The sequence below is a fragment of the Colwellia sp. BRX9-1 genome (genome assembly GCF_014077195.1).
Classification (GTDB): Bacteria; Pseudomonadota; Gammaproteobacteria; order Enterobacterales; family Alteromonadaceae; genus Colwellia_A.
Map to the genome: position 1 here is coordinate 1 of NZ_JACGVM010000002.1, position 57671 is coordinate 57671.

The 57671-nt window shown below is 38.5% G+C and carries 44 protein-coding genes (1 of these 44 running past the window's edge); 28 read left to right on the forward strand and 16 right to left on the reverse strand.

The window, feature by feature from the left end:
• The first annotated feature begins 321 nt into the window (after positions 1 to 321).
• Positions 322 to 1731 carry a S8 family serine peptidase gene (locus tag H4J76_RS02630; protein ID WP_182230073.1) on the forward strand — a complete coding sequence of 470 codons (1410 nt, stop codon included), beginning with the start codon at positions 322 to 324 and terminating at the stop codon, positions 1729 to 1731.
• Positions 1732 to 2439: 708 nt separating this feature from the next.
• Here H4J76_RS02630 and H4J76_RS02635 read toward each other — a convergent pair.
• Positions 2440 to 4944 carry a S8 family serine peptidase gene (locus H4J76_RS02635; RefSeq protein ID WP_182230074.1) on the reverse strand — a complete coding sequence of 835 codons (2505 nt, stop codon included), beginning with the start codon at positions 4942 to 4944 and terminating at the stop codon, positions 2440 to 2442.
• A gap of 350 nt (positions 4945 to 5294) precedes the next feature.
• Here H4J76_RS02635 and H4J76_RS02640 point away from each other — a divergent pair, with 350 nt between their 5' ends.
• The gene (locus tag H4J76_RS02640) at positions 5295 to 7808 is read left to right on the forward strand and encodes a S8 family serine peptidase (RefSeq protein WP_182230075.1); all 2514 of its coding nucleotides are present in this window, start codon (positions 5295 to 5297) and stop codon (positions 7806 to 7808) included.
• A gap of 114 nt (positions 7809 to 7922) precedes the next feature.
• On the opposite strand, the gene H4J76_RS02645 is transcribed toward H4J76_RS02640, so the two are convergent.
• A complete protein-coding gene (locus H4J76_RS02645; protein ID WP_070373951.1) occupies positions 7923 to 8540 on the reverse strand; it encodes a response regulator transcription factor in 618 nt (205 codons plus the stop codon).
• A gap of 617 nt (positions 8541 to 9157) precedes the next feature.
• Here H4J76_RS02645 and H4J76_RS02650 point away from each other — a divergent pair.
• From H4J76_RS02650 to H4J76_RS02675, 6 genes are all read left to right on the forward strand, one after another.
• Positions 9158 to 9535: an RNA-binding S4 domain-containing protein gene (locus H4J76_RS02650; protein WP_070373952.1), complete on the forward strand. Its 378-nt coding sequence runs from the start codon at positions 9158 to 9160 to the stop codon at positions 9533 to 9535.
• A 255-nt stretch (positions 9536 to 9790) separates the two neighbouring features.
• Positions 9791 to 10237, forward strand: a complete 447-nt coding sequence (locus tag H4J76_RS02655) for a RimK/LysX family protein (protein WP_220465981.1) — start codon at positions 9791 to 9793, stop codon at positions 10235 to 10237.
• Between the two features lie 107 nt (positions 10238 to 10344).
• Entirely contained in the window at positions 10345 to 11001 is a 657-nt protein-coding gene (locus H4J76_RS02660; RefSeq protein ID WP_182216997.1) for a response regulator, read from the forward strand.
• Positions 11002 to 11019: 18 nt separating this feature from the next.
• A complete protein-coding gene (locus H4J76_RS02665; protein ID WP_182230076.1) occupies positions 11020 to 12033 on the forward strand; it encodes a HAMP domain-containing sensor histidine kinase in 1014 nt (337 codons plus the stop codon).
• A 63-nt stretch (positions 12034 to 12096) separates the two neighbouring features.
• Positions 12097 to 13701: a hybrid sensor histidine kinase/response regulator gene (locus tag H4J76_RS02670; protein WP_182230077.1), complete on the forward strand. Its 1605-nt coding sequence runs from the start codon at positions 12097 to 12099 to the stop codon at positions 13699 to 13701.
• Between the two features lie 231 nt (positions 13702 to 13932).
• Positions 13933 to 14412: an RNA polymerase sigma factor gene (locus H4J76_RS02675; protein ID WP_182217000.1), complete on the forward strand. Its 480-nt coding sequence runs from the start codon at positions 13933 to 13935 to the stop codon at positions 14410 to 14412.
• A gap of 91 nt (positions 14413 to 14503) precedes the next feature.
• Here H4J76_RS02675 and H4J76_RS02680 read toward each other — a convergent pair whose 3' ends face one another.
• From H4J76_RS02680 to H4J76_RS02695, 4 genes are all read right to left on the reverse strand, one after another.
• Positions 14504 to 15325 (reverse strand): mechanosensitive ion channel family protein, encoded by an 822-nt coding sequence (locus tag H4J76_RS02680; protein ID WP_182217001.1) that lies wholly within the window; start codon positions 15323 to 15325, stop codon positions 14504 to 14506.
• Positions 15326 to 15432: 107 nt separating this feature from the next.
• The gene (locus tag H4J76_RS02685; RefSeq protein ID WP_182230078.1) at positions 15433 to 16758 is read right to left on the reverse strand and encodes a magnesium transporter; all 1326 of its coding nucleotides are present in this window, start codon (positions 16756 to 16758) and stop codon (positions 15433 to 15435) included.
• A 41-nt stretch (positions 16759 to 16799) separates the two neighbouring features.
• A complete protein-coding gene (locus H4J76_RS02690) occupies positions 16800 to 17612 on the reverse strand; it encodes a magnesium transporter MgtE N-terminal domain-containing protein (RefSeq protein WP_182230079.1) in 813 nt (270 codons plus the stop codon).
• Between the two features lie 29 nt (positions 17613 to 17641).
• Positions 17642 to 18511 (reverse strand): mechanosensitive ion channel family protein, encoded by an 870-nt coding sequence (locus tag H4J76_RS02695; RefSeq protein ID WP_182230080.1) that lies wholly within the window; start codon positions 18509 to 18511, stop codon positions 17642 to 17644.
• A 320-nt stretch (positions 18512 to 18831) separates the two neighbouring features.
• On the opposite strand from H4J76_RS02695, the gene H4J76_RS02700 reads away from it, so the two are divergent.
• Positions 18832 to 19893 carry a DUF21 domain-containing protein gene (locus H4J76_RS02700; RefSeq protein WP_182217007.1) on the forward strand — a complete coding sequence of 354 codons (1062 nt, stop codon included), beginning with the start codon at positions 18832 to 18834 and terminating at the stop codon, positions 19891 to 19893.
• A gap of 186 nt (positions 19894 to 20079) precedes the next feature.
• Here the strand turns inward: H4J76_RS02700 and H4J76_RS02705 are convergent, their stop codons facing one another.
• Positions 20080 to 20427 carry a hypothetical protein gene (locus H4J76_RS02705; protein WP_182230081.1) on the reverse strand — a complete coding sequence of 116 codons (348 nt, stop codon included), beginning with the start codon at positions 20425 to 20427 and terminating at the stop codon, positions 20080 to 20082.
• 325 nt (positions 20428 to 20752) lie between these two features.
• On the opposite strand from H4J76_RS02705, the gene htpX reads away from it, so the two are divergent.
• From htpX to rimK, 3 genes are all read left to right on the forward strand, one after another.
• On the forward strand, positions 20753 to 21634 hold the full coding sequence (gene htpX / locus H4J76_RS02710) for a protease HtpX (protein ID WP_182230082.1): 882 nt from the start codon (positions 20753 to 20755) through the stop codon (positions 21632 to 21634).
• 14 nt (positions 21635 to 21648) lie between these two features.
• Positions 21649 to 23367, forward strand: coding sequence for a SulP family inorganic anion transporter (locus tag H4J76_RS02715; protein ID WP_182230083.1), 1719 nt, complete (start codon positions 21649 to 21651; stop codon positions 23365 to 23367).
• 593 nt (positions 23368 to 23960) lie between these two features.
• Positions 23961 to 24887, forward strand: a complete 927-nt coding sequence (gene rimK, locus H4J76_RS02720; protein WP_070373965.1) for a 30S ribosomal protein S6--L-glutamate ligase — start codon at positions 23961 to 23963, stop codon at positions 24885 to 24887.
• A gap of 451 nt (positions 24888 to 25338) precedes the next feature.
• Here the strand turns inward: rimK and H4J76_RS02725 are convergent, their stop codons facing one another.
• Positions 25339 to 29241, reverse strand: coding sequence for a response regulator (locus tag H4J76_RS02725; protein ID WP_182217013.1), 3903 nt, complete (start codon positions 29239 to 29241; stop codon positions 25339 to 25341).
• A gap of 378 nt (positions 29242 to 29619) precedes the next feature.
• The gene (locus H4J76_RS02730; RefSeq protein WP_182217015.1) at positions 29620 to 31218 is read right to left on the reverse strand and encodes a cation:proton antiporter; all 1599 of its coding nucleotides are present in this window, start codon (positions 31216 to 31218) and stop codon (positions 29620 to 29622) included.
• A gap of 515 nt (positions 31219 to 31733) precedes the next feature.
• Here H4J76_RS02730 and H4J76_RS02735 point away from each other — a divergent pair.
• The 9 genes from H4J76_RS02735 to H4J76_RS02775 all read left to right on the forward strand — a co-directional run bounded on the left by H4J76_RS02735 (position 31734) and on the right by H4J76_RS02775 (position 38111).
• Positions 31734 to 32645, forward strand: a complete 912-nt coding sequence (locus H4J76_RS02735) for an urease accessory protein UreD (protein WP_182217017.1) — start codon at positions 31734 to 31736, stop codon at positions 32643 to 32645.
• A 62-nt stretch (positions 32646 to 32707) separates the two neighbouring features.
• Positions 32708 to 33010, forward strand: coding sequence for an urease subunit gamma (locus tag H4J76_RS02740; RefSeq protein WP_182217019.1), 303 nt, complete (start codon positions 32708 to 32710; stop codon positions 33008 to 33010).
• Between the two features lie 61 nt (positions 33011 to 33071).
• Positions 33072 to 33377: an urease subunit beta gene (locus H4J76_RS02745; RefSeq protein ID WP_182217020.1), complete on the forward strand. Its 306-nt coding sequence runs from the start codon at positions 33072 to 33074 to the stop codon at positions 33375 to 33377.
• A 2-nt stretch (positions 33378 to 33379) separates the two neighbouring features.
• Positions 33380 to 35083: an urease subunit alpha gene (gene ureC / locus H4J76_RS02750; RefSeq protein ID WP_182217022.1), complete on the forward strand. Its 1704-nt coding sequence runs from the start codon at positions 33380 to 33382 to the stop codon at positions 35081 to 35083.
• Between the two features lie 45 nt (positions 35084 to 35128).
• Positions 35129 to 35581, forward strand: a complete 453-nt coding sequence (locus H4J76_RS02755; RefSeq protein ID WP_182222879.1) for an urease accessory protein UreE — start codon at positions 35129 to 35131, stop codon at positions 35579 to 35581.
• Entirely contained in the window at positions 35571 to 36308 is a 738-nt protein-coding gene (locus tag H4J76_RS02760) for an urease accessory protein UreF (protein ID WP_182217026.1), read from the forward strand. Before H4J76_RS02755 ends, H4J76_RS02760 begins: the two co-directional genes overlap by 11 nt.
• 53 nt (positions 36309 to 36361) lie before the next feature.
• Positions 36362 to 36973 (forward strand): urease accessory protein UreG, encoded by a 612-nt coding sequence (ureG, locus tag H4J76_RS02765; protein ID WP_182172872.1) that lies wholly within the window; start codon positions 36362 to 36364, stop codon positions 36971 to 36973.
• 72 nt (positions 36974 to 37045) lie between these two features.
• Positions 37046 to 37234, forward strand: a complete 189-nt coding sequence (locus H4J76_RS02770; protein WP_182217028.1) for a hypothetical protein — start codon at positions 37046 to 37048, stop codon at positions 37232 to 37234.
• 184 nt (positions 37235 to 37418) lie between these two features.
• Positions 37419 to 38111, forward strand: a complete 693-nt coding sequence (locus H4J76_RS02775; RefSeq protein WP_182217030.1) for a DUF2982 domain-containing protein — start codon at positions 37419 to 37421, stop codon at positions 38109 to 38111.
• Here the strand turns inward: H4J76_RS02775 and H4J76_RS02780 are convergent.
• The 3 genes from H4J76_RS02780 to H4J76_RS02790 are packed head-to-tail and all read right to left on the reverse strand — an operon-like array spanning position 38108 to position 42159.
• On the reverse strand, positions 38108 to 40183 hold the full coding sequence (locus H4J76_RS02780; RefSeq protein ID WP_182217032.1) for a DUF3488 and transglutaminase-like domain-containing protein: 2076 nt from the start codon (positions 40181 to 40183) through the stop codon (positions 38108 to 38110). The genes H4J76_RS02775 and H4J76_RS02780 overlap by 4 nt on opposite strands.
• The gene (locus tag H4J76_RS02785) at positions 40180 to 41217 is read right to left on the reverse strand and encodes a DUF58 domain-containing protein (protein ID WP_182217034.1); all 1038 of its coding nucleotides are present in this window, start codon (positions 41215 to 41217) and stop codon (positions 40180 to 40182) included. Before H4J76_RS02785 ends, H4J76_RS02780 begins: the two co-directional genes overlap by 4 nt.
• 9 nt (positions 41218 to 41226) lie before the next feature.
• Entirely contained in the window at positions 41227 to 42159 is a 933-nt protein-coding gene (locus tag H4J76_RS02790) for a MoxR family ATPase (protein WP_182217036.1), read from the reverse strand.
• A gap of 361 nt (positions 42160 to 42520) precedes the next feature.
• Between H4J76_RS02790 and H4J76_RS02795 the strand changes: the two genes are divergently transcribed.
• Positions 42521 to 44218 carry a proline--tRNA ligase gene (locus H4J76_RS02795; protein ID WP_182217038.1) on the forward strand — a complete coding sequence of 566 codons (1698 nt, stop codon included), beginning with the start codon at positions 42521 to 42523 and terminating at the stop codon, positions 44216 to 44218.
• Positions 44219 to 44397: 179 nt separating this feature from the next.
• On the opposite strand, the gene H4J76_RS02800 is transcribed toward H4J76_RS02795, so the two are convergent.
• Both H4J76_RS02800 and H4J76_RS02805 read right to left on the reverse strand, forming a co-directional pair.
• Entirely contained in the window at positions 44398 to 45720 is a 1323-nt protein-coding gene (locus H4J76_RS02800) for a hypothetical protein (RefSeq protein WP_182217040.1), read from the reverse strand.
• A 100-nt stretch (positions 45721 to 45820) separates the two neighbouring features.
• Entirely contained in the window at positions 45821 to 46411 is a 591-nt protein-coding gene (locus H4J76_RS02805; RefSeq protein WP_182217041.1) for a hypothetical protein, read from the reverse strand.
• A gap of 169 nt (positions 46412 to 46580) precedes the next feature.
• Between H4J76_RS02805 and H4J76_RS02810 the strand changes: the two genes are divergently transcribed.
• Both H4J76_RS02810 and yfbR read left to right on the forward strand, forming a co-directional pair.
• Positions 46581 to 47795 carry a pyridoxal phosphate-dependent aminotransferase gene (locus H4J76_RS02810; RefSeq protein ID WP_070373985.1) on the forward strand — a complete coding sequence of 405 codons (1215 nt, stop codon included), beginning with the start codon at positions 46581 to 46583 and terminating at the stop codon, positions 47793 to 47795.
• Positions 47796 to 47818: 23 nt separating this feature from the next.
• Positions 47819 to 48412 (forward strand): 5'-deoxynucleotidase, encoded by a 594-nt coding sequence (yfbR, locus tag H4J76_RS02815; protein WP_070373986.1) that lies wholly within the window; start codon positions 47819 to 47821, stop codon positions 48410 to 48412.
• 88 nt (positions 48413 to 48500) lie between these two features.
• Here yfbR and H4J76_RS02820 read toward each other — a convergent pair whose 3' ends face one another.
• Entirely contained in the window at positions 48501 to 50051 is a 1551-nt protein-coding gene (locus tag H4J76_RS02820) for an HD domain-containing phosphohydrolase (protein ID WP_182217043.1), read from the reverse strand.
• 402 nt (positions 50052 to 50453) lie between these two features.
• Here H4J76_RS02820 and H4J76_RS02825 point away from each other — a divergent pair, with 402 nt between their 5' ends.
• On the forward strand, positions 50454 to 52415 hold the full coding sequence (locus H4J76_RS02825) for a methyl-accepting chemotaxis protein (protein WP_182217045.1): 1962 nt from the start codon (positions 50454 to 50456) through the stop codon (positions 52413 to 52415).
• Positions 52416 to 53222: 807 nt separating this feature from the next.
• Here H4J76_RS02825 and H4J76_RS19795 read toward each other — a convergent pair.
• On the reverse strand, positions 53223 to 53876 hold the full coding sequence (locus tag H4J76_RS19795; RefSeq protein WP_259364811.1) for a PEP-CTERM sorting domain-containing protein: 654 nt from the start codon (positions 53874 to 53876) through the stop codon (positions 53223 to 53225).
• Between the two features lie 1188 nt (positions 53877 to 55064).
• On the opposite strand from H4J76_RS19795, the gene H4J76_RS02835 reads away from it, so the two are divergent.
• From H4J76_RS02835 to H4J76_RS02845, 3 genes are all read left to right on the forward strand, one after another.
• Positions 55065 to 56789, forward strand: a complete 1725-nt coding sequence (locus tag H4J76_RS02835; protein ID WP_182215736.1) for an acetolactate synthase 3 large subunit — start codon at positions 55065 to 55067, stop codon at positions 56787 to 56789.
• Entirely contained in the window at positions 56789 to 57286 is a 498-nt protein-coding gene (gene ilvN, locus H4J76_RS02840) for an acetolactate synthase small subunit (protein WP_070373995.1), read from the forward strand. The genes H4J76_RS02835 and ilvN overlap by 1 nt, the downstream gene beginning before the upstream one ends.
• Positions 57287 to 57366: 80 nt before the next feature.
• Positions 57367 to 57671 carry the 5' portion of a GNAT family N-acetyltransferase gene (locus H4J76_RS02845; RefSeq protein ID WP_182215734.1) on the forward strand. It continues 136 nt past the right edge of the window, so the window shows 305 of its 441 coding nt (coding positions 1–305); the start codon lies at positions 57367 to 57369; its stop codon lies beyond the right edge, outside the window.

The following is a 57671-nucleotide window of genomic DNA, read 5'->3' on the forward strand; positions in this document are numbered from 1 at the left end:
AAATTTTAAATTATTTATCTTGAAGACTCTTTTTAATATCATTTTCTCTGCTATTGCATAGTTTAAATCAATCACAATCCCTGCTCTTTTTTATTGTTGCTACTGCCTGCCAACCCACTACTATAAAACTACAATTTCAATTAGTTAAAACATTCAAACTCAGCAAAACGCCCTTTATTTAAAGCACACCCACTAATAAACTCACAGCATATTTACCTTAATACACTTAGGGTAACCCCCTATTTTCAGGCTGCCTATTTATTGGGAAACTAGCTGTGATAGAAATAATTGCAATGATTTAACAAACGGAGTTTGGTTATCATGAGTAAATTAACTTTAAGTGCATGGCTTATAGCCTCTTTAGCATTAACAATGCCTACAAAAGCATTGGCTGAAAGTATTATTGGCGAGCAACTCGCACAAACCCTTCCTACGATGACTGACAAAGAAACAATCCTCGCGGTAATAACCTTTCAACAAATGCAGCCACTCTCGATGAATCAAATACAGGCGCTAATAGCTTTAGGTATTAGTAAAGGCGTTAAGTTTTCTGCGCTGCCTTTAATCGGCGTGGTCGCTAATGTTGCACAAATCAAAGCAATCGCCGCGCGTGACGATGTCCGTTCAATATGGTTAAACCGAAAATTAAGCTATTTTATAGCTAACTCACGGCAAAACTCCGGTGTTAATAAAATTCAAGGAACAGACTTTGTTAATATTAATGGTGATACCGATTATAGTGGTAAGGGTGTGACCATTATGGTCAATGACTCAGGGATTGATGCCACGCATCAAGATCTACTTTTTGGCGACGTAGTCATTGATAATGTCGAAGCGGCCATACAATTATCAGCTTTGGCTAAAATGAGCACGACCGAGACCTTTATTAGTCGAGGTCAATATAATACTGATGTAAACACAGACCACGGTACCCATTGTGCTGGCATTATTGCAGGCTCTGGGGCCATGTCTGATGGTAAATATAAAGGTGTCGCTCCCGATGCCAAACTAGTTGGTTACGGCTCAGGTGCTGATTTAACTATTTTAGATGCTGTTAGTGGCTATGATTATGCGATTAATCACCGCTACGATTATCAAAGTCCATTGCGTATTATCAGTAATGCTTGGGGCTCAACCGGAAACTTTGATGCGAACAGCCCAATTGGTTTAGCCTCATATAAAGCTTATACCTTGGGGATATTGTCAATATTTTCTGCCGGAAATTCAGGGGCAGGTAAAAGTAGTCATAACCCTTATGCTCAACTCCCTTGGGTAATATCAGTCGGTGCCGGTAATAGTCATGGTCACTTAGTTGATTTTTCTTCTCGTGATTTATCTTATAAAACTGTCAACTTTACCATGCCAGATAAGCAAGAATGGACTTATAATAACCAAGTCACAGTTGTCGCCCCCGGTCACTACATGGTCTCAACCCGATCATCGAATAATGGCCTTGCTTACAGCGCAGATGATGATTTTCTTTTTGACTCCGCCTATACCCCTTTTTATAGTCGATTATCTGGTACTTCAATAGCAACATCATATACGGCGGGTGTTGCCGCTCTCATGATGGAAGCTAATCCATTATTAAGTATCGAGGAAATCAAACAATTAATAGCAAAGTCTGCAACTCAGATGCTTGGATACCAAGCGTGGGAAGTTGGTGCCGGCTATATTGATATAAGAGCCGCTGTTGCTGCAGCAAAAACACATGTTAAAGCGTATAAATAATCACTCACGACAACACTGTCGGTCTATACTGTGCAAAGACTGATGTCACCGCACTATTAAACAACGAAAGTAGTTTAGCGTCTTTAACTTTAGCCTGACATCTTATTGAACTTTTTGTCGCAGCAGTGACAAAAGAGTAAATATTAACAACAACGCCCTGGCATAGACGGGTCTCTGGGAAGATAATATTATCCCACTCCAGCAACCAGTATTCCAATGCGATAGCTATACCGCTAATACGTAACAACTATTAACTATCAATTACTAACTATCAACTGCTAACTATCAACTACAAGACAATGCTGCGCTTAGTTATTGAGAGTCAAAATAACTCATTTAAATTCCCTCGTGTTCGTTATCGGCCTATTGATTAAAGCCAAAGAGTCAATGATAAGCACACCCGCCTAACAATCGAGAGACTAGATAACTAATTTCAGTACCTTAGTGCCAATACCTAACGATAAAAATAGAACCAGCTCACCAACCTCTGCAGAGAACAAACAAGAGATCACTTGGAAAATTTGTCAATGATGTCGCTTAACATAGCATTAGCTTATCAAAACGATACTGAAAAAAGCAGAAACTATGATTAACAGTGTGAGTGGCAAGGGGTAGCTAACAGGTAAAAAAAAGGAGGCCAAATGGCCTCCTGATTAATATGCGGTACTAGTTACCGAAAGTAATTACTCAAAGTATTGACCAAAGAGCTTACTGAAAGTATTGACCAAAAAGACGACCGGCAGTTAAAGCATATTCTGCACGAGTGACTTTATAATTTCCACCAAAGCTAGCGTTCAACTGTGGCGTTAAGTCGTAAGTACCTTGAGTAACATCAAAGTGAACATTCAATAATGAAAGCTGTATGGCAAGTTGCACATAACCTTTCATATCGTCGGCAATGCTGTCTTGATCTGCTAGCACAATAGTCTGACCATTATAGTCAACCGTAATTTCATCTTTCTCAGGATCAAACGCTTTAGCCATTGATTCTAGTCCTAGAATTTGAACTAAGCTGTAAGCTAGGTCTACTTTAGATACACGACCGTTATGTGCAAACTCACCACTTTTATTAAGCATAACTGGCTGCTGTTCACGCAAGCTATCTTTCAATGCGCCACCGTTAACCGATACCGATTCAATAAACGCTTGGTAACCACTAGGTACTGAATTAAGTTCTGGCTTTGGCTCGTTGTCTAATTCACGGTATTGACGAACAGCGCCGCCCATGACTAGGTACTTAGCTAAGTCTTTACGTTTTAACTTTGCATCAGGGTTGAAATCACCGTTATTCAAGCCATCCATTAGTCTTTTGCTTACTGCATATTTTATCGCATTTTCATAACGATGAGCGGCTATATCGTTTACCCCTTCAAAGCCAATTAAGTCTTCAAAATTTATTTTAACGTCGAAATTCTCAGGAGCCATTGGACCATTAGTTAGATTAAGTGGATCTGGATTTACGCCAGACAAAGAGGTTAGTCCGTCAACTCGAACCGTCCACGTACCTGCCATTGCAGGTGCCGTAACACGCATATCAGTTCCAAGCACAGGTAAAGTTAAGTTACCAAAGTATTCAGTGCCATCGGGGTCAATTAAAACTAATTTAGCCGTATTAGCCAATGAGCTCGCAGAGCCCTTAACCCACAATGCTTCACTGTGAACCTGAAATTCAAATGAGTTTTGCAGTCCTAGTGGCTCTGTGACGCCATTGGGTGTTGACCAGATAGAACCTTCAGGGCTTTTTTCGCTAATTTCAACTAGCGTATTAGCATTGAAAACTTTACCGCGTAGGTTATTAACCGTGACACTGTGGTTCATATCATAGTTTTTGGCTGCGGCTACTGCTGCACGGGCGTTTACAAATCCAGCACCGACTTCAAAGCGCTCGTAACCTGGCATATTAGTCGCAGATTCTTGTAACAATTTTTTGATGGCCATGTTATCTAAGTCAGGATTAGCTTCTAACATTAGTGCAACAATACCAGCAACATGAGGCGTTGCCATCGACGTACCTGATATCATGGTATAGAAAGGTAAATGAGTAGGGTCCATCGCGTCTACATCAGCTTCACCACCATTTGCGCCGGCATTAGTAACTGCACGAGTAGAAATAACGTCTACACCAGGAGCTACGATAGTAATTTCATTATTGTAGGTCCATTTTGTACCATCTGGCATATCGAACTCGCCAGATTCATACTTATAACCACGTGAAGAGAAACCAGCTAGTGTGCCATCTTTTTCTCCTGCGCCAATAGACATGCCCCAAGGAATTTGTGCATAAGGGTTGTGCGTATCTTCACCTGAGCCGGAGTTACCTGCTGCAAATACAGATAATATTCCCATTTTATGGGCTTTATATGAAGCTAGAGAAACTGGGCCAGTCGGGTCGAACTTACCACTTGAACCCCATGAGTTACTCATTACGCGCAATGGATTTTCGTAACTATCACCTTTAGTAATGGCATAGTCATAAGCGCCTATAGTATCAAGAATAAGAATAACACCACCTGAGCCATAGCCTACTAGCTTAGCATCTGGCGCTGCGCCTGGGTAAAGGCCATCTGACATAGTACCATATCCAGCAATAGTGCCAGCACAATGGGTACCGTGGCCTGAATTAGTATCTGTGTTAGGTTGGTTCTTAAGTATTAGACCTTCGGTTACACCCGTTATGCTTAATAAACTTGCATGCGTTAGACCTTGCACGTTATCAATCACTTTATCGCCAAAGAATAAATCCTGATGGGTAGCATCAATACCCGAGTCATTAACCATTACAGTTACGCCTTTACCGGTATATTCAATGCCATTTTGTAATTCAAATTCAGCACCTTGAACCGCATCAACCCCCGTGATTTGACGAGCATCAGAATTAAAGTATTCAAGCTCACGATTTAACCATACCGAGCGCACATCGCTACGTTGAGCAATGGCTTTAATTTGGTCTAAGTTAGCGACTACGCCAATAACAGGAACCGAAGCAAACTGAACAGCCTGACTAATACCTAGTCCAGAAAGATGCTCTAGTTGAGTTGTTGATACCGGCTCTAATTGGTTATAAGTTACTACGGCCATAACCGTTTGAGAACCAACCATAGTCGGTAAAAACTCAGCTAACTGCTCGCCAATGGCAGCGTTAGCGAAAACTTGAGACGGCATAGTTAATGCCATGGTTGCTGCTGCTATTGCACTTAAGGTAAATTTTTTCATTATTTCACTCGTTCTAGTTATTATTAAGGGGTGTATATAATTCACTCAAGCACTCTATCGAGTTAAGGGGGGCTGAGTAAATAGGGGGTTCCCCCTATCTAAAGAACTATTAGCTAAATTAAAATCGCTAATACGATCAACTCGCTGATACTTTGTTTCTAAAATGATTCACCTTATAGGTTTGCTAATTACGCAGTTATTTATCCAATATTAGGGGTAACCCCCTATTTTCATCTTAGTGGTTTGTCGGGAGACTAAAGGTGATAAAAATATTTTAATAATTAAAAACAATTAGAAATATTTAAGATATTTAACCTACAAGTATGAAACATATTGGAGTTTGAAATAAAATGAAAAAATTTACCTTAAGTGCCTTGGCTGCAGCCTCTTTGGCAATGACATTACCTACGCACGCTTTAGCTGACGCTGCTATTGGCGAGCAACTGGCACAAGTGCTTCCGACGATGACCGGCGAAGAAACAGTTATGGCCGTGGTAACCTTTGAACAAATGAAGCCCATATCAGTGAGTCAAATACGGGCGTTAAAAGCCTTAGGTATAAGTAAGGGTGTGCAGTTTTCTGCCGTACCTATTATGGGTGTTGTTGCTAATGTCGCACAAATCAAAGCGATTGCCGGACGAGATGATGTCCGTTCAGTATGGTTAAACCGTAAGCTTGAATATTTTAATGCTAACTCTCGTGAAATTACCGGTGTTGACAAAGTTCAAGGTACCGAGTTTGCAAACCGCAATGGCGGCACAGAATATACCGGTAAAGGCGTAACCATTATGGTTAATGACTCGGGTATTGATGCAACACACCAAGATTTATTCTTTGGCGACGTAGTGGTTGATAACGTGCAAGCGGCAACACATTCACTCGATCTCGCTGAAACCGGTATCACAGACGGTTTTGTTATTAAAAACCAACCTAATACCGACTTGAATGTCGGCCACGGTACTCACTGTGCTGGCACTATAGCGGGCTCGGGCGCTATGTCTGATGGAAAATATAAAGGCGTTGCACCCGATGCTGATTTAGTCGGTTACGGCTCAGGGTTAGGTTTATTTATTTTAGATGCGGTTGGCGGCTATGACTATGCTATTAACCACGTTTATGACTATGAACATCCTCTGCGTATTATGAGTAACTCTTGGGGTTCAAGCGGTAAATTTGATGCTGATGGCCCTGTAGCCTTGGCGTCATATAAAGCTTACAAATTTGGTATTTTATCGGTATTTGCTGCGGGTAACTCGGGCTCTGGCGAAAATAGCAATAACCCTCATGCTCAGATCCCTTGGGGAATGTCAGTAGGTGCTGGCGATACCAATGGTAATTTAGTCGACTTTTCATCTCGTGGTTTAGAATATGAAAGCGGTGATTTCACCATGCCAGATGGTAATGCATGGACTTACACTAACGAAGTCACAATTGTCGCACCAGGGCGCAACATGGTATCAACGCGTTCATCAACCAATATGGCTGCCAATGGCGGAGATGCTGATTTGGTGCTTGACCCAGCACATATTCCTTTTTATACCCGTATTTCGGGTACATCAATGGCAACACCACACACTGCTGGTGTTGCAGCGCTGATGATGGAAGCTAACCCTTCGCTAAGTATCGATGAAATCAAGCAATTAATGAAAGAATCTGCGACGAATATGCCAGGTTATGAGTCTTGGGAAGTCGGTGCAGGTTATATTAATGCCCATGCTGCAGTAGCTGCAGCTAAAGGGAAAAATGCAGATCATAAAAAATCTGTTAACAACAGCGCTGACTCTCGTTTCACGGCCAGTATCAATATGCAAGCCATGAAAATTGCTGAAGGTGCTTTAGCGTTTGAAACACTAGAGTCGCAAGTAATTGAATTTAAAGTCAATGCCAATGCAAAAACCGTACATGTCGGCTTAACGGCCTTAACAAGTGTTAAAGCTGTACTTGTAGCACCTGATGGGCAACGTTTTGAAGGCGACTCTACCGACCCAGTTTGGGACAGTAACTCGTTTGTAACGGCTCCAGCACAAGCGGGTACTTGGCTCTTATCTATGGAAACTGACGCCTTTGGTTTATCAGTGCCACCTGCTGCTGCAGCTTACGACGAACAGGCACAAACTGAAGAAGCCAGTGATAACCATATCAGTTATTGGGTGTGGCAAGATATTTTAACAAGCATAGAAGGTATGGATGACGTAGCAGGCCATAGTCAGCAAGCAGCAATAGAAACTGCTGTACTTGAACGCCTTATGGATGGTCGTTCAGCGACATCTTTTGCACCTGATGCGATGTTAAATCGTCAGGAATTGGCTAAAGCCTTAGTCATGGGGACATCGGTACGTCAGTATCGCCATTTAGATGGGGAAACAGAAATAAGCCTAAGTGGTGTTAACGCTAGATACCGTATTTTTGCTGAATCAGTTGCTATGTCAGGTGCCGCGTTGAAAGATGCTAAACAACAATTTGGTCCCGTGATGATGGTTGATAATAATGGCGACTTCCACGGAAAATCTGCTGTGACTCGTGCTGACTTAGCTTATAGCCTAATACAAGTTATTGGTAAAACTCAAGAGGCAATAGACTTGGGCGAAGCGCATGAAATCACAGTTAATTACAAGGGTGAATCAATCGTGATTGCTGACCAAAGTGATATTGCTGACGATATGCGCGGTTATGTGCAAATTGCTTTGAACGAAGGTCTGTTAGGTGTTCGCTATAGCCTTGAGCAAGGTCAATTTGATTTACAACCGACAATGGTTGCTACATTTAATCCAGAAGACGGTGTAACTCGTGCTAGCTATGCGATTATCGCTAATCAAATAGATAAAAATTACTTTGTCTCAGGGACAAGTTCGAACGCAGAGTAATAACAGCTAAATGTAGAGCAGAGTACGTATAACATCTACATTCATTAAACGCCCTCCTTGTAGGGCGTTTTTTTGTCTCTAGCAAAGTTCAAATGAGATGAGATAAAATAAACACTATTCAAGAAGACCTGCTTTATTAGCCATTCTTAGTAGTTCTGCCACACTGCCAACCTGCAGCTTTTTATATATTTTGGTGCGATGATTTTCCACCGTTTTTACACTCATATTGAGTAATTCTGCTATTTTCTTACTGGTATTTCCGGCAATTACTGAGAAAAACACTTCTCTTTCTCGCCGAGTTAATACTTCTAATGGGTTGGACGCCGGCTGACAATTATTGGCAGATAAGTTTGGAAAGAAGGTTTTACCGTTATAAACATCTTTAATCGCATGAATAAGAAGATCTGAGGACGACTCTTTGAGGATATAACCTTTAGCACCCGCTTTTTGCATCGCTAAAATATACTCAAGTTCGTCGTGCATGGATAAAACTAATATTTTTGTCGTTGGCCGTTGCGACAATAGTTTGTCAATTGCCACCAGTCCGCTCATATTTGGCATAGAAATATCCATCACCACAACATCAGGATCGGTTTTTAAGGTTTGACTGATTAATTCTATTCCATCTTTACATTCAGCCAAGATAGTAAACTCGTTACCTGCCTTTAAATAGTTTACTAATGCTTGGCGCATAAGCACATGGTCATCGGCAACAACAAGTGAAATACTCATAACGAAAGAGCCATGGTATGAACGCTATCATCTTGAGCATCTTTGACAAACATGCACCTGTACAAGCGTTTTACTAATTGACTTAATTGACTTTTTTCAAGTTTATTCAAATTAGCCTCTGTGTCCGGGTAAAGAAAAAAATAATGCGATACACCACTAATAATAGAAGGATGCATAGTGTTGTTCTGCAACTTTTCATGTTTTCTTAACAAGTAATAAAAGTTATTTACCCTGTTCGCCGTAAATTTGATTATGGCATAATTATAAACTTTAGCATTGTATAAAACATTTAAAAAGCATCAACTTATTCCTCAGCCAAGTAAACCTTGCTGTGGCTAATAATGGCCATAAAGTTTGATCAGTTTGTCAAAGCGGTCGACTAACTGCCGCTAAAAAAGCTAGATACAGAAACTTTATCAGCCGAAAGTCAGCTTAACCATTCACCCAAGCATTTAAATTATCAAGGCTATATATTAAGTGAGCTTTAAAAAGACCTGTTTTAATTGACGAAGTGCGATAATAAAATTTACGACTAAATAATCTATACCTTATCCTTGTCACACTTCTTTATGTTATAATTGTTGCCATTAAATTTAATATCACTAGGCTAACGTTACATGTCTGCACACCCTATTATTAATATTTCGGTTGAACCAATCGAGCTTTGTAAATTACTAAAAATTGCCAATATGGTCGGTGGTGGTGGCGAAGCCAAAATAGTGATCAGCGAAGGTTATGTTCTAGTTAACAATGAAGTTGAGTTTCAAAAACGAAAGAAAATTCGTCATGGCGATACCGTTGAATTTGATGGCGAAATTTTTGAAGTTGCCCATACTCCAAAACAAAAGTCATCAACGACTGCACAGCCCAGTGGAGCTGGAACTAAAAGCTCGCTTAAAAAGAGTAAATCAAACACTAAAGAAACCTTTGTTTCTGCAGAGCAAGCAATTGAACCATCATCTTTGCCGGCGAAGAGAAGACCTATTTCCTTCTAATTTCAAACAAATTTGATGATATACCCCCAGAAAAACACTCCTTAAATGGGTGGACAATCAAGCCACCCTACTTTAAAAAAGCTATGCTTATCGAACAGTTATGGCGCTTATAACAATAAGAGCTGTCATTATTGCTGACAACGGCAACATCTTTTTGGCGTAGTATTTCTTAATAACAATGATATGCTATTGTTTTAGCACTTGTGCCGTAAAATATAATTTTGTCTGCTACAACAACATAATGAAATGGATAATATGAAAGAAAAAATACTTGTCGGTGCTAGAGAAACTATTGATTTACCCGAATTAGAGCTATTTGAGGTTGCAACCCGCATTGATACTGGCGCGCAAACTTCATCGCTCCATGTTGATCATATTTCTGAAAATAAAGTCACTGGCATGTTGGACTTTGAATTTCATCCTGATTCTCACGATGTCACTAAAACGATTAAATGTTCGGCAAAGATAGTCGATAGAAAACGTATAAAATCTTCTAACGGAGAAAAAGAACGTCGCTATATCATCAATACGTTGGCGGTAATGGGCGAATTAACATGGACAGTAAGACTGTCATTAACCGACCGGTCAAGCATGAACCACTTGATGCTATTGGGACGTGAAGCGATGAAAGGTGAAATGTTGGTCGATCCAGAATTTAGTTATCTCGCCTCAGTAGAAAAAATATCACCGAGTGTTGATTAACGTTGAATAACCTTAACAATAGTCAATAATCAATAAAGCAAAGGCCTTAATATGTCCTTAAGGTTAGCATTTTATCATAGATAGTTTTGTAGTAAGCGGAGTAATAAATGCGCATATTAATCGTCGAAGATGACAAGATCATCGGTGATGGTTTAGTTCAATGTCTATTGATGGATAATTACGCCGTTGATTGGGTTGAAACTAAAGAATCCGCTGAAACAGCATTACTCACCACACCTTATGATTTACTTTTACTCGATATAGGTCTGCCCGATGGTTCTGGTCTCGATGTACTTAAAAAGCTTCGACGAGATAAAAATGATGTACCGGTACTCATCTTAACCGCCTACGACGAAACACCACATAAAGTTGAAGGGTTAGATGCTGGTGCAGATGATTATTTGGTTAAACCCTTTGATTTAGATGAATTATGTGCTCGGATCAGGGCGCTACAAAGAAGAGCAAGTGGCCGTGGCACCCCACTCTTCAAATCAGCCAATATTATTCTTGACCCCGCCACTCACAAAGTTACCCAAGCCGGCGAAACCGTTAGATTAGGACCAAAAGAGTTTGCTATTTTACAAACATTAATGGAAAAACCAGGACTGATACTTTCTAAAGCCCAAATCCAAGATAAACTCTATGGCTGGAATATGGAAACTGAAAGTAACACCATTGAAGTGCATATCCATGGTATACGCCGTAAATTAGGTAAAAGCGCAGTGATTACTGTCAGACATGTTGGCTATCACGTCGCAGAGTAGTGACAAAGGGACGATAAAATGTATCAAGAAAAATTACTTTGGCCACTGAGCATCTTACTGACAATCACCTTTTTGACTTTGGGTTTAGGATTATACCTCAACGGCGCAACGACAATATTTTATCTTGCTTTTATTAGCACTATTTTACTGGTGTTTGTGCTTATTAACATTCATCGTAATACCCTACCTACTAAAATTACTGACTCTCTGGCTCAGTTAACAAAACAGCTTAAAGGCTTTGAAAGCGGAAAAACCGATGATCTTCCCCTTAATAATCATCCTAGTGAGTTAATTGCATTATCGCTAGTGATTAACGCGCATCTAAAATTAGAGTCTGACCGAATTACCCATGAACAAATGTTTAGCTCAGAAGCGTCTCATGAATTACGCACCCCTTTAGCGGGTATTCGTATTCAAGCGCAAATAGCACAAAGAACGAAAAACCCAGAGCAACAACAAAAAGCATTAAATAGTATTATCAAAGCTATAGACAGAAGCTCTAGGTTAGTTCAACAACTCCTTATTTACTCAAGACTGACAAAGCGTAGAACAAATGCAGAGTGCTCAACAGTGATATTGAGCGAGATAATAACGAGACTTATCGAATCCCATCAAGAGACTCAAAATGAGCGCCATATAAAACTTTTGCTCAATATCGACGAGAGCATTGACTCACTAGGCATAGGGTCTCACGAAGAGCATTTAACGATTTTATTTGATAATTTATACACCAATGCGCTAAATAACACGCCTGTTCAAGGTATCGTGTCTCTATCTTTGACCTTAGTCGGCGAGCAATTGAGCTTTGTAATAGAAGATTCAGGGTTAGGTGTCCCTGCAAGTGATTTTGCTCGGATCGTTAAACCCTTTCAGAAATCTCAAGACGGAAAATTAAAGGGAACAGGATTAGGTTTAGCGATATGCGATCGCATCACGTCTTTACATGAAGGGCGATTAATTCTTTCACAATCAAGCGAATTAAAAGGCTTAGCCGTTAGAGTACACGTAATAGTCAATATTCTAGCTAGCTAGTCTTACAAAGCTAATTACATTACAATTCATATATTTATGCAACATTAAGGGTCCGCTAGCCGCATGCAAATGATCACCACTTGGATAAAACGTCTTTCTCGAGCAAGAGATATACAAACGGCTAAATCACTGGTGAGTGCAGCCTTTACAGCGTTAAGTCATGCAGATTTTGTCACGGTTTTAGTCGCAGGTGATGAATTGACAGCGCATTCATTTGAGACAACGTCAAACTTAGCCAAGAAATATACTGACGATGAATTTTTCTGGTTGAGCCCAAACGAAGCAATTGAATTTACTCAATTTTCACCGAATAACAGTCCAAATCAAGCTGTGCTAGTGATCCCCATTAAAGATGAAAAACTTATCGCCACAATATGGGTAAGTTGGAATAATTGCCCCAAAGGAAGTGAACCGGTTGTTGACCCACTTTTAATACTTGCTCAATGTTTTCTGATTGTCTTAAAAAATGTTGTCGTGCACTCACAATTAGCAAAACAGATGGCAGAACGTACGTCCAACCTGTCTGAAGCTAGGCAAGAAGCTGACGCCGCAAATCAACTCAAAAGTCGTTTTCTTTCAGCGGCTAGCCACGATCTTCGCCAACCGCTACAACAAATAAGTAGCCTTATTGATGTGCTCGTCAGACAATCTAAAGAACAATTGCCACAAACTCAATTAAAACGTATCCAACGCATTATTAGTGATATGAACACTTTACTCAATAGCTTGTTGAATTTAGACCGATTGGAAACAGGAAGCATTGAGCCAATTTTCAAAAAAATTCAAATTACAGATATTATTGATACCCTTAAAAGTGATTTTGCACTACAAGCGGCTGAAAAAAATCTCAATTTAGTTTTTGAACCATCGCCAGTAACCATAATTAGCGATCGTGCTTTGTTGTTGCAAATATTAAGAAATCTACTTGGTAATGCCATAAAATACACGCATCTAGGTGAAGTTAGGGTATCAGCCAACCAAGAGAATGACTTTTTAATATTAGCTATCAGCGATACGGGTCCGGGTATTGAGCAAGAAAAACAAGCGTCTATTTTTGATGCCTTTTATCAGCTTCCCTCTCAACACAATAACAGCTCAGGATTTGGTATTGGTCTAGCATTAGTTAAAGCATTAGCCCAAACCATGAACCACCCAATAACCTTAGTTTCAGAAATAGGTAAAGGCTCTGTTTTCTCAATTCAGCTACCGGTTAATAATAGCGCGGTAGATGAATTAAATAACCAGGATGATGATATCGTGCAATTTCCAGAACAAGACAATTGCATGGTACTCTACTTAGAAGATGATGATGAACTCGCTGATAGTATTTCAACGCTTTTAACCATGGAGGGCTATCAAGTTATCACCGCAGGTTCATCGGTTGAAGCAAAACAGGTCATTGATGAGCAGCAAAAAATACCCGATATCATAGTTACAGATAATAGTTTAGATGCGGGAGAAAGTGGCATTGAAGTTGTGCAACAAATCCGTATTGACGCTGAAAAGTATATCCCCGCTATTATGTTAACCGGCTATACAGAAAGAACCGTGCATCAAAAAGCACTTAAAGTTGTACAAACAGTGCTCAGTAAACCGGTAGATGCTGACGATTTACTCAAAGAAATTGATGCTATTCAACAAGATAACAATCAAACAAAGCCCAGGTAAAAGGGCTTAATCTTTAGCTATCATGCTGAACTCCTTGCTGTTAACCACGCTAAGTTCAGCTGTTTAGCTACTATTTAACTCAATATTTTTCTCTTATTTAACAATATAATATCTACAAGCTTAAGCTGAGCTTAATATTACCTACCTAAATTGTGCCACTAATGACTTATTTAGTTTAGGGACATACTTATCAATACACTTGTCGAAAATACCCCAGCGACGAAAGCTACATTGTCAAAATCAGCATTAAGCCATGCACTAGAAGGTTTAAGAACGCAGGTATTAAATTTTTGCCAAAGCTACCTTCACAATTTACCTGATGCAGAAGAAGCTTGTCAGGACACTTTGTTTAAAGCTTACCAAGCTTATAGCCGCTTTGAAGGAAAAAGTAGCCTAAAAACATGGGTGATGAAAATAGCAGCCAATGTTTGTGCCAGTTTTTATCGCAGTAATAGCAAGTATAGAGCGACCTTTTCAGACGATAGTTTTCAATATGCTGAACAACTCGTTGAAGCTGTTGAGTCGCCCTTGGAATTTAATACGTTAATCAAAACACTCAATCATCAAGAGAAAAACATTTTGCAATTTCACTTTGTTAAAGGCCTACCACTGAGTGAAATTGCAAAATTTTTAGATATCAATAAAAGTACCGTAAAAATGTGCTACTACCGAGCATTGAACAAATTTGAATCAAATTTATTAGCGGCTTAACCGCTATTCAATAACCTTTTAAAAGCGATGAGACAATATGTAAACGGCTCACATAAAGAAATTAAACGGCTGAATAAAAAGTAATTGAGCCTTAAGTACTTTGTTTTTTAAATTCTTTATACCAAAGCCCCATAAAGTCTTCAGTTAACTTGTGTTCAATTGTTAATGCTTTTTCAGTAGGACAAAACAAAGTGAAATTTGCTATAAACTCACCTAAGTCTGTAGTGCTGAAATGTATTTCAGGATCAGGGCCAGAAATTTTGGCTTCTAGCTTTCTTTCAATTACGGTGTTGTAACGACTAGCCACTTCATGAAATTCTTGGCAATATTGTTTAGCGTTATTAGCGATCGCGTCATAAATCGGATAAGGGTTAAAACTTTCTTTACGGATAATGGTAAAATGGTGGGTCGCATAACGCTTGTTAAAATTTAAGTTTTTTATCGCACTGGTAATGAGCTTGTTATTAGGGAGGTAAATTGTTTTCCTTGAAAACTGATAAGTCCGCATATCAATTTCATGCAGTGTGGTTTTTATCCAGTCCATTTCCACTACTTCCCCACAATAATCTCCAACTTGTACCCAATCACCGATCCTAAAAGGTCGGGTTGTCACTAAGTAGACAAAACCGATCACACATTGAATGAACTCTCTTGTGGCAAGCACAATCGCCACCGCAAAAGCCGCCACCGATAAAGCAAAGTTTTGAATTTCAGTCGACCAGACCAATAACAACATTAACACCATAATAAAGTTAATCAGATGCTTAATATTGTGTGAGGTATTCCTAACATCTAAAGATTTTTTTACCGCGCGCTTGTGCGCTAAAATGTCAACGAGCACCTTTAAACTAAATGCCGAACCAAGCACTAACAATGAAATAAAAACCGGGTGTATCAATAATTCTTTGAGCATACATTCCTAATAAAGTAATAAAGTAATAAAGTAATAAAGATTGAAAATTATAAGCTCAGTGAATTAAGCCTAGATGAATCAATTATATAGGGCTAAGTAATAATGTCCTAACCCCTTGGTAACATATCTGAGAGTAATAAGGCGATGCCCAAAAATGACATAAAACCAGCAATATCGGTTATTGTAGTCAATACAATGGATGAAGACTGAGCGGGATCCATACCTAACTTTTTCAGTAAAATAGGCACCACTGCACCCGCACTGCCGGCAATAACCAAAGAAGATACCATTGCCAAAGCGATAACGATTGCTAGCCCAAATGATTGGCTCCACAAATAGACAGCGATAGAACAAGTCACCGCCGTTGCCAAACCGTTAAGCAACCCTGTCGCCATTTCTTTCATTAAAACCTGACGCCACTGTTTAGTCGTTATCTCACGGAGTGTTAAACCGCGCATAGTTACCGCTAATGCCTGAGCTCCTGCATTACCCGACTGACCGGCAGCAACAGGTAATAAAATAGCTAATGCGGTAACCTCAGAAATCAAACCTTCGAATGCTCCCACCACGGCCGCTGCAGCAAAGGCGGTGAGTAAATTTATTTGTAACCAAGGCATGCGTTTTTTCACCGCGAACCAACTCGTTGATAACGCCCGTTCATCTTTGCTAACACCCACCATAGTCTGCATATCACTGGCCAAGTCTTCTTTAGTCGTTTGGTAGACATCAAAGAACCTGATAAAGCCTAATATTTGCTGATGAGCATCTAAAACAGGTATTGCTCGACAGCGATAGCCCTCAAATTTTTCAATAACTAGCTCCTTGCTGTCCAGTGCATTGAGGGTCGTTTTAACCGGTTTAGCTAAAGAAAGCAATGTCGTATTTGCATTCGCTTTGAGCAAATCAGCAATATCGACCTCCCCCACTAATATTTGATCGTTATCTTGAATGTACATAACATCTTGGCCACTAAACGCTCTTTGTTTTAATGCATTCAATGCTTGGCTGGCCTTTAGATCCTGATAAAACACATTAACCTGACGATTCATTAATCGAGCAGCACTATTAACAGGATAAATAAGTAGCTCTTTAAGGTCGTCTACCAATGCGGTACTTAATTGCTTAAAAATTCTTTCTTGCTGCTCATCAGATTGCCTACTAATAAGTGCTGCTGCCAAGTGGCTATCCATATGACTTAACAAGTTATTTGAGTATTGCTCACTCAGTTGACAAAAAATGCTGTCAGCAGCACCTGGAGGAATATATTTCCACAGCCCTAAGGTTGTTATCACTGTCTGTTGTTCCAACAACTCGGCGGCATCTTCTATCGCAAATGTTTCTAGATATCGAGCGCTTTTAAGTGGATAGTTAAGCAAAAACGCCTGACTTAATAGCTGAGTCGTTTCTTTAACACTTTGTTGTGCTGATAACATAGGTATTCTCCAGATAAATAAGCCAAAGGTGAGTCATTTGGCTATTTAGTGTTAATAAATAATTCAGATAATGAGCGAAGCGTATAACCATAAGCATCGGCGACTTCCCACGATAAGGACGGTGGCATAGTCGTCACTTTTTCATTTCGTGCGATGAAAGCCCGCAAATCGTAATGACGCAGAATACCAATAAACTCTTTCTTACGATTAATCACCGCAATGGCGTCAGTTTTTTGCCAAATATCGAGAGCTAAAACGGTACTGACGTCTGATAACCCATTAACCGTGTCAACATGCTTATTAACTAGCGCTGAAATACGCGTTGCAGACGCGGCATGTAGCAGGTCAAAAACTGACACTTTACCTACTATTTTTCGCTTGCTGTTAACGATCAATACTTCGTGACTATCAAAGTAGTTTTGTTTTTTAACACGCAGTATTGCTTCTGCTACCATCATTTGACTGTCGATGACTAAGATATTGGTTTCGATTAATGCACCGACAGTGTTTTCAGGATAACTGATCAGTAATTTACACAGAGCTCGCCGGCTTTTAGGGATCAATTCAATTAAGCGCTTTCTCTCTTCAACGCTTATATAACGCAAAATAGCGGCAGTATCTGCTAATTCAATCGTTTCAAAAAGGGCATAATTAAAATCATCCGCGGTTAAAACAAGCACTTTCGCCGCAGCACTGGGTAGCATCGCGCAAATGACTTTTGAGACCACTGAAATAGGAACTTCTTGTAATATTTCTGCCGCACTCTCTGCGCCAATAAGGTCGAGTTTTCGCGCTGCAGCAAGTGGTTCTTCATTAAAGAAATGAATAGTGATTTTTAGATTGTGATTAGCCATTAAAATTCGCCTTTCTATAACCACTTAACTTATGACTGAGTTGTTGCTGACGCTGACTTACATTCAACAATAACAGCCACACCCGCTTTGTTTTCCATACAGACACGGGCAGGGATAAACACGCGTCCGTCTTCAGTTTCTAGCAGTAGCATAGTAGGTGTTATATCAATCAAAATTCCTTCAACATCAGCTATTTTAAGATATTCGTTGAGCCTAAAATAACGTTTGGCTTGTCTTGCAGCAATAATATTGGCAACAAATACCTTACTGCCAAGGCCAAACGCAAGTGCCAGTCCAAATAATAAAACCCCAACCACGACGATAATAAACGTAGTGATAAATTGGATATTAATGCCGAGTTGTTCAATACCAACCACTAATGCAACAAAGAATATTGAAAACTTGGCAAGACTCCCTAGAGACGTAGCTTGACTAAATGAAGAGGCTTCTGCCGCACTTTCAGTCATCACACCAACAATATTCCCCAAAAGGTAACCGACCATAACAATAAATACTGCGGCTAAAAACTGCGGGAAGTATCCAAGCACAGTACTTAACCATGAAGAGAAAAAGTCGAGCCCTAAACTCGATGTTGCTGCCGCAATAAAAAATAGCATAACCACCCAAAAGATGGTTTTACTAATAACCGCCGCATGAGAAGATTTAATCTCGGTCACTGCTGTTATAGAGGTCTCTCTAGCGACTTTTTGCCATACCCGGCTAATAAACTTTAGGATTGTTAATGTTAATTTGCTCGATAGCCAAGCAATGACCCAGCCTAATAGAATAAGAAATAATGCCCCAATCAGTTGCGGAACATGCAACACTAAAGTGTTATTTAATTGCTCATAGCTTGATGATAAAGCGGTTTGCCAATCATGGTAGTTTTGAGTGGTCATTCTCGGTTTCCCTTTAGAGTTAGCGCGATTGATATATTTGGGTAAACATAACGATAATAATATAGACGTATGATGAGAAAAATTGGTCACACCCAAATAACTATTTTTCATAAAGTTTTTAATTTAGGTAATAATCAAATAGCAGCACAGTAAAAATTAATCTTCTTACTCAATAAAAATGTGACTTATATCGCTTGTTTTTCGTCTATATAGATAGCTGCGCGTGATAACTATCGCCAAGTAAACTTTTATTGTCCGTGCAAGTCCATTTCACCTGCATTAACGTGCTATTGCACTTAACTAACTTTAGAGAGTTCAACATGACATACGACATAATAATCTGGTTAGGCATTGGGTTTTGTATTACTCAATCTGCCATTTTTTCTGGATTAAACTTAGCATTTTTCAGCCTAAGCCGACTGCAATTAGAGGTAGAAGCAAAACAAGGCAACAAAAATGCAATTATTATCTTATCTATGCGCGAAGATTCAAACTTTTTACTCTCAACCGTGCTTTGGGGTAATGTTTCTATTAATGTTTTACTGACTCTGCTTTCTGGCTCGGTACTCGCCGGTATATACTCATTCTTATTTTCAACCATAGTGATTACTTTTTTAGGTGAGATTATTCCTCAAGCTTACTTTTCGCGTAACGCTCTCCAAGTTGCCTCAAAATTAACACCCGTTATTAAGGTTTATCAAATACTACTCTTTCCGGTTGCCAAGTTAACCGCTTTAATTCTAGATGGATGGTTAGGAAAAGAAGGTATTACCTACTATCGAGAAAAACAACTTGCCGCAATTATAAAAGCGCATATCGACTCAGATGATTCCGACATGGAGCATGTACAAGGCCGTGGCGCACTCAATTTTCTACAAGTTGAGAACATCACCGTTTTTGAGGAAGGCGAACTACTCGACCCTGCCAGTATTATTAGTATGCCAAGCAAATTAGACTTCCCAATATTACCAGCATACGGTAGTGCCGAATTCAAAGACTTTATTAGCGTAGTTAATAACTCTGGACACAAATGGGTATTGATACAAAGTGAAGCCGGTGTACCTTTATTATTGTTAGATGCAGATGGATTTGTTCGCGCAACAACACAAGAAAACAACCCTATTGACCCTTACGAATTTTGTCATCGCCCCGTTATTATTCGCGATCCAAAATGTACCTTGGGCGAAGCGATGAACAAACTAAAATCAGTGCATGATGCTGAACCAACCTCAGACGACGTTTTACATACTGATGCTATTATCGTTTGGACAGACTTACCTCATCGTATTATTACCGGCGCTGACATCCTAGGTCGCTTGTTAAAAGGTATAGGGCAAGCACAAAACATCTCGGTAAAAGTAACACCGCCAACTTCGCCTTAAAAAGACGTTACAAACGATTTATTCTTTATTTAAAAAAAATTAAAAAAGTAGCAGGGATTAAAACCGAATAGACCATAATATATGAGCTAACGTTTTTAATCCCTTATATAAAAGGTAGGACTATTTAGCCTGCCACTAGATTACAGACTCAAAAACAATTGATGACTCCCTATTCAAAAAATGTCATTACTTGCGCTGAAGATGAAGAACTAACCGACCTTTGTGCCAGTACTCTACGAAGTTAGCTTGGGTCTGAAGTCTATCAGACCAGATATCGTTACCACGAAAACCTTTCGATTGAAGATCAACACTGCCATTAAACCATGGACGATATAAATCTTTATCTTTACTTGAAATTCGTATAATTATTTCATCAGCAAGATTAGCGGCTGCCAGTTTAATCCAAATATTTTCTTCCTCAGCGCGAATATCTTTCACTAAGTTTGTATCTTGCACTAGCACGTTGAATATATTTTGCGTTGCGTGAACAGGAGCAACCATGACAATAGCCATCAGTAAAATTAGAGCTTTCATATCTTTCCTTTAAATGTTTTGTATTCTTAATGATGTGGTCATAATTTTCCACCTCTATCTAGACTCGTGAAAGTAAAATAAAGTCACATTAACCCTAAACACAAAAAAATCATTGATAATACAGACAGAGTAAAACCTAAAACCAGTCAGCACATCACTTATTTTCAGTCTAAATAAAACACCCGAATAAATTTTTAACACTTCGCCTATTATCAATAAATATACTTTGATTACTTGCCCACTATTTGATTAAATTACTTTGTGACTATTTGACTAACAGCCTTGTCTATAAAGGCATTATTATTGCAAAATGAAGAGATAAAAAATGAGAATCTTACTATTTTTGGCCACTAACATTGCCATTATGATGATTTTGAGTATTACCTTTAGCTTATTTGGTATTGAAGGCTTGTTGGCAGAAAATGGCGTCGACCTTAATTTTCAATCATTACTCATTTATGCCACGGTTATTGGCTTTAGTGGTTCGTTTATTTCCTTGTTTATTTCCTTGTTTATTTCTAAGTTTATGGCGAAAAGAAGTATGGGCGTCGAGGTTATCGTGACGCCGAGTAATCAAACCGAGCGCTGGCTACTCAAAACAGTACAAGAACAAGCCCTTAAAGCCAATATTGGCATGCCTGAAGTCGGTATTTTTAATCATCCTTCACCGAACGCTTTTGCAACGGGTTGGAGTAGAAATAATGCTTTAGTCGCGGTAAGTACCGGCTTATTAAGTCACATGAGTCAAAATGAGGTAAAAGCGGTTCTTGCTCATGAAATAAGCCACGTCGCCAATGGCGATATGGTAACAATGACACTTCTGCAAGGGGTTTTAAATACCTTCGTGGTGTTCTTATCACGCATTATCGGTCATGTGGTTGACCGCAATGTATTTAACGTAAAAAGTGGTCACGGACCTGCCTTTTGGATTGTCTCATTAGTTTCTCAACTCGTATTGGGCTTATTAGCGACTATGATAATGATGTGGTTTTCTCGCTATCGAGAATTTAGAGCAGATGAAGGTGGTGCAAGCCTTGCGGGCCGACAAAATATGATTGCCGCACTCAGTAAACTAGAGCAACTACAAAACTTGCCCCAGCTACCGACCGAAATGTCAGCTTTTGCCATTAGCTCAAGTAAAATGAGCGCACTCTTTTCGAGTCATCCGCCATTAGCAAAACGCATAGCATCGCTGAGCACTAAATAAATAAGGGAGCTATTGTGTTGTCACGTTTGTATGATTTTATGCCAGGTTTAAACACCTTATTTAACTATGAAAGAAGTTGGTTTGCTGATGATGTTAAAGCGGCATTATCGGTTGCAGCCGTTGCATTACCGGTTGCTATAGCTTATGCACAACTCACCGGAGTTAATGCCGTAGTAGGCTTGTACTCCTGTGTATTACCTATGATGGTATATGCATTATTTGGGACCTCTAAGCAATTAATCGTTGGGCCTGATGCGGCAACTTGTGCAGTTATTGCGGCACTGATCACCCCTTTAGCCGCCGGCGACAGTACAAAGCATTGGCAGTTAGTTATTACCATGACAGCGATGACCGGTTTTTGGTGCATTCTGGCCAGTCGTTTTAAGCTTGGTGTATTGGCTGACTTCTTGTCTAAACCTATTTTAATGGGGCTGTTAAATGGTGTTGCGATAACAGTTATTGTTGGTCAATTTTCTAAAATATTTGGTTTTACCTTTGATGAAAGGTATCTGCTCGAACGTTTGGGCGGTGTCCCTGATTACTTAGCACAAACACATTTCCCAACATTAACTATCGCCTTATTTACCCTGGCTATTTATTTTGGTATGAAACGCCTAAAGCCCACTTGGCCTGCTTCAATGTTTGCCATTGCGTTGGGTGCAGCCTTAGTATGGCTTTTTAAATTAGAGCAGTTTGGTATAAAAACCATTGGCGTTGTCGAGGGGGGCTTACCCTTATTTCAAACACCTGAATTTAATGTCGGTGTTATTCGTGAGCTTGTTATGCCAGCACTTAACTTAGCGATAATAAGTTTTGTTAGCATGATGCTCACCGCTCGCAGCTTTGCCGCAAAGAATGGCTATGACGTTGATGCGGATAAAGAATTTATGGCTTTAGGTATTGCTAATTTAGCGTCGGCTGTATCACAGGGTTTTGCCGTCAGTGGCGCCTCTTCTCGCACCGCAGTCAATGATGCCAATGGCGGTAAAACCCAATTAGTCTCTATTATAGCCGCAGCCATTATTGCTATTATTGCTATTTTCTTTACCGCACCCCTTGAATTTATTCCCAGTGCCGCCTTGGGGGTTGTCTTGATTATTGCTTCTGTGCACCTACTAGATCTTAAAATGGTCTGGAAACTCAGACTAAAAGACCGACAAGCATTTTACTTAACCTTAACCACTTTATTAGCGGTGTTATTTATTGGTGTTATTCCCGGTATTACCCTTGCTGTATTACTAGGTTTATTCCAATTTATTAGGACGGTAATGCGCCCCACCGACCATATACTCGGTGTTGATATCAACGGTGTAGTAAGAAGTTTAGATGCCAGTGATAAAGCAAAAGCGGTGGACGGTATTTTTATTTATCGTTTTAATTCGCCTTTAACTTACTTTAATTCTAGTTTCTTTAAACGCCGATTGTTAGAACAATATGCCAGACAAAAAGATGACATTGAGTGTGTAATTATTGATGCGGTGCCATGTTTTACTCATTTAGACTTAAGTGTGATGGCGATGCTATCAGATTTAGAGGTTATTTTTAGAAAGCGCGGGGTTCGCCTTGAGCTTGCTGGCAGAAAAAGACAGTTGTTGGCGTGGTTTGTAAAAGCAGAGATTAAATCAGGTCACGATGGAATTTATGTGCATTCTGATTTGTATTTAGCCTTGAGAATGAACCAACGTAAACAAATCACCGAAACCGTCAGCAGCGCAGAAGAAGTGACGCTTTAGCGTAAAATAATGCCATGCTTTTTATGGTAGTCCTGCAATAAGCAGCATCACTCAATATGATAAGTACAAAGCCTGTTTAACAAAGATTAAACAGGCTTTTTATTAAGGGTTACGCCATTACTTAGACTTGACCACGTCATCTGACTTCATTACAAAATCAACAGCTAATAATTCATTAATATCAACGAAAGGGCTAGCGTGCATGGTAATAATGTCAGCAACTTTTCCGACTTCGAGTGTTCATAAACGCTTTGACATCACCATTAAATCAGCCGCATTAACCGTCGCTGATTTTAAAATTTCTTGTGATGTCATATCGGCTTTATATCTATTATTAAAGGCTCGCGACCAATTCAACACAAACCATTGAATTTGTTGTTTTATAAGGCTAATCCAAAAGAAGACGGTGCTTTATCATCGGTCTAGAATATATGCTGTACTCATCAGATAAAATTTCAAATGGTCATATTGACATGCACAATAAAGTTGAGCTTGTTTACCGCCTTTGTCAAAAAAACTTTTATTTTTTGTGACTATTTAGTAAACAGTCTAGTCTATAGACTATTGTTCTTTATAAAAACAGGAAATCAAACATGAAAATAGCAATCTTATCTAGAAACAAGAAGTTGTACTCGACTCGTCGCTTAAAAGAAGCGGGTGAAGCGCTGGGTCACCAAGTTGACGTTATCGATACACTGCATTGTTATATGGATATCACTAGTGATAGATCTGTTGTGCGCTACAAAGGTAAAGAGCTGCCACAGTACGACGCTATTATACCGCGTATTGGCGCATCAATTTCTTTCTATGGCACCGCGGTAGTCCGTCAATTTGAAATGACCGGTGCTTTTAGTGTCAATGAATCTGTAGCGATTAGTCGCTCTAGAGACAAGTTACGCTCTATGCAACTCCTGTCAAGAAAAGGCATCGGCTTACCAAGAACCGGCTTTGCTAATCGTCCTGATAATGTAAAAGATTTAATTAAGAACGTCGGTGGCGCACCTTGCGTGATTAAGTTACTTGAGGGTACACAAGGTATTGGAGTCGTACTTGCTGAAACAACTAAATCAGCAGAAGCGATTGTTGAAGCATTTATGGGTTTAAATGCTGATATTTTAATTCAAGAGTTTATCAAAGAAGCCGGTGGTGCTGATATTCGATGTTTTGTCGTTGGAGACCGTGTTGTTGCCGCAATGAAGCGTCAAGGCGCCGAGGGTGAATTTAGATCAAATTTACACCGCGGCGGTTCAGCGGTACTCGTTAAACTGACCCCAGAAGAAAGAGCAACGGCCGTATCAGCAGCAAACATTATGGGGCTGAACGTTTGTGGCGTTGATTTACTGCGCGCCGAACGTGGCCCAGTGGTCATGGAAGTAAATTCTTCACCGGGTTTAGCCGGTATTGAAGCCGCGACTGAAAAGGATGTTGCCACCATGATCTTCAAGTTTATTGAGAAAAAGTTTATTGAAAAGAATGCTAGCGCTAAATCCAATCGAAATCGCACCCAAGGTAAAGGGTGATCTCCACGTTTAATCTCGATAACTTAGGGTCGTGACAGCCGATATTTCAGTCTTCACGACCACAACATTCTCTGAGTTCACTTAATAACGGTCAATGCATTGACATACCACATGACCTTAACTTGAAGAGAATATTTACGGTTTTCTGCTTTCAAGCCAACGATAAAATGAGCTGTCGTTGGTTTGTATACATCATTGCAAGAATGCTTACTAGCCTATGGATTAGACGTTTTCTATCATTCAAAAACAAGATAAAAAACTATCAATGATATTCATAATAAAATCACTAAAATATATTTTTAAAATAATCACTTTTGCTGTAATAACAACACAGAGCAGTCTAATAAACATTAATATTATGACCAAGCCGCCCTATTAAGACGGCTGTTTTTTACGCGATTTTTACTATTTTATTACGCTCAATATTGGTTTGACTTTTTATGCCTAGCAGCTATTTTAATTGAAATATTTTGATTGCCTCTTTCACTTGTTCTTTGTTGATCGGCTTAACCAAATAATCATCCATCCCTGCAGACAAGCATTTTTCTTCATCTCCAACCATCGCATTGGCCGTCATAGCAACGATAGGAATACTTAAATAGCGAGCTCCTGCATTACCTTGCCTAATCGAGGCTGTTGCTTGGTAACCATCCATTTCAGGCATTTGACAGTCCATAAAAATAAAAGTAAATGGCTGGCTCTCATCACTTGCTTTAAGCTTTTCAATGGCATCTTTACCGTTAATGGCAATAACACATTGGGTTATTCCTATTTTTTTCAATACCGCCATAGCAACCATTTGATTAACTCGATTATCTTCTACCAGTAGTAATTTAACCTTTTTTGTCCAGCTACTATCCTCATTAGATAAACGTGTTAATTTAGCCGTGGTCACTTCACTGATGAGCTGTTTTTCAGGTTCAGCTAATAAAGTGTTTAATGCTCGTTGTAAATCGGTGGTAATTACCGGTTTAGGAAAAAAACCATCAATACCACTTGCCGTGCTATCGGCTAAATTATGCTGAATGCTCATTAGCGTCATAAACATTATTTTTAGATTTTTGTGCACCGGATTCAAGCGCACTGTTTTAACAAATGCTAAAGCATCTAAATCAGCAAGTTGTTGATTAATGATCAACAAATCATAGTGGTCATTTTCTGTTTGCTTATTAAGAGCTGTGAGCGCAGGTTGTAAGGTCGTTATGATATCAGCTTCTACATGCCAGCAGTTTAATTGGCGTTTAATAACGTTAGCGCAGGATTGATTTTGCTCTATAACCAGCACACGTTTGCCTTGCAAAGCTTTTACAGGTTGAGACAATAAAGAATCCGCTGATTTTTCTAACAATAAATCACAGCTAAAAGTACTACCTTCACCTGGGTTACTATCAACATCGACACTGCCTTGCATACATAAGCAAAGCTTTTTAACGATAGCAAGACCAAGCCCTGTGCCGCCATATTCTCGTGTTGTTGAGGCATCAACTTGACTAAACACTTCAAACAATCCTTGCTGCTTATCTTTTGGTATACCGATACCAGTATCAGATATTTCAGCAATAATTCGCCAATGCGTTGTCGAGTGATTTTGCTGGCAAAGACGAATAACCACCTCGCCTTGTTTGGTAAACTTAATAGCATTAGCTAATAAATTGGTCAATATTTGACGAAGTCGATTAGGATCGCCAACCACTAGCGACTCTTCAATATCAACAAGGTCAACGATTAACTCTAAGCCTTTGTGCTGAGCTTGTTGCGCAAAAGATTCGGCTAAGTCACCAACCATATCACGTATGTTAAAACTCACATTTTCAAGTTCTAACTTATTAGCGTCTATTTTGGAGAAATCTAAAACGTCGTTAATTAACGCTAAAAGCGAGTGAGCACTTTGCTGGGCGATACCGATTCGGTGATTTTGTTCTTGGCTTAACACAGAGTCTTTAACTAAATCCAGCATACCAATAACACCATTCATTGGTGTTCGTATTTCGTGGCTCATACTGGCAAAAAATTCATTTTTAGCGGTTACCGCTACTTCTGCTTGCTCTTTCGCTTTAATAAGCGCGATTTCATTCTCAACGATTGCGCTAACGTCATAGTTCACACCTATCATTGATACTGGTTTTTTATTATTGTCGTAACTGATAATCGCCGCTGCTTTAATATACTTTATTTCGCCATTTGGCCATATAATTCGAAACTGTGTATCGTACTGACCGTATACTTTAATTGCATTAATGAATTCACGACCGGCCTTCTCGATATCTTCAGGATGTACACCTTTGTCCCAAACATCTTGCGCACTTAAAGCTGATTGACGGTCGACACCATAAAGCTTAAACATCCAGTCGTCCCACTTTAATTCGTTACTAAGCAAATTAAGTTCCCACACACCGATACCGGCAGAGTCTGTTGCTAATCTCATTCGTTGGTTGTGCAGACTAATACGCTGTTGGCTTATCTTTTTATCAGTAATATCTTGAAATGAGCCATACAAACGCACACATTTTCCATCGGTAAACTCGGAACGACCACGAGCAGACACCCAAATTTCTTTACCTTTGGCAGTGACCAACTGCATATCTTCCTCGTAAGCACTACCGTCATTCATACACTTGGCAATTAACGCTTGTACTTTCTCTCTACTTTCTCCTTCTTTATAAAAATTAATTGCCTGAGATAGTTCTGGTTGATACTCATTGGGCACTTCATGAATGACTTTAGTCATTTTTGACCAGTAAACATTGTTGTTGACTAGGTCAACTTCCCAGACACCAATGCGAGCTTGCTGTGCCATTTCTTCCATTAAAGATTGTTGCCCTAGCAATCTATTTTTATGTTTAACACGTGTTAGCTCTGCACTTATCCAATGAGAAAACAATTGAATTAAATCTAATTCCCTGGTGGTGAAGGGCCTTGCCGAAGGTTCAGGGCCAGAAAAATTTAATGTGCCAAACAGTTTGCCATCAACAGTCAATGGCACACCAATATAGCTTTCTAAACCAAAAGCTTGATAACACGGGTGATCTTTTATTTCACTTTGACCAGCATGGTAAAAAGAAATAGGCTGGTTTGCATGTAAAGTATGAAAACAATAGGTATTGCCTAAATCAAAAATATCTCCAGGATTAATTTCATTGTTCGGAGTATGACAATAGACAACTCGATATTCTTGATGATGAATTTCACTGATCAACGCAAGCGGCAAATTAAATATTTTTTTTCCAAGCTCTAAAATGTTTTGAATTTTATCAATTAAGCTTTTGTCTATATCCGAGGTTATTTTATGGAGTTTATTAAGAGTCAGTTCAGTTTGCTTAATACCACTAATATCGTTCTGAATAACAATAAAAGATTCTGCCTTATTCTCATTGTTAATCAGTGGCACTATGGTGGTACTTAACCATAGCTCTCGGCCACCTTTAATTTTATTAATGGATTCGCCATGCCAATATTCTTTAGCGACCGCTTTTTGTAATATATCTTTATAATCATCTTGGGTATAACTTGAAGCGCAGATTTCAACAACACTGTGACCAAGGATCTCTTCTTCACGGTAACGATAGAAATCAAGAAAACGTTGATTAACTTCCGTTAACGTACCCTTTTCATCGACATTGACTCGATAAACAATCGCGTGCTTATTTATCGCCAGCATTAACTCGACACTTTTTTGTTTAGAAAGTGAAAGTTCATGGTGATAATTGCTAATGAGTCGTTGCAGCGGCCTAAAAATGAAGAAGCTTATCGCAAATAATAGAGCCATTGAGACCAGCCATAAAAATGCTTCGAGTCTTTCTATGTTAACTATACGCTGATTAGTATGTTGCTCTATTTTGGAAACGACTAAATCTAAAGAAATCAGTAAATTATTAATAGCCCCTGGATTGAATTTTTCTTTAACTATTGCCTCAGCATTCTTTTTGTTTTGAGTCAGACTAAGCGCAATAGCACTTTCAGCGAAGTGATTGACCCGTTTGTTAAGCTCAGTCGGCGCGTTAAAATACCATGAGTATAATTCACTAGGCATGCTATTAGATTCGTTTACCACCATCATTGTTAAAAGTTGCTGGTTAGTCGTAAACAATTTGACCGTATCAAAGAGATTTTTTGTCACCTTCTCATCAATTTCAGCCGTAGTTATATTGTGATAATGCTGAATGGCTAGGTAAGCTATTTTTTGTGACAACATTCTTTGGCCGCCAGCAAGATTAATCGTTTCAGCATCTTTGGCTTGTTGATTAAATAATAGCATCAAACTTAAAAATGACAGGCTAATTAACGCAGCAATTAAAGCTATCGCTAATGAGTTACGACGTTTAATTTTCTGTTGTAGGGTTTTAATATTAGTCATATTATTTTGTTTACAATCCTTTAGCAGGCCCAGCGGCGATTTCAGCAATGACCTGACTATCTCTAAGACAACGAGGCTAGCTTAACCCATTAATTAATTGTCGGATATTATCTCTGCCCAAGTATAGACCCTATATTCACATTAACTAAATATTAGATCAAATAATCAATAACTTATTCAAGGTCTATTGGCTAAATTTTATTGATGAATTTCTATATGAAAGTGAAATTATTATAGATATAAAGCGGACTAAAATAATATTATTATGTCTTCTACCGGTTTTTAATAGGTTTTAGTGACGAAAAACTTTTGCCTATAGGATTATTACTGCCCTAATCAAGCTAAAAAATTATTATTACTCAGGTTATAAACTTCAATTCAAACCATACTTTTTTTAACTAATAGCACCGCTGTTTCATGTTGTGCATGAACAAAAAAGTTAATATTAATGCCCGCCAGTGCCTTTTTCTCCTCAAGTGAATTCACTTTAACGACTAAGTTTGCATTAGGATAGTAATCGAGTACGGCTTGGCAAATTATTTGTTTATTCTTTAATGTGTTTACCGTAATAATGATACTAGTTGTTTGCTCTACTTTTAATGATTCAAGTACGGGCGTTTTATCTAGGTGACCAAAATAAGCGTTATAGCCACGCTTTCTTGCCAATAATACATGTTGTAAATTATCAGAAATAATTAAAAAGTTGATGCCATTATTTGTCAGTTCTTTCGCTACAATGCGACCTAAAATAGCAAAACCACAAACAATGGTGTGATTAGTCACCTTTACGGTGGTTATTTTATCAGCTTCAAAAAATTCAACGACAAAAAGTGCGGCTAATTTATAAATATTACTGACCATAAAAGGGGTTAATATCATAGATAAAACAGTAACCAATATCAGAAAACTCGCTAAATCTTTTGCTATCAGGTTTTGACTTATTGCCATAGCAAAAATCACAAAAGAAAACTCCCCTACTTGGCATAAGGCAACAGCAGATTTAACTGATTCACTTTTATTCGATTTTTTTCTCATCAAAATATAAATAATCGTCGCTTTTATTATCATAACAAGGACGAGTACACTCATCACCCAATGAAGATGAGTTATAAAATAATCAACGTCTATTTTTGTGCCAATAGAAAAGAAAAAAACACCTAAAAAAAGATCTTTATATGAAGATATATCCGATTCAACTTTCATGTGAAATTTAGTTTCGGCAATAATCATCCCCGCAATGAACGCACCTAAAGAATAAGTAAAACCGAGGTTATGAGCAATAATTGATGCCCCCAATACGATAGTAAATACCGATATTAAAAACAGTTCTTCCATTAGCGCATTCGATGAAAAATGCAGTAACCAAGCAATTATTTTTTTTCCTATAGTGAACATAAAAATAAGAATACCACTGGCATACAAAAAAGTTTTTAGCAGCACATCGGTTAGAGACAATTCATTATTTGAGAGAAAACCCATTAAGAGTAAAATAGGGATAACGGCTAAGTCTTGAAAGACCAGTATAGCAACTGATTTTTTACCATAGGGCGTCACTATATCTTTTGATTTTTTCAGGTAAGGTAATACGATAGCCGTTGAAGATAAACTAAATGAAAGCGCAATAATTAATGAGGGTATCGGTTCAATATTAAAAAGATAAAATGCAAGTATAAAAATAACAATAGCGCTAAAGGTAACTTGGATAAAACCATTAAAAAATATCAATTCCTTCATTTTACCTAGCTTCGCAAAAGACATTTCCAAGCCAATCGTAAACATAAGAAAAACAATACCAAATTCACCAATAAGCTCAAGGGAATGAATATTGTCACTGCCATTGAAATCAAAAATATTGCTTACTATGGTGCCGGTAATAATGTAGCCAATAATGTGCGAAATTGAGAACTTGGTTAATACTATATTGATAACGCTAGCAAGTGCTAACGAGACTGCAATAATAACAAGTATAGCGTCCATATTATCCTTTTAATTCATCTGTTGATGTATAGTAAAATTTAACTCATTAACGTCTATGCACATTACAGACCATATAAAATTAAAATTTAACATTTAAATACAATAACTTAAACAATCACTAACACACTGTTTATTTTTAATACTCAATTAATCGCTCCATTTTAAAGCGCAAGCACCATAGCGGTGCAATACCCTCAATGATTCTATTGGTGAACGAGCCGCCATGATAAGCGTTTAATTTAATTCACAGCTAAACCTTTGTCTTCTAAACGCAATTAAACCCTTAAGTCAAACTGACATTGTCTTTGACACCAGCGTAATAAAAAAAGTAAAAACAATAACTTAACAAATAAACAGTCTTTCTTAGATGACATTATTTTTTTAGCCAATCAATCTCGTTATAACACTGAAATAATTAACTTTTATTATTTGGCGTAGTTTGTGCAAAACAGCTTTAGCCATGCACCCTCTTCTACTTTCAGCGAAAGTTAGAATAAAAAGTAGCCCATATAACCATGACAGCTAAGCCAGCCATCAATAATTTCCCCATTAACCCTGCGCCTAAAAATGCATGGTTTGCCAGCTTATCTTTAGAGTTTAGTTTTACATCGACTGGCACTCAACTTACCCGTACTCAACGCAATGGACCATTAAGCGTGCAAAAAGCTTTCTACCCAGAAGGAGGCGACTGTGCACATATTTATCTGTTACACCCACCAGCGGGCATAGTGTCGGGTGATGAATTAAACATTAACATTAAACTCAACAGACAAGCCCACAGTTTAATAACTACGCCTGGTGCTAACCGCTTTTATCGCGCTAGAACAAACCTAACAATTGGTGATCCCAAACAAGTTCAACACCTTGACATTATTATTAACCATCAGGCGAAGTGTGAAAATTTCCCCTTAGAAACGATCGTTTATGAGGGGGCTGATGGATTTAATACTGTTGATGTTCACTTTAAAAGTGATAGCGCTTATTTAGGTTGGGATATTACCTGTTTGGGCTTACCCCTTTCAAATCAACCCTTTAAATATGGCAGTTATAGCCAATTAAACCGTGTTTATTGTGAAAACACTTTAATTTATCACGATAGAATTTCGATAAAACCTAGCAGTGGAGTACATCAACACATCGCAGGTTTAAATAGCCACAGTGTTTTTGCCACTTTTTTAGCTTATGCCCCAGCAGGTCTACTTAGCGATGCTGACAATAAAGCACTCGTAGCGCAATTACGCGACTGTATGGTTGAAGAAAACGCCGAAGAAAAAGTGAGTATCAGCCAAATACGCCAGTTATTAGTGATACGTTATTTAGGTGAGCATAGTGAAGAATGCAAAGCACTTTTTATTAAATTATGGCAAAAAATCAGACCGGTATACCTAGAAAAACCAGCGAACATTCCGCGTATTTGGCATACCTGATCAGACACTTAATGACTCCCTTACTATTAAATAAACAAACAAATAAATAAAGGTGCAACAGCATGGACTTATTACCAAGAGAGAAAGATAAATTATTGCTCTTTACTGCCGCATTGTTAGCAGAACGACGCTTAAAGCGTGGTGTGAAATTAAATTATCCTGAAGCTATGGCTTATATTTCAATGGAGATTATTGAAGGGGCCAGAGATGGTAACACTGTCGCTCAAATGATGGATTATGGCCGCACGTTATTAACCCGAGATCAAGTCATGGAAGGAGTTGCAGAATTAATTCCTGATGTACAAGTAGAAGCTACATTTCCTGATGGTACCAAACTTGTCACCGTTCATAATCCTATTATTTAACTAAACCTCTATAGAAGGTTACATAAGATCTAGTTAGACATTAAACACAAGAGAAGCAAAGATGATCCCAGGTGAAATAAAAACAGACCAAGGCGAACGCGAACTCAACGTCGGCCGTGAACGATTGAAAATTACGGTGGCTAATTCTGGCGATAGACCCATTCAAGTTGGCTCTCATTATCATTTTTTTGAAGTAAACCCTGCCTTGCATTTTAATCGAGAACACGCCAAAGGTTATCGTTTAGATATCACCTCAGGTACCGCCGTTCGTTTTGAACCTGGGCAAGAACGCCAAGTAACCCTGGTTGCCTTTCAAGGCAAACGCAGGATCTTTGGTTTTCGCGGTGAAATACAAGGAAACTTATAATTATGGCCAGTATTGATAAAAACGCCTACGCACATATGTTTGGACCAACAGTCGGTGACCGAGTTCGTTTAGCCGACACAGATTTATGGTTAGAGGTTGAAAAAGACTTCACACAATATGGTGAAGAAGTAAAATTTGGCGGGGGAAAGGTTATTAGAGATGGCATGGGACAAAGCCAAGCGTCATGCTTTGACACCGTTGACTTAGTGATTACCAACGCCGTTATTCTTGATCACTGGGGGATTATTAAAGCTGATGTTGGTATTAAAGAGGGTCGTATCGCTATTATAGGCAAAGCAGGCAACCCTGATATTCAAGACAATATCGATATTGAAGTGGGTCCCGGTACGGAGGTTATAGCCGGTGAAGGACAAATACTGACCGCAGGCGGTATCGACGCCCATATACATTTTATTTGTCCGCAACAAATAGATGAAGCACTCATGTCCGGTGTTACGACTATGATTGGTGGAGGTACAGGCCCAGCAACGGGTACTAAGGCGACAACTTGCACACCAGGTCCTTGGTATATTCATAAAATGCTGCAAGCAACAAACGATTTCCCAATGAATTTTGGTTTCTTAGGCAAAGGTAATGCAAGTTTACCACTTGCCCTAGAAGAGCAAATTGAAGCAGGTGTTTGTGGTTTAAAGCTTCATGAAGATTGGGGAACAACACCCGCGGCAATTGATAATTGTTTATCGGTTGCCGAGCGTTACGATGTTCAAATAGCGATTCATACCGATACTTTAAATGAGTCTGGTTTTGTTGAGGACACCTTAGGGGCATTTAAAGGTCGTACTATTCATACCTATCACACTGAAGGGGCTGGTGGTGGGCATTCACCTGATATTATTAAAGCATGTGGTGAGGCTAATGTTTTACCATCTTCCACTAACCCAACACGCCCTTATACCATTAATACTATTGATGAACATTTGGATATGTTAATGGTTTGCCATCACTTAGACCCGTCTATCCCTGAAGATATTGCTTTTGCTGATTCACGTATTCGCAAGGAAAGTATTGCCGCCGAAGATATTATGCATGATTTAGGCGCTATTAGTATGATCGCTTCTGATTCACAAGCCATGGGGCGAGTCGGTGAAATGATCACTCGTACTTGGCAAACCGCACATAAAATGAAACAACAACGAGGACCATTAGCTCCCGATACTGAACGAAATGATAACTTTCGTATAAAACGCTATATCGCTAAATATACTATAAACCCTGCAATTAGCCACGGCATTAGCCATGAGGTTGGCTCTATTGAGGTCGGGAAACTAGCTGATTTAGTGCTATGGAAACCGGCATTTTTTGGTATAAAACCTGCGCTAATTTTAAAATCCGGCATGATAGCAGCAGCGCCAATGGGCGATGCAAACGCGTCTATTCCAACACCACAACCAGTCTACTTCCGCCCAATGTTTGCAGCCTATGGCAGTGCCTCAGCCAAAACCTCAATGACCTTTATGTCACAAGCATCTATTGACGCTAATGTACCTGAAAAAATAGGTATGACACGGATGATTGGTGTCTGTAAAAACACTCGAAACATTGGTAAAAACGACATGATTCATAATAGTTGGCAGCCCAAAATAGACGTTGATGCTCAAACGTATGAAGTACGTGCCAATGGCGAATTATTAACCTGTGAGCCTGCGGTAACCTTGCCACTTGCACAACTTTACTGCCTATTTTAAATAAGAAATAAGTGATTCAATAAAACTAAAAGATTAGGAAATTACATGCTACAAGCACATCAGCGTTTTGACCATACTCACCATAATATAGCTGACTCAATAACTTTAGATCAAGACACCCGTAAAAAAGCACGTATTAAAGGTAAAACGGATGGTGGTTTAGACATAGGTATTTTTATGGCGCGTGGACAACCATTATTAGTCGGTGAAGTACTAAAAACTGACTGTGGATTATTCATTGAAATAAAAGGTCAAGCGGAGCCTGTATCAACCGCCATTGCAACTGACTGGTTAACCTTTTGTAAAGTTTGTTATCACTTAGGTAATCGCCACACCTCACTGCAAATAGGCGAGTTATGGGTACGTTTTAAACCCGACCACGTATTAGAAGAACTTGCACAAAAATATGGTTTAACGATTGATAATACCCCAACAATATTTGAACCTGAAAATGGCGCTTATGGCGTTAGTAGCCACGGCCACGCCCATGCACACTAAACCTGCGGTGAAACCTGTGTCACTAGTACCAGCAGAAATAACACTCGCCGAGCCGATTAAGCTTAATCGGTTATTACAGTTATGCAGCGCAAACCTACCCGTGGGCGGTTTTGCGTTTTCACAAGCATTAGAATATGGCGTTGAAATGGGTTGGTTAACATCATCAGAAACGACCGCAAGTTGGATAAAGATTAATTTAGAGGAGTCTATAGCACAAACCGATTTGGCCATTTTAAAACGATTATTTAACGCCTTATCAATAAATGATTTTGACGATTTTAACGACTGGAATAACCATTTAATTGCTTGTCGAGAAAGTCATGAATTATTATTGGCTGATTTAGCAATGGGCAAAGCCTTAATAAGATTAATAAAACAGCTAAACAACCTTAATTTAGCCGCTTATCAAGCAATAATAACGCTTAAAGAAATCAGCTTTGTTAGTGCTTTTGCGCTTTGCGCTTATGTCTTTAAGTTAGATTTAATTTCAGCACAAAGTGGTTACTGCTGGACATACATCGACAACCAAGTCGCAGCAGCGACAAAACTAGTGCCTCTTGGGCAAACTCAGGCACAAAACCTCCTATTTGAATTATCTGAACAGACGCCATTAATTATTGAAAAATCAAACGGTATTTCAGATAACGATATTGGTGCCAGTCTGCCGCACTTAGCCATGGCAAGTGCTTGGCATGAAACACAATATTCACGACTTTTTCGTTCTTAATATATTAAGTTGATTAATAACATGCTTTATAAAAATAAAAAGAGAAATAAAAAATGATAAAACAAGTTTTACGCATTGGTGTTGGCGGCCCGGTAGGCTCAGGAAAAACCGCATTATTACGACAGCTATGTTTAGCACTACGTAATAAATATGATATGGCAGTGGTCACCAACGACATTTATACTCGTGAAGATGCTGAATTTTTAACTAAAAATGACGCTCTCGCAGCAGACAGAATTATCGGCGTTGAAACAGGTGGCTGTCCTCATACGGCGATTCGTGAAGATGCCTCAATGAACCTAGCAGCCATTGACGAACTACAAGAACTTCACCCTACTCTAGACTTTGTATTAATTGAAAGTGGCGGTGACAACTTAAGCGCAACGTTTAGCCCTGAACTTTCCGATTTAACCCTTTATGTTATTGATGTTTCAGCCGGAGATAAAATCCCACGTAAAGGAGGTCCGGGTATCACTAAGTCTGATTTATTAATTATTAATAAAATAGATGTTGCTGATTTAGTCGGAGCATCACTTGAGGTGATGGATAGAGATACTAAAAAAATGCGCGGTGATAAACCCTTTGTTTTCTCAAATATGAAAACACAACAAGGTTTGGCCGAGATCATAGCCTTTATCGAAAAAGAAGGCATGTTGCAGATGTAATTTTTGCGATAACGACTTCATTATCTATAGCTAGTAAACATTAAACATTAAACATTAAAAAAAGGATTAACCATGAAATTTATAACGCTACTTGTCAGTTTTATTTACCTCTTTTCGGCGCAAGCATTCGCCCATGATGATCACGGTTTGGGTGAAGGCTCTTTTCATGCATTTTATCATGCTATTTTTTGGACTATATTTGTCCTAGTTGTCTATAAAGCTGCGGTATGGTTTAACCATAAGCGCTCACAAAAAAACTAATCTCCTTTAAGTATGAATAGGACACCACAGATAAATATAGTTATTTGTGGTGATAATATGATGCACTCAAGCAGACATAAACATATATTAATGAACATTGAAGACAGTAGATTTAAAAATACGCTGTTAAACGCACAAATAATTAGGCATATTTGCATTATCAATAAAAAATAATGATGGTTAAATGACTGGTAAAGCTGTGCAACATCCAAGCATAATAATTAAACCCATCGCTAAACATAACGGGATCTCTCTTGTTATTTTTGGCGTGTTACTTTTACTTACTACGCTTTTATTCGCTCAACATTATTGGCAATCATATAGATTCGCCTACATTTTTATGATCCTTCTCTGTCTGGTTATTACTTTGGTAGGTGCAGTTAAACTTTTTGAACCTGCCATTAGCCTCTATTTGACGCCTGATAAAATAACCTTTAATCACCGTTATGGTCACTGGCAATTAGCATGGCAAGATATACAAAATATTAATATTGTTGCTGAAGTTGTTGGTATAGAACGTGAAACATTACCTTATATCGGTATACGATTGGTTCATATCGATAATATTGCTAAAAACATTTCCGTTAGATTAGCGAATAGGTTAATCCATCAACAACAAGGATTAATTATTTATGGGGTATTGCATCAGCTAATGACAATGGAACAAGCTCAAATTAATTTTGAGCCCTTTATTCTATCAAACGGAGAGCCTGTAAAAGGACCCATTGCGGCATTTCTCCATCAAAGTGAACGATTATCTTCTGCTTTTGGTTACCATTTATTCTTACCTGCTGACAGTTTTGACCGCGGCATTAATGAGTTCAGCCAACTACTAAAACAATGTAAAATGGCAAGTTCAACTTATCAAGTAAATTAATGGCTGCCCGTTGACGTTTTTTTAAGCTGCTTTAATTGTTTTTTTAATTGTCTTTGGTAGCGATTCATTTCGATTAAGCACTGCTCTTTTTCCTGGGGGGATAATGCTTGATACATGAGTGCCTCAAAGCATTGGGTATAGCCAATGAAGTTTTTCGATAACATAGGAAATCGTTCAATAACTAACCTTGAAAATTGACTCGCGGGCATAGTGTCAGGCTTTATTAAGCCTTTAGCTTTTAATCGCGTTATTATTTGCTGATACTGAGCTAACCATTTTACCGGCGGTTTATCTTTACCCCTCTTTAAATTAACTAACCACAACACAGCCATCATTAACATTAATGATCCACCAATAACTGCCGCTATTTTCCAAGCCCGAAGATCACCAAACCACTGTTTAAGTAAATCATATTGTTTTTTTGATGAATAACCTAAAACCAATCTTGTCCATTGATAATCTAGCGCATCTAGCTGTAAGCGCAGACTATTGATCCAAGCGAGGTGTTTGTATCGATGTAAATTTAGCAAGTCGTTATTGAACAGGGCATCTTGCTGTAACATTTGTGAAAGCCCACTTTCTACTCGTTCTGGGTTAACCGCCGCCGTGGGATCTACCCTTACCCAACCTTGGCCATTAACCCAAATTTCAGCCCATGCATGGGCATCATATTGGTAGATGCTAAGATGACCACTTTGTTTATTATACTCGCCACCTAAATAGCCAGTGACCAAGCGAGCAGGAATACCAGACGCTCTCATCATAAAAGTAAAGACACTGGCATAATGAACACAAAAGCCTTTTTTAGTTTGATAGAAAAACTGGTCTAATTCATGCCCTAATTTAGCGCCATTTAATAAAGGCGGCGTTAACGTGTAATAAAAGTCTTGTTCTCTAATCATATCCAAAATAGCTTGTGCACGTTCAATTTCATCTGGGTAGTTTAACTTAAGTTGTTGGCCTTGCGCTTTCAGCTTGGGGTTACTGTCGGTGGGTAGTTGTAAACTTGTTAGCCATTGGTAGTCACTTAACGGCGCATCAAGCAACGATTGAGTATAACTACTGATTTGATAACTGGTTGTTTGACTAACAGGCTTACTATTTATAATGGTGTAATTGGGTAATGGCCTGATGGTCACTTGATTATTAGTCAAACTTTTAGGGTCAACCACGGCTAAAGAAAAAAGCCAACGTTGATAACTCGGCTCAACCATGACTTGATAACGGGTTTGTGCTCCGCTTAATGTCGCACGGCTAAGGCTAAGTGAACTTGCCTGCTCCTCAATATTTGCCCAACTATTTTTGCTCTGTTGCCATGTCCGCCCATCAAAAACATCCATAACCATTGCTCGCCAATACAATTGGTTGTATTGCGGGATATCGGTAAAAAACTTCACTCGAAAGGCCAATGCTGAAGATCTGGCTAAATTGGCTATATCTCCCGGTGTAACACTTTCTGCTAAACCTGTTTGGGCAGACTTTGCTGATGGTACTTGCCAAAAAGGCGCAACTCGAGGAAAAACGATAAATAAAACCACAGCAAGCGGAATACTCTTCAACACTGTTATTGCACTTTGATAAAGATTATTTTTAATGTTCAGTGACGCTGAAAAATAGGCTAACAGCAGGCTTAAATTTAACACTAGTAAGCAAAAGACGAAAAGCGACAAAAATAAGGATTGAGAAAAAATAAGCACCGATGCCAGTATAAAAATACCCAGTAGAACAATTTGATAAAAATCTTTGCGGCTAGTTAACTCTAAACTTTTTAAAGCATAAGCAAAGCAAAGCAAATGTAACATGCTTAATAAGACCCCTAATTCTCGACCACTTAGTGCTATAGCAATAGAACCAGAGCAAGCCAGCAATAAGATAATGAGTCGCTGTGGTTTTATTGCTGGCTTAATAAGCGTTAAGCCACGCCAGCATAGACAAACAGCAATAATGAACAACATCCAGAGGGTTAATTCACTAACAAGTAAAGCTAAATTAAGGCACTGACAAACAAGCAACACCCAGGCATGTTGAGGTAATAAGCTAAATTTTTCACCTGTTACTGTATTATTTATCATCGTAGCGACTTAGGATAAATGGCTAGCGCCATTAAACATTCTTTAAAATGAAATTCACCTTGGCTAGGCTGTATTTTTTCTGCTACTAAATCCAAACCAAATACTTGCTCGCTACGGTGGTATTCACTGACTAGAAAACACAGGTATGCGAGTTGCTTCTCCAGTCCGTGATTGGGCATATCGTTAAGCTTTAGCCAACACCTTGTTCCTTGTTGTTGGTGATAATGCTTAGTTAACCGACCTTGACCGCGCGCGAATTGTTTCCATGCAAGACGAGAAAGTGGCTCTCCCGGAAGATAGGCTTTAAGTTCAAAAAAATCATCGACACCCGGTTTACTGCTTTGTGAAAATACATTTTCTTGCTCTGCATCGCCAAAATCACTTTGTCGATAACTTAAAGACATGGCCTGAGGATAAACAATACATTGCTGGTCAAAATCGATTCTTGTCCAGGTGATAAATAAACCTAACGAATATTCACTCGACACTTTCAACCGACCCGGAGTATATACTCCTCGGTTTGGGTAGGAGCAGCAAACATAAACAGTTTGTTCGCCTGGTTCACTTTGAGGGAGATGAAGAACAGCTTGGTCATCAAAGCAAAAGTTAATCGTAAGACGTTTATTAGCTGAAGATATCTTAATAGGAAAGTGTATATTTTGATTTGCATACCCTAGGGCAGTTTTATCTGCAGATATTGCCAAACCCGATAAGTTAAAAAAACTGTGCATCATAGTGGTAATGAACACACTCGCCATTAAGTAACTTAATAACATGATGACATTATTTTGATAGTTGGTTGCTAAAAGGAATAACAACACCACAAAAAAGAGATAAACAACACCAAACCGGCTTGGCATAATAAAAATATTATGATTTGATAATTTATGCTTTCTTGCAGGCGGTATCCGACGCTTTAGCCAACGATTAAATTGCTTATTAGCAAAGCGACTAAGATAATTTTTTATCGGTATTGCCTGTTTTTTCACTGTTGTCTCTATTATTGAGCTAACGCTATTTATAGTTAACGTCATTGATATACATTATGGATTCAGTGGGTTTAAAACATTAACTTGTGCTATAACCTGCGCTGAAATTTTATCTTGTTGCTCACCAAAGCCAAGCGTGGTCAACTCAAGTCTATGTTGACATACCGAACTAAAGACGGTTTGAATATCTTCGGGGATGACATAGGTCCTCTCATCGATAAAGGCCCATGCTTTCGCTGCAGCCACCAGTGCTTGTCCAGCTCTTGGTGATAAAGGTCTACCAGCAAACCCTTGTTGACGACTGACATGATTTAAGGCGATTACATAGTCAATAATATTATCTGATACCGTCACTTGTGATACAGCAGCTTGCATGGCGATAAGTTTGTCGGTATCAACACAAGGTAATAGCTTTTTATAGCTCGCGTGGCTACTTTCACTCTGTAAAATTTGTTTTTCTGCCGCTATATCAGGAAATCCCAGAGATATACGCATCATAAATCGATCGAGTTGTGACTCAGGTAAAGGGTATGTGCCCGCATGTATTAAAGGATTTTGTGTGGCGATAACAAAAAAGGGTTGTGGCAGTGGGTAGGTTGTCCCATCAATACTAACCTGATGCTCTTCCATTGCTTCAAGTAAAGCGCTTTGTGTTTTAGGACTTGCTCTGTTGATTTCGTCACTTAACACCACCTGATTAAAAATTGGTCCTCGATGGAGCTCAAACTTTTTAGTGTCAGGATTAAATATTGAGATACCAATAACATCCGCCGGTAACAAGTCACTGGTAAACTGCGTTCGTTGATAACTAAGTCCAAGCGTTTGTGCTAACACCTGCGCTAACGTGGTTTTACCCATGCCTGGTAAATCTTCTATCAAAAGATGACCTTTTGCTAATAGACACGCCAGAGCTAGACGTATTTCGTTAGGCTTACCTAAAACAACCGAGCCGACCTGAGCTAAAATTGCCGTAACTAAAACTTGCATAAAGTGATCACCACGCCATTTAAAAGAGTTGTTGTCATTAAATATACCTGCAGATAAAGTAACAGAACTGCCAAAATAATATCAACAATTACTTAAGATAAACACCCGCAATTAATACCAAAGGGCGATCATTTTACCTAGCCTTGATACGAAGATGAGCTCAAGTAATTAAAATGTACACTGGCACTTAATGGTTAGACTTTATTTTATTTAATTAAATAACCCGTGCAGATAGCTAAAATTGACTCTTTAATGCGTTAAACTTTATTCATCTGAGTTTATATTTTCCTTTTGCCCATCGCCCCGCCCTGCTAGAATAACCGACAATTATATACTTGATATTTTACGGAACCTTTAGTCAATGCGTACTACTCAATACCTACTTTCTACCTTGAAAGAAACGCCAGCCAGCGCCGAAGTGATCAGTCACCAATTAATGTTACGTGCCGGACTTGTTCGAAATGTTGCTTCTGGTTTATATACTTGGTTACCCACAGGTCTCAAAGTATTAAGAAAAGTTGAAAATATTGTTCGTGAAGAAATGGAACGAGCAGGCGCTATTGAAGTATTAATGCCTATGGTTCAACCTGCTGATTTATGGGAAGAGTCTGGACGTTTAAATGATTATGGCCCTGAGCTACTGCGCATAAATGACCGTCATGACCGCGCCTTCGTTTTAGGTCCAACGCACGAAGAAGTCATTACAAAATTAGTCGCTAATGAAATAAATAGTTATAAACAATTACCGCTGAATATATTTCAAATTCAAACAAAATTTCGCGATGAAATACGCCCTCGATTTGGTGTGATGCGTGGTCGTGAATTTTTAATGAAAGACGCCTACTCTTTCCATTTAGGCGAAGAATGTTTAAAGAAAACTTACCAAATTATGTTTGACGCCTATTGCCGTATTTTCGACCGTTTAGGTTTGGATTACCGCCCAGTCATTGCTGACACAGGTTCTATTGGTGGTGAAGCTTCACATGAATTTCATGTTTTAGCTGATTCTGGCGAAGACGATATTGCCTTTAGTGACGGTAGCGATTTTGCAGCAAACGTTGAGAAAGCTGAAGCTATTGCGCCGCTAGGCGAACGAGCAGAGCCAACTCAGGAATTGACTAAGGTAGAATTAAAGCTTGAACGTTTAATCAAAACCTCAAACATAGATTTAAAAACTACGGTTAAAACACTATTAGTGCTTGGCTCTAGTGCTAAAGGTGAGCCAGAAAAATTCATTGCTCTAGTGCTTCGTGGCGATCATCAACTAAATGAAGTTAAAGTTGAAAATTTATCTGTTATCGCTTCACCTTTAACATTTGCAACTGATGAACAAATATCTGCAATTGCTAACTGCCATATCACCTCATTAGGCCCTAGAGGCTTACCTGTTGACGTTATTGTAGACCGCAGTGCTGCTCATCTAAGCGACTTTGTCTGTGGTGCCAACGTAAACGGTCAATCTTATACTGGGGTTAACTGGAAACGTGATTGTGATGAAATCAACATTCAAGATATCCGTAACATCGTCGAAGGCGATCCTAGCCCTTGTGGTCTTGGTAATATTGTCATTAAGCGCGGTATTGAAGTGGGCCATATTTTCCAGTTAGGCGAAAAATACGCACAAGCAATGAATTGTGGCGTATTAACAGAAAATGGTAAAAATCAAACGTTAACTATGGGCTGTTATGGCATAGGCGTTTCACGTATTGTTGCTGCGGCTATTGAACAAAATCATGATGAAAATGGCATAAAATGGCCAGCAGCTATTGCACCATTTCAAGTAGCGATTGTTCCAATGAATATGGCAAAGTCTGCTCGTGTTAAAGAAACCGCAGAAGCTTTATACACACAATTACAGCAAGCTGGCATTGAAGTTATCTTCGATGACCGTAAAGAACGTCCGGGTGTGATGTTTGCCGACCATGAATTAATTGGTACGCCAATATTATTAATTGTTGGTGAACGTAATCTTGATGAACAGAACGTTGAAGTGAAAAACCGTATTAGTGGTGAAAAATCGTTAATGGCAATCAGTGATGTCATGTCTTTATTTAGCTAAACATCACATTGATTAACGGTGAGATGCAAGGATTCAGTAATAATGACTTGATAGTTGATGGTATTTGAGAAAAACCATCTTCGGCTCTGGCATCCAGGCAGTTGTGAATATAACCCCTCATATTGAACATAAAAACGCGACCTTAAGGTCGCGTTTTTTATTGCTGGCTAGCGCTTTAGTTAGTCTTGATAAACAGGAATTTTACGTAAACGCTCATCAATGCTTTGCAGCATGCTACGATAAACTAACGAATCAATATCACGATAATATTGTTCGAATTTTTGTTGGGATATACCTTCGGGTAAACCCGTCAATTCAGGTAAAATCAAGCTTTCATTAATGATATCAGCCAAGTGTTCTTGCACTTTTAAGGCGCTTTCATCCGAGGTTGTCGCCAGCATTGCCAGGCGAGTTCCAGCCCGATCGGCCATCAAGTCGGCAAAACTAAAACCACTACCACCACTGTTTGAGTCTAAAAATTCTTTTAGCTCGCCAATGGCATTACTTGCGGTACTGGTGCCAAATAGCTGCAAAGCAACGGAGTAAATAAAATGCTTTTGAATATCCACTCTTTCGCGTAACGTAACCCTTGCTCGGCGTATTGTTCGCTGTTGTATTTGCTCCGCTGACAGCTTAGAAATATCCCCGACTAAGAGCTCAAACTTATCGGTACCAAAATAAAGCACTAAGGCCATTAAAGCCGCTCGATTCTCTTTTGCCGGTGAATCAGTTATTGCGGCTAAATTACGTTGTTTTACTAAACCAAAAGTAAAACCAACATATTGAGCAAACGAAAGCTTAAGCGTTTTTGACTGCTCAATCGTGTCAACAAGGCTTTGATAATAAAACCGTATCACCTCAACATCACCATATAACGCAAGTTGGTCACGTAAAGCAAAAAGACTATTTTTATTGCTTAATGGCTCATTTTTTAAATCATCTGAAAGCACAATATCTACAGAAATTTTCTCTGCACTAATATCAACGCTTTTGATCATGCTTAATAGCGTGCTACCAAATTCTTCTTTTACATATAGGTTAGTAAACCATTCAGCCAATTTAAGCAATCCATTACCCGGGAGCGCAACATTACCAATATAAACAGTGCCCAAATCAAGACCTTCCTTTGAAGAAACAAGCATCATCTCCACATTAAGGTATTTTATAAACTTGGGTAAAGGCAAGGCTATAGAAAAGTTAATTAAAGCACTGTCTTTAAATAAAACCACATCAGAGCTTAGTTGTGGAATGGCACGGTGACCAAAAGCACTGAGTCCATGAAGTTCAGCCTGAGTAGCTTGCAATTTAATCGGTTGCTGATCACTCTTTAAAGACTGAATTAAACGCTGAGCAATACGTTTATTTTCTGTCGCCGAATTAGCATCAATTTGATGTATTCTTTGCAACTGCGGCGTTGACTGTAAAGCCATAAAAATGACAATGATAGCAAAGCAAAACAGTGAAACGAACAAGAGTAAAATTCTTTTTAACCAAAGTTTCAAAAGTAAACCTTCATTGTACACAATATTATTGAGCTATATTCTGATTGCCTTACCGATAAAAGTATAGTGATAAATACTACTAATTTATCTAGTTAACTGATCAGCAATCACAAATATCCCAATAAATTTTCCGATCGTATAATTTCGCTAAGCGAATATTAAGCGCCTTAAACGTTGTTAAATTCTTATCATGGGGTTTAAAACATTGCCAAATAAATTGGTGACAGTTATTTTCTATCATATGATAATCTCGGTATTGAAAAATTTGTTGCTGAGCACGTTGCGCGGCAAGTTCACTAGCAAAAGGTTTTGCTGTTGAATCACAAGCAATAAAAATATGTTTTCCTGAGCGCTCTTTAGTAAAGCGTTGCACCGAAATAGCTTTAATTAAACCATTACCATCGAGTTCAACAATTGTATTGTCACCAACCCAAATACCGGTGTGATCAAGTATACCGCCAACGCCACAACAAACAATTGCGCCAATTTCTGGTTTCACTTTTTCCGTGGTAGTAAACAAATCGGTTGGATACTGGACAACCGGAGATTCATGTTCATTAAACCGACCGAGACATTGTACATCACGATAATAAAAGCGTTTTCTTTGCTGTTTCTTGCGGTCATCGGCTAACTCTTTTACCGCGAATGCAGATATTGCAGCAGCCCCTAACCATAATAAAGGTAATGGCATTATTGACCTCCGTGCTTAAATTTCACTCAATTAATAACAAGATGACGCTTTTATTTCATTAATGCTATAAGAAACTTGCAAGTAACTGTTTCAAAGCGGTTGATTATTAGTAACAATGAGGGATACATAATCAACCACAATATGAAAAATATTCTATGAGACGCCGCTAATGAAAAACATCAAAAAATCATCAAAATTGAATAATGTTTGTTATGAAATTAGAGGACAGATCGCCGCCGAAGCCCGAAAGTTAGAAGATGAAGGTCATAAAATATTAAAGCTTAATATCGGTAACCCTGCCCCGTTTGGTTTTGCTGCCCCCGATGATATTTTAAAAGATGTTATTCGCAACCTACCGACAGCTCAAGGGTATTGCGAATCTAAAGGTATTTATTCAGCACGTGTTGCCGTGATGCAGTATTTTCAGCAACAAGGTATATTAGATGTTAGCGTTGAAGATATTTTTATCGGTAATGGTGTCAGTGAATTAATTGTGATGGCGATGCAAGCGTTATTAAATAATGACGATGAAGTCTTGATACCCGCACCCGATTACCCCTTGTGGACAGCATCTGTAGCGCTATCGGGTGGCAAAGCTATTCATTATCGCTGTGACGAAGAAAACCAATGGTTTCCTGACCTAGTAGATATGGCGAACAAGATCACCGATAAAACCAAAGCTATTGTGCTAATTAACCCCAATAACCCAACGGGCGCTGTTTACAGTGAAGCGCTGTTAAAGGGCATTATTGAACTAGCACGTAAGCACGACTTAATTATTTTCAGTGACGAAATTTATGACAAAATTTTGTATGACGAAGCTACACATATACCTACCGCGAGTTTGGCACAAGATGTTTTAATTATTACTATGGGCGGTTTATCAAAAAATTACCGTATCGCTGGCTTTCGCGCTGGGTGGATGGTAATTAGTGGTCCTAAATTTCATGCGGAAGATTACTTAGAAGGCTTGAATATTCTTGCTTCAATGCGCTTATGTGCCAACGTGCCTTGTCAACATGCTATTCAAACAGCATTAGGTGGCTATCAAAGTATTAATGAATTGATAAAGGATGATGGCCGTTTAATCAAGCAGCGAAATCTAGCGCATAAAATGATCAACGAAATTGATGGTTTATCTTGTAACCCTGCGATGGGGGCCTTGTATTTGTTTGTTAAAGTTGACCAAGAAAAATTTAACATTCTTGATGATGAGAAAATGATTTTAGATTTACTCAGACAAGAAAAAATTCTTTTGGTTCATGGCGGTGCGTTTAACATTCAGGAGAAAAATTATTTTCGTTTAGTTTTTCTACCCCATGTTGACGAATTAGTGCCGGCAATGGCCAAACTTAAGAATTTTTTCAGTACCTATAGCCAATAACTACTTATATTAAGGAAATAACCATGCAGAGTACTTTTTTAGCTTGGATGTTCAGAATGCCGTTAATCAAACGTTGGGCGCTAATGTTTTGTGTGAAGCCAGAAAACGTTGCCGAGCACTCACATCAAGTTGCGATTGTCGCTCACTTGCTAGCGGTCATTAAAAATAAGAAATTTGGCGGTAACATCAATGCTGACCGTGTCGCCACTATCGCTTTATATCATGAGGCAAGTGAAACTCGCTATGGCGATATTGTTAGCCCAACTAAATATGCTAATAAAGAAATTGCAAGAGAATTCAAGAAGATAGAGTACCTAGCAGAAAAAGAATGTTTAGCGTCTTTACCTGAAGAGTTTCAGGAACTTTTTTCGGATATTATTGTTCAAGATAACGTTGAAGTCCATTATAAAGCGATAGTAAAAGCGGCGGACATTTTAGTCGCTTATATCAAGGCACTCGATGAGCTCAATCACCACAACCCTGAGTTTTTACACGTTAAAGAGCGATTAGAAATAAAACTAGACGGGTTAAAAAAAGAAATGCCTGAAGTTGAATATTTTATGGATATATTCCTTGAAGCTTGTTCAGCCACGGTCGATAAGATAAGCCAAAATTAAGTTCATGTTAACCTGAAAGTAGAACATTAATAAAAATGTTCTACTCTTTACCTAATTGACAAGAATAACCTCGGTTGCTTATACAGTTTTATAATGGAAATTCACCTGGATTTAACACTCTAATTTGGCAAAACTCATCATAGTTTTCTATAAACACATCAATCATTTTTTCTTCAAACTTTTTGCCGCTTTGTTCAATTAAGAAAGCTTTTATCTCGGTATCAGACCATTTCTCTTTATAACAACTCTCAGAGCCCAAGGTATCAAAAACGTCTGCAATAGCCATAATACGTGCTTCAAGCGGAATTTCTTCACCACTTAAGCCATCGGGGTAACCACTGCCATCCCAATTTTCATGATGGTAATGTGCTAACCTTGCACCTAGCTTTGAAACACTCGTTTTAGATTTTGACAACAATTGAAACCCTGCGTCGGCATGAGTTTTCATAATTTCCCATTCGTTGTTATCAAGCTTGCCCGGTTTATGGAGTAAATTAACGGGAATAACCACCTTGCCAATATCGTGTAGTGGTGCAGCTAAGCGAATAGCATTAACAAAGGCATCACTTAGTTGTAATTTTTTCGCTAACAGTTCACAAATAAGTGCAACTCGATGAACGTGAGCCCCAGTATCTTTACTACGCGTTTCAATGGCTTCTCCAACGATATAGAGCAGTTCTTTCTGAGTTTTCTCTAGCTCATGTTGTTTGGATAAACTATCAAGGATAAGGGCAACATTAGTGGCAAACAACTCGGCTAAACTGGCTTTAAAATGCTCTGCGTCATCTTCGAATTCAATATAAAGTACTGAGACTGAATTGCCTGATGTTTCATAATATCCAACAAATATTTCATCGGTGAAATAATGCTTTTTATTTTCGAACGCTTTCTGGATTAAATGTTTAACATCACTAGAAATATCTGACGCTTCAAGACTATCTGACTCACTCACATACTTACCGGTACAGGCAATAATCAGATTTGAGCTAGTTTCATCATATTCTAATTGGCTTCGGGCAATATAAAGCGCAGAGCTGTCAACATCCATTAAAGTCAATAAGTGTTCTAAAGCAGCAGAGCCAAAAGGCTTGAATTGATTAATTTTCAAAAGATCATGAGTGGCTTTTATTAACTGTTTAAAAGCATCTAAACTACGCTGTATCGTCATTATGTCACGATAAGCGCGAATACTTGCGTAGACAGTTGTAGTCATTTTACCGGCAGTAAAATCAGTTTTTTCTTTATAGTCATTAATATCAAATTCTTTAATCACTTTAGCTTCAGGAGCTGATCCTGCCTGACCCGTTCTTAGAATAAGACGTATTGCTTGGTTTTTTAAGGTATTACGGATCCATTCAACAAGCTCCAAACCTGCATGATCAGTTTCCATAACAACATCAACAAAGGCCATGCAAAAGGTATCATCTTTTAATAATATCTCACGAGCTTCAATAGAAGAATAAGCCGAAACAATTTCCAAGCTTCTGTGTTCAATAGTAGCATCCGCTAAAACCAGTCGAGTGACTTGATGCACAGATTCATCATCATCAATGACAAGTATCCGCCAGACCTTGTGCTTCTTTGGTTTTGACGTTAAGGACTCGCCTGCAGATTCTTCTTTAAAGAGAAAGTTTGACATTATTAATTCGTATTATTGTTATAGTTAACCCTAAGTGTAATAAATATATAGAATATTTCCTGCTATTTATGTAAATAATTGGTAAATATAATAAATAAATCCTTAAAATAATGGGCAATATAATCTAAAACACCTATAGACAAAGCAAAGTGGCTATTCTTCACTGATAAACTTTTACTAATAAAACACAACGAATAGTCATAGATGGCGAGAGAATTTTCCGTGAAGTTTGTTGAGGCTTTTTTAAAAATTTTTGGATTTTTAAAATACTGAAATGGGCAAGTAAGATCGGTCACAGTTTTGTCGTTTAGCCAGTACTTTCGCTCTGACTCATTTGGGCTTGGTCTCAGTATGATTCTCAGTTATATTATGGCTACATTTACGATTATTTAATGAATTTTTATGAATATTCGCTCTAAACTAACGTTGAGCTTTGCTGCTACGGTTATTTTACCAATTATTGCCATTGCAATTGTCAGTATATCAATGACGATTTCTATATCTTCAACAAGCTTTGTGGAACGCACTCAGGATGAATTAAGGCAAGTAGACAACGGCTTTCAGCTGTTCTTCCAACAAATCAAAGCTAACGTAAAATTTTTAGCTCAAAATAAATTGACAACCCAACTTCCTGATAATACTCATACTTATATTGACTCTGATCATATGATGGAGCCAAAAAATGATTCTGTCGAAGAATTAAATTTATATAAGCTATATGAAGATTTTGGTTCATCACACCCTGATTTACTATACGTATACACAGGCACCAAAGAAGGTGGCTTTGTTCAATATCCATTAGAAGTGCTTGGAGGTTATGATCCAAGACAACGTCCTTGGTACAAACAGGCGCTAGCCTCTCCAAACGCTCCAATTATTACTGAAGCATATCAAGATGTCATAGGAAAACCTGTAGTAACTTCTGCATTAGTGGTCAAAAATAAGCAAGGCGACATCATAGGTGTACAAGGTCTAGATGTTACCCTTTCAACATTAACGGATATATTAAGTAATACAAAACTAGGTGAAAGCGGCTATCTCATTCTTATTGATGAGTCAGGAACCGTATTAGCTGATGCCAAAACACCCGAGAATAACTTCAAAAATATTAAAGATCTTTCATCATCATCATTATTTTCCATATTACAAAAAAGTCCAAATCAAGATCATTTTTCTACCGAGCATTTAGGTGAAGATGTTGACGTTGCCAGTTATTATTCAAAAGAACTAAAGTGGCGTTTTGTTGGCGTCATCCATAGCGATGAAATTTTAGCGCCTGCATATAATATGAGTCAGACCATTACCGTGATTGCCTTTATCATGGTTACATTATTTATTGCCATAGGATTTTGGTTAGCCAATCGAATTGTTCAACCTATTAACCGTGTGGCTGAAGGTTTGCGTGATATTGCACAAGGTGATGGAAATTTAACTAAGCGACTAGAGGTTATTGGTCAAGATGAAGTCAGTGAATTGGCTCAATGGTTTAATCAATTCTTAGACTCGATTCATCAGCTTGTCGTTGATATTAAAACCTGTGCATCAACATTAAATGTGGTAGCTAATCAATCGGGTATACAAATCGCTGATGTAAAATCAGTCAGCCATAAACAAGAACAATCAATAAATAATGTGAATAACCTTATCGCAACGATGACAGATATCGCACATCAAACATCAAACGACTGCCAAGAAAGTTCAACGACTATTATGAAAACTGAAGAGTACTCCAAAAAGGGTATTTCGTTAATTTCTGTCACGGTAAGTGAAGTGAGTTCGTTAAATCAATCGTTAAGTGAATCATCTCAATCGATGAAGTCACTTGAACTGGAAAGTGAGAATATTACTAAAATATTAGATGTTATCAGAAGCATTGCCGAACAAACCAATCTTTTAGCACTTAATGCGGCTATTGAAGCGGCAAGAGCTGGTGAGCAAGGGCGAGGCTTTGCTGTGGTCGCAGATGAAGTGAGAACATTAGCGCAACGCTCGCGAGGCGCTACCGAAGAAATTGATGCTGTATTAATGAACTTGCTGGATAAAACACGTGTTGTTTCTCAACAAATGGGCGTGAATGTCGAACAATCGAAACAGGCTATCAATAAAATTGAACAAGCGAACCAATCATTTAACGAAATCAGTACTTTGGTTGGACAAATGAAGGTAAATATCTCGCGTATTACTCAAGCCGCAGATCAACAGTGCAGTTCATCGGACTTGATCAATGACGATATTAGTGGCATTAATCAATCGGCAAAAGGTATTGTTAATACTGCTGATACATTGGCCGATGGATCGAATGACTTACTTGTTTTATCTAAAGATTTAACAAATTTAGTCGGTCGCTTTAAAGTCAATAATTAACACCAATATTAGTATTAAGTAACGAAGCACTATATTTTAACTATTTATACGAACCTGTAACAGATTTTGTTACAGGCTCTAGCCAACTTTTTTGCCCTACTTAAACGCCTTATTCTTGCTTAGTAAAGATTATAAGTAATGAGCCCCATAGACCAAAAATACTGGTGAGGGCATTTAATAAATATTCCTTAGTAACCTAACACCTTATTAGTATGCATTTCGATTTAAACTGTCGACATATCGAGCTGATTAATTCACACACAACATTTTATATAATAGATTTAGTAAGTGGCCAGCAAGCTTATCTGTTTTGAGTGTCTTTTATGAATAAAAGTAACAGGCTATGTGTTATTCGATCCCAAAAATGGCACGTTATGCACATACTCCAAACAGTGTAAACCGATAAAAAACAAATGGTTGAAAATTCAATTGAGATAAACTCGTCTAAATTCCTATGTTACATAAACGTACCAAATTTATCATTCAGTTATTCATTTATTCATTTATTCATTTAGCAGCAAAATAGATTCATTAGAAAATATAGGAAAAATTTTTTATGTTCATTTACGTAAATCACACTAAAAAGACCTTGGCAGTAGTACATAAAAATGGTCGGTAAATTAATTATCTAAGGCTCACTAATGCCACAGAGCAGACCTAATTTAGACACGTATTTATCACAATAAATAGTCCGCTTTGTTTGGCGGTCATTCGACAGAATGTTTTTGGGCTAAAACTATAAACTAGATACAAAAAAAACACCAATCATTACAATTGATGTTTTCTAGGATAAACAATTTTAAATGGTTAAGATTGTTTTTTAAATCGACGCGATGCTAAACCAATAATTCCTAACGCAAAAATAGCAAGTGTTGATGGCTCTGGAACCTGTACACCTACGTCAACCGCATCGAAACTAAATAAGTGTGCATTGAGGTGAGAAAATGCGAATCCCGAACCGTAACCAGCTCTTCTAATTACGGTTTGAGTCGTATTGAAATTTGAGGCTGCATCGGCCCATGTCACATTTGAGAACGCATTTTGCACATCCGTTAGACTAGCGTTGTATGCTCCTGCCGCTACTGCTGAGGCGTTGTAACCACTAAGGTATGATGTGAGGTTAGAGCTCATTGAAACTGATACGGATGTCATATTCACACCGTTAACCAAACCACTAATGTCCTCTTGACCACCACCTCCCATCCCTAAAACATAGAATTTGTTATCACCGGCAGCAAGAGTAAAGCTGAGAGTGGATAAATTTCCTATTTGGGCACCCCAACCAACGTTGTTTTGATACAAAATGTTGTTGATATTTGTGCCGTCTCCACTAAACACTGCAAAGTCATTGTCAGCCACAATTGACATTTCAAAGGTGATAAGGGAGGCATTTGCAGAACCAATCGACATAAGTCCGGCAAGCAAAGTGGCCATTGTCATTTTTAATAATTTAAATTTCATTCGTTGTTCCTTTTTAATCCCTTTCCATTAGTTTTGGTAGGTAATCGTTAAAATAAATATTTATCAACTTTTGTAACTAAATACAAAAAATGTGCCAAGCTTTAAATGTCATTTTATTTCAATGTGATGGGGATTCGATGGAGTTTATATGTAATCATACTGTAAAATATCCTGACACAAAAAAAACTCATCAACCACTTGATTTTATAATATTATTTTTGGCTTCTTGAATTTATGTGAGCTTTAAGCAATAAGTGAACTAAGACCGTTTAATTTATAAGGTTGTGTAGGTAAATACCTAAGAAACTGGATAGTAATAGTCAGTAAAACTAGCCTTCATGATGATAAATTAGTTAGAACTAATCTTATTATCCTTAGTAACCAACCACTAGAGTGAGGGGCAGTAATGAGCTTGCCGCAGTCATATATATTGTTCTCGTTCTATAACTGTATTTTGATTTTTTGATTTTTTGATCATAATATTAGTCTAAAACCAATTTGGGGAACGTCGGCTATGCCAATGATTATCAAGTTAGCTACCTACATGCTTAGGTCAACTAACGGTGTGCTGTTGACCTCGATAAATACTCAAAACTTCAAATGCTAACTTCTTCAATGCACACACAGAAGACGTTAACACCGTCATTTCAGGATGTGCTTTGAATGATGATTAAGGTTCACTTATGCCAGTTGAAGTCAGGTTCCAACTTTATTTGGAGTGTTTCTGGTACTTTATTAATAAATAAAAACTTACTACCCCCATTTGTTTCGATCTTTATTTAGCTTATTCAGATACTCATAAAATTAAATCGTTGCAGGCCAAACACCGCTAATTAATGATAAAAAAGTAACGTCGGTAGCATGGACTTATACCTAAATCATTAAGATAGAATTAAAATGTTATGAGTATATTCATTTAAATCGTAATTATTTATTGACAGATAGAGCAAAACATCTTAAAAATAGGGGCATAAATAACTTTTCTTCGGATTCAATTTACAATGAATGTTACATTTTTACTCATTACACTCCTCTCTGTCGTCGTGGTCATTAAACCATTGCGGAGTTGGTGTTATGTGTAAAAAAAGTTATTAAATAACAAATACAATAAACCCTCGCTCTGCACAAGACCGAGGGTTTTTTTATTGTTGAAACTTAGTTTAACCATACTTTATAGAAGGCAAGCTCATGACAAAGAAGCAATTCACTGGTGCACAGATGGTAGTAAAAGCATTAGCGGCACTCGACGTGAAGTACATTTTCGGCTACCCAGGTGGTACTGTTTTAGATATTTACGATGCCTTATTTCAGCAAACAGACGTTGAGCATATCTTAGTACGTCATGAACAAGCGGCAACCCATATGGCTGATGGGTTTGCTCGGGCCACCGGCGAGGTAGGTGTCGTGCTTGCCACATCAGGTCCTGGGGCAACAAACTGTATAACGGGTATTGCTACCGCTTACATGGATTCAATTCCTATGGTGGTACTTTCAGGACAAGTACCGACCACACTTATTGGCGATGATGCCTTCCAAGAAACTGATATTGTCGGCTGCTCTCGTCCCATCGTTAAGCACAGTTTTAACTGCCGGGTGGTTGAAGATATCCCTAATATTATTGCTAAAGCTTTTTATATTGCTAGTACTGGAAGACCGGGACCTGTGGTTATTGAGCTGCCCAAAGACTTATTAATGCCAACCAGCATGGGCGAATTTCATATTGAAACTGATGTTAAGATGCGTTCATACAATCCAAGCATTAAGGGTCACCCTAAACAAATAAGAAAAGCCGTTAAAGCAATGACTACGGCTAAAAAGCTGGTTGTTTATTCGGGGGGTGGTGTCATTATCGCCAATGCATCAGGCTTGTTAACAAAACTTGTTGAAAAGTTAGATGCCCCAATTACTAATACCTTAATGGGTTTAGGTGGCATTTCAGGCACTCATAAAAACTATATTGGTATGTTAGGCATGCATGGTTCAGTTGAAGCCAACAAAACGATGGCAAATGCTGATGTCATTCTTGCACTTGGTGCTCGCTTTGATGATCGTGTCACAAATAATGTTAAGAAATTTTGTCCCGATGCCAAGATAATTCATGTTGATATTGATCCGACTTCTATTTCGAAAACCATAAATGCTCATATCCCGGTTGTTGGCCAACTTGAGGTCGTGTTACAACAGTTATTAGATGAATTAGCGGCAACAGACTTCGAGCCTAATAAAGAAGAAAGAATTCAGTGGTGGCAAGAAGTTAATAACTGGCGCGACATTAACCGCGTAGCTTATGTCCAAGAAGGAGACCAAATAAAACCCCAGCGTGTTATCGAAGCTATGTATAAAATTACCCAAGGTGAAGCATATGTTTGCTCTGATGTCGGTCAACATCAGATGTTTGCCGCACAATACTACCCGTTTGCTAAACCTCGTCAATGGATAAACTCTGGTGGTCTAGGCACAATGGGCTTTGGCTTACCTGCTGCTATGGGGGTTAAATTAGCCTTCCCTGAAAGTCATGTTATTTGCATAACGGGTGATGGCTCTATTCAAATGAATATTCAAGAGCTTTCAACGTGCCTACAGTACAACTTACCTGTGGTTATTATTTCATTAAACAACCGCTCATTAGGTATGGTTCGCCAATGGCAGGATATGGTTTATGGCGGTCGTCATTCATCTTCCTATATGGAGTCGCTTCCTGACTTTGTAAAACTTGCTGAATCATATGGTCATGTAGGTATGCAGATAAACCATTTAGATGAATTAGAAGATAAGCTAACCGAAGCCTTTGCGATTAAAAATCGTTTAGTTTTTGTAGATGTATTAGTTGACGAAAACGAACATGTTTACCCAATGCAGATAAGATTGGGCGCAATTGATGATATGTGGATAAAAAAAGGAGTAAAAGCATAATGCGCAGAATTTTAGCTGTTTTATTAGAAAACGAACCGGGCTCTTTATCACGTATTGTTGGCTTATTTTCTCAACGAGCCTTTAATATTGAAAGTTTGACAGTGGCTCCCACTGAAGATCCAAGTTTGTCGCGTATTACTATAGCAACACGAGGCGACGATAGAGTACTAGAGCAGATCGTCAAACAAGTTAATAAACTCATTGATGTCATCAAAATTACCGACTTAACCGAGCGTAGCCATGTTGAACGTGAACTACTGCTGATCAAAGTTTTGGCGATGAATGATAAATCACGCACTGAAGTTAAGCGTATTACCGATATTTTCAGGGGTTCAATTATCGATATTGGTAAGCAAGTTTATACCATTCAATTAACCGGCGATGCTGAAAAGCTTAATGCTTTTATCACGACACTCGCCAATGAAACAGAGATAATTGAATCGGTGCGTTCTGGCTGTGTCGGTATTGCCCGTGGTGAAAAAGCGCTTAGGATATAACGAACACTGAAGTTTAAAAACCAAGCAACCTGCTTGGTTTTTTGTTTTATAATAAGCAGCCAATCATCAAAAGACAGATAATGAAAACGACTTTTTCTCTCGCAACTAAAAGTGATAAAAAATCACTGATGCGTTTTTATAAACAGCAAAATTACAGCGCAGGCCTAATGGGTTTAGACAACGCTTACTTGCTTAAGTGCTCATCAGAGATTATTGGCGCGGTTATAATTTCAACGCTGTCAGAAAATAGCCAACAATCGTTTTTACATGCATTGGTTATTGAACGGGCCTTTCGACAACAAACGTTAGCCTCACAGCTATTAACCTCTGCTTTCACTCAACACCAACACCAAGAAATCTTCTGTTTTGCTGATGAAACGCTAAA

Bases quoted from the DNA above. Each gene is read 5' to 3' on its own strand.
- H4J76_RS02630 (WP_182230073.1), top strand. From the start codon at position 322: ATGAGTAAATTAACTTTAAGTGCATGGCTTATAGCCTCTTTAGCATTA.
- H4J76_RS02635 (WP_182230074.1), bottom strand. From the start codon at position 4,944: ATGAAAAAATTTACCTTAAGTGCAATAGCAGCAGCAACCATGGCATTA.
- H4J76_RS02640 (WP_182230075.1), top strand. From the start codon at position 5,295: ATGAAAAAATTTACCTTAAGTGCCTTGGCTGCAGCCTCTTTGGCAATG.
- H4J76_RS02645 (WP_070373951.1), bottom strand. From the start codon at position 8,540: ATGAGTATTTCACTTGTTGTTGCCGATGACCATGTGCTTATGCGCCAA.
- H4J76_RS02650 (WP_070373952.1), top strand. From the start codon at position 9,158: ATGTCTGCACACCCTATTATTAATATTTCGGTTGAACCAATCGAGCTT.
- H4J76_RS02655 (WP_220465981.1), top strand. From the start codon at position 9,791: ATGAAAGAAAAAATACTTGTCGGTGCTAGAGAAACTATTGATTTACCC.
- H4J76_RS02660 (WP_182216997.1), top strand. From the start codon at position 10,345: ATGCGCATATTAATCGTCGAAGATGACAAGATCATCGGTGATGGTTTA.
- H4J76_RS02665 (WP_182230076.1), top strand. From the start codon at position 11,020: ATGTATCAAGAAAAATTACTTTGGCCACTGAGCATCTTACTGACAATC.
- H4J76_RS02670 (WP_182230077.1), top strand. From the start codon at position 12,097: ATGCAAATGATCACCACTTGGATAAAACGTCTTTCTCGAGCAAGAGAT.
- H4J76_RS02680 (WP_182217001.1), bottom strand. From the start codon at position 15,325: ATGCTCAAAGAATTATTGATACACCCGGTTTTTATTTCATTGTTAGTG.
- H4J76_RS02685 (WP_182230078.1), bottom strand. From the start codon at position 16,758: ATGTTATCAGCACAACAAAGTGTTAAAGAAACGACTCAGCTATTAAGT.
- H4J76_RS02690 (WP_182230079.1), bottom strand. From the start codon at position 17,612: ATGGCTAATCACAATCTAAAAATCACTATTCATTTCTTTAATGAAGAA.
- H4J76_RS02695 (WP_182230080.1), bottom strand. From the start codon at position 18,511: ATGACCACTCAAAACTACCATGATTGGCAAACCGCTTTATCATCAAGC.
- H4J76_RS02700 (WP_182217007.1), top strand. From the start codon at position 18,832: ATGACATACGACATAATAATCTGGTTAGGCATTGGGTTTTGTATTACT.
- H4J76_RS02705 (WP_182230081.1), bottom strand. From the start codon at position 20,427: ATGAAAGCTCTAATTTTACTGATGGCTATTGTCATGGTTGCTCCTGTT.
- htpX (WP_182230082.1), top strand. From the start codon at position 20,753: ATGAGAATCTTACTATTTTTGGCCACTAACATTGCCATTATGATGATT.
- rimK (WP_070373965.1), top strand. From the start codon at position 23,961: ATGAAAATAGCAATCTTATCTAGAAACAAGAAGTTGTACTCGACTCGT.
- H4J76_RS02725 (WP_182217013.1), bottom strand. From the start codon at position 29,241: ATGACTAATATTAAAACCCTACAACAGAAAATTAAACGTCGTAACTCA.
- H4J76_RS02730 (WP_182217015.1), bottom strand. From the start codon at position 31,218: ATGGACGCTATACTTGTTATTATTGCAGTCTCGTTAGCACTTGCTAGC.
- H4J76_RS02735 (WP_182217017.1), top strand. From the start codon at position 31,734: ATGACAGCTAAGCCAGCCATCAATAATTTCCCCATTAACCCTGCGCCT.
- H4J76_RS02740 (WP_182217019.1), top strand. From the start codon at position 32,708: ATGGACTTATTACCAAGAGAGAAAGATAAATTATTGCTCTTTACTGCC.
- H4J76_RS02745 (WP_182217020.1), top strand. From the start codon at position 33,072: ATGATCCCAGGTGAAATAAAAACAGACCAAGGCGAACGCGAACTCAAC.
- ureC (WP_182217022.1), top strand. From the start codon at position 33,380: ATGGCCAGTATTGATAAAAACGCCTACGCACATATGTTTGGACCAACA.
- H4J76_RS02755 (WP_182222879.1), top strand. From the start codon at position 35,129: ATGCTACAAGCACATCAGCGTTTTGACCATACTCACCATAATATAGCT.
- H4J76_RS02760 (WP_182217026.1), top strand. From the start codon at position 35,571: ATGCACACTAAACCTGCGGTGAAACCTGTGTCACTAGTACCAGCAGAA.
- ureG (WP_182172872.1), top strand. From the start codon at position 36,362: ATGATAAAACAAGTTTTACGCATTGGTGTTGGCGGCCCGGTAGGCTCA.
- H4J76_RS02770 (WP_182217028.1), top strand. From the start codon at position 37,046: ATGAAATTTATAACGCTACTTGTCAGTTTTATTTACCTCTTTTCGGCG.
- H4J76_RS02775 (WP_182217030.1), top strand. From the start codon at position 37,419: ATGACTGGTAAAGCTGTGCAACATCCAAGCATAATAATTAAACCCATC.
- H4J76_RS02780 (WP_182217032.1), bottom strand. From the start codon at position 40,183: ATGATAAATAATACAGTAACAGGTGAAAAATTTAGCTTATTACCTCAA.
- H4J76_RS02785 (WP_182217034.1), bottom strand. From the start codon at position 41,217: ATGACGTTAACTATAAATAGCGTTAGCTCAATAATAGAGACAACAGTG.
- H4J76_RS02790 (WP_182217036.1), bottom strand. From the start codon at position 42,159: ATGCAAGTTTTAGTTACGGCAATTTTAGCTCAGGTCGGCTCGGTTGTT.
- H4J76_RS02795 (WP_182217038.1), top strand. From the start codon at position 42,521: ATGCGTACTACTCAATACCTACTTTCTACCTTGAAAGAAACGCCAGCC.
- H4J76_RS02805 (WP_182217041.1), bottom strand. From the start codon at position 46,411: ATGCCATTACCTTTATTATGGTTAGGGGCTGCTGCAATATCTGCATTC.
- H4J76_RS02810 (WP_070373985.1), top strand. From the start codon at position 46,581: ATGAAAAACATCAAAAAATCATCAAAATTGAATAATGTTTGTTATGAA.
- yfbR (WP_070373986.1), top strand. From the start codon at position 47,819: ATGCAGAGTACTTTTTTAGCTTGGATGTTCAGAATGCCGTTAATCAAA.
- H4J76_RS02820 (WP_182217043.1), bottom strand. From the start codon at position 50,051: ATGTCAAACTTTCTCTTTAAAGAAGAATCTGCAGGCGAGTCCTTAACG.
- H4J76_RS02825 (WP_182217045.1), top strand. From the start codon at position 50,454: ATGAATATTCGCTCTAAACTAACGTTGAGCTTTGCTGCTACGGTTATT.
- H4J76_RS19795 (WP_259364811.1), bottom strand. From the start codon at position 53,876: ATGAAATTTAAATTATTAAAAATGACAATGGCCACTTTGCTTGCCGGA.
- H4J76_RS02835 (WP_182215736.1), top strand. From the start codon at position 55,065: ATGACAAAGAAGCAATTCACTGGTGCACAGATGGTAGTAAAAGCATTA.
- ilvN (WP_070373995.1), top strand. From the start codon at position 56,789: ATGCGCAGAATTTTAGCTGTTTTATTAGAAAACGAACCGGGCTCTTTA.